Raw genomic sequence first — 57308 nt, forward strand, 5'->3', positions numbered from 1 at the left:
GCGGGTCCGATCAGGTGCAGTTCCATGAGATCCCGCAAGGTCGAATCGTCGACCAACTCCGCCGCGCCGACCATCCCACGACCGGCATTGTTGACCAGCATGTCGACGCGACCGAAACGCTCGAGCGCGTGTTCGACTACCCCCGGAGCTGCTTCGGTATCCCGGACGTCGAACGTCACAGTCGAGAACCGATCCGGCTGCTCCGACGCAATATCTGCAACGGCTTCAGGGCGACGAACTGCCGCGACCACCGCGTCCCCTGATCGAAGTGCGGACAGTGCTAGTTCGCGGCCGAAGCCTCGAGAAACTCCAGTGATGATCCAGGTCTTTGTTGTCATGGTCGGGAACGCTAAGGGTTAGAGCGCGCTCCAACGCAAGCCTCTGCTCCGACTACAGAATTACACCCCCGCCCAGACCGGTCGCTCACCGCGAAGGAAACCATCGACGCCGGCTTTGAAGTCGTCACTGCTGTAGATCATGCGCATCAGATCATCGTTGCCGGTGATCGATCGGGTTCTGATGCGGCGCAGGGACTCTCGAATCGTCCACACGGTCATCGGGGCAGCCGCAAGCAGTTCCCGCGATACCTGGGCAGTCAGGCTCGCGAACTCGGTCTCTGTTGCACAGTCGCTGAGGAAGCCGTTCCGCAGAGCCTCGTCGCTCGACATGACCCGCGCCCGAGCCACCAACGACATCAGACGCGAACTGCCGATCCTGTCCGCCAGCAACGCCACGGAATGGGTCGACAACGAGTTTCCGAGCGTGCGCGCGATCGGAAGGCAGAAGCGGGACCCGTGCGTCGCTATCCGCACATCGCACGCCGCCGACAGCAACAGCCCTGCGCCCGCGCACACACCGTCGATCACCGCAATCGTCGGAACCCGAACTTTCTCGAGCTCGGTCAGCACGCCGACGAACCGACTTTCGTAACCGAGCCCGTCGTGAAAGCTCGAGAAGGTCTGAAAGTGGCGTATGTCGGAACCCGCCGAGAACGCCTCTCCCCCCGCCCCGCGGAGAGTGAGTAACCGGATCTCGCGGTCGGAATCGGCGCACCGGCAGGCTCCGGCAATGGCGTCGTACATCTGAGGAGTCAGTGCGTTGCGCTTTTCCGGCCGGTTGAACACGACGTCAAGCGTCTCGCCACGACGGATGATCGAGATGTCTTCGTGCGTTTCAGTCATGACTATGACGCTATTGCCGGGAAGGAACAAATGAAACACATTGCACTCGAGTATCTTTGCGAACAATCGATGCAAAGTTGCAGATAGTGCGAACCCTGCACCCGATCTGCCACTACTCGATCACGAGAAGCAGATCACTGCCCTCGACTTGCTGGACTTCGCTGATCGCCAGTCGGGCAACCATACCCGCGCACGGGGCGGTGATCGCCGCCTCCATCTTCATCGCTTCGATCGTCGCGACAGTGTCTCCGGCCTCGACGCTCTGCCCCTGCACGACAGTGAGCGTGACCACACCGGCGAACGGTGCCGGTACCTGCCCAGGAATGCTGCGGTCAGCCTTCTCGGCCGCCGGAACAGTATCCGCGATGCTTCTGTCTCGCACTGACACCGGCCGCAATTGACCGTTCAGGATGCACATCACCGTTCGGAATCCGCGCGCATCCGGTTCCGAGATCGCTTCGAGTCCGATGATCAGCTCGACGCCCTGCTCGAGCTGAACTCGATGCTCGTCGCCACGGCGCAGACCGTAGAAGAACTGGTTCGCCGACAACCTCGACGTATCTCCGTACTGTTCCTGATGATCGAGAAACTCTTTGGTCGGGCCGGGGAACAGCAACCGATTGAGCGTGGAGCGCACCTTCGAGCCATCACCGCTCAACGCTTTAGTGTCATCTTCCGACAGTGGCACTTCAGGTTTCGCCTGTCCACGCCCCTCCAACGCCTTAGTGCGGAACGGCTCCGGCCAGCCGGCCGGCGGTGTACCCAGATCACCGCGCAAGAAGCTGATCACCGATTCCGGTAGATCGAACTTGGCTGGATCCGAGGCGAATTCGTCGGAACTTACACCTGCGCCCACCAGATGAAGTGCAAGATCACCGACTACCTTGGACGACGGCGTCACCTTCACCAACCGTCCGAGCATCCGATCCGCCGCTGCATAGTTCACTTCGACGTCCTCGAAGCGGTCGCCGAGACCCAAGGCGGCCGCCTGTGTACGGAGATTCGAGAGCTGACCACCCGGAATCTCATGGGTGTAGACGCGGCCAGTGGGTGCGGGCACGCCCGACTCGAACGGTGCGTAGACCTTCCGCAGCGCCTCCCAGTACGGTTCGAGATCGCACACCGACCGAAGGTCGAGACCTGTATCGAACTCCGAATGTGCAGCCGCCGCAACGATCGCCGAGAGTGCAGGCTGGCTGGTGGTCCCCGCCATCGGGGCAGCCGCACCGTCCACTGCATCGGCTCCGGCCTGCCACGCTGCCAGGTACGTAGCCAACTGACCGCCGGGAGTGTCGTGGGTGTGCACGTGGACGGGGAGATCGAAATTGCGACGCAATGCAGAGACAAGTGTCGCGGCGGCAGGAGCACGAAGCAGTCCGGCCATGTCCTTGATCGCCAGGACGTGTGCCCCGGCATCGACGATCTGCTCCGCCAACCGCAGGTAGTAGTCCAGTGTGTACAGCGTCTCCGCCGGATCAGACAGATCGCCGGTGTAACTCAGTGCCACCTCCGCAACCGTCGTACCGGTGTCACGTACTGCATCGATCGCCGGCCGCATCTGATCGACGTTGTTGAGAGCGTCGAAGATTCGGAATATGTCAATCCCAGTTCGTGCTGCTTCGCGGACGAACGCGGTGGTCACCTGCACCGGATAGGGCGTGTACCCCACAGTGTTGCGTCCACGCAGAAGCATCTGCAGGCAGATGTTCGGTACGGCCTCTCGCAGTGCCGCCAACCTCTCCCACGGATCTTCCTTCAGGAAACGCAGAGCAACGTCGTAAGTCGCTCCGCCCCACGCCTCGAGCGACAACAGTTCCGGAGTCATACGGGAGACGTGACCGGCCACCGCCAGCAGACCGCTGGTACGAACCCTGGTGGCGAGCAACGACTGATGTGCATCTCGGAAGGTCGTATCAGTGACGGCCACAGCCTTCTGCTCACGCAGGGCCGCCGCAAATCCGGCCGGTCCCAAGTTCATCAGCCGCTGCTTGGAACCATCCTTCGGTGGAGCAGTCACGTCGATCTTCGGCAGCTTGTCGTGCGGGTAGACAGCCGACTTCCGCTCCCCATGTGGGCGATTGACCGTCACATCGGCAAGATACGTGAGGATTCTGGTGCCACGATCGGCAGACGCCCTCGACGTGAGCAGTCCCGGACGCTCCTCTATGAACGACGTCGTCACCTCCCCCGCCCGGAAGTCGGCGTCGTCGAGCACTGCCTGCAGAAAGGGAATGTTGGTGGAAACCCCTCGGATTCGGAATTCGGTGACCGCGCGCCTTGCCCGCGAAATCGCGGTGGGCAGGTCGCGTCCACGGCAGGTCAGCTTCACCAGCATGGAATCGAAATGGGCACCGACCTCTGCCCCGAGGGTAGCCCCGCCATCCAGGCGAACACCCGCACCGCCCGGGGTTCGGTAGGCCGTGATGCGCCCGGTATCCGGACGGAATCCGTTGGACGGATCCTCGGTGGTGATGCGCAGTTGCAGTGCGGCTCCGCGCAGAACAATCGATTCCTGGCGAAGACCCAAGTCGGACAACGATTCACCAGAGGCAATCCGTAGTTGAGCCTGAACCAGGTCGACGTCGGTCACCTCCTCGGTGACGGTGTGCTCCACCTGGATTCGCGGGTTCATCTCGATGAACACGTGATTGCCTCGGGTATCGAGCAAAAACTCGACAGTGCCGGCACACGAATAGTTGATAGCCTTCGCAAACGCCACCGCGTCGGCACAGATCTTCTCCCGCAGTCCGGCTGGAAGGTTCGGAGCGGGCGCGAGTTCCACAACCTTCTGATGGCGTCGTTGCACACTGCAGTCTCGTTCGAAGAGGTGAATGACGTTTCCTTCACCGTCTGCGAGGATCTGCACTTCGATATGGCGTGGGTCGACCACCGCCTGCTCCAGGAATACCGTCGCATCACCGAAGGCTGACTCAGCCTCTCGCGCAGCGGCTTCGATCGATTCTCTCAGTTGGCCCCGCTCCGCAACACGTCGCATCCCCCGTCCGCCTCCTCCAGCGACTGCCTTGACGAAAAGCGGAAACTCCATGGACTCCGACGCGCTTATCAGTGCTTCGATGTCAGTGGACGGTTCGGACGACTCCAGAACGGGAAGCCCTGCTCCCCGCGCAGCCGCGATAGCGCGCGCCTTGTTTCCCGTCAGCTCCAGCACTTCGGCCGACGGGCCGACGAAGGTGATTCCGGCGTCCGCGCATGCTCCCGCCAATTCAGGGTTCTCCGAGAGGAATCCGTACCCGGGATAGATCGCGTCGGCGCCGGCCTTCTGGGCCGCAGCGACGATCTCGGGCACCGAAAGATATGCACGGACGGGGTGCCCGACCTCCCCAATCTGGTAACTCTCGTCGGCCTTGGTGCGGTGGATCGAGTTTCGATCCTCGTACGGAAACACGGCCACGGTTCCGGCACCCAGTTCGTAGGCCGCGCGGAACGCACGAATGGCGATTTCGCCCCGGTTGGCGACAAGCACTTTGGAGAACATGGAGAAAACCTTCGCTGTCGAGAGTGTCAGTGCGCGAATGAGCATGGCCCGCACGCGAAAGTGCGGGCCATGCGTGGAGAAGCGTCGACGAGGCCAGGAGACGGTGATGCCAGAACCGAACCTCGCCGACGCAGTATTGGAAGAGTCGTCAGGCCACGATAGTTGAAAGCGTTATGCCACAACGGTCCGCTGTGGCACACCGGAGTACTGACTCAGCGGCCTGATCAGTGCATTCGACTGCCCCTGCTCGATGATGTGCGCCGTCCATCCGGTGATTCGACTCATCACGAAGATCGGCGTGAACATCTCGACATCGAAGCCCATGAGGAAATACGCAGGGCCCGTGGGGAAATCGAGATTCGGTTTGATTCCGGTGGCACTGACCATCGTCTTCTCGAGGATCTCGTACATCTGCACCCACTTCTCGCCGTCCGTCGCTGCCGCTACGTCGAGGAGCGCCTGCTTCATGGTCGGAACACGCGAATCACCGTTCTTGTAGACACGGTGTCCGAAGCCCATGACCTTCTCCTTGGCGGCCAACTTCTCCGACATCCAGGCTTCCGCGCGGTCTGGGTCGTCGATCTCGAGCATGTCGTGCATGACGGCTTCGTTTGCGCCGCCGTGCAGCGGGCCCTTCAGCGTGCCGATCGCAGCCGTCACTGCGCTGTAGATGTCCGAAAGTGTGGACGTCACAACACGAGCGGCAAACGTCGAGGCGTTGAAGGAGTGCTCCGCATACAGGATCAGCGAGACCTCGAAGGCCTTCACGATCGCCGACTCCGGAACAGCACCGAAGCACATGTTCAAGAAGTTTTCGGCGAAACCCAGGTCCGACTGCGGCGCGATGGGATCCTGACCACGCCGGCGGCGGAAATCGGCTGCGACGATGGTCGGCAGCACGGCCGTCATCCGCAGTGCCTTGGCTAGATTGGCCTTCTCGGAGTTGTCGTCCTCCGCCGGATCCTCGGCGCCGAGGTAGCTGATCGCCGTCCGGACCACGTCCATCGGGTGGCAGTTGTCGGGCATCTTGGTCAGGAGCGAGAGCAGTGAGCGATCGGCACGGCGAGCCGCACGCTCACGCAGACAGAGCAATTCGAGCTGCTCGGGTGTCGGCAGTTCGCCGTACCACAGCAGGTGCGCAACTTCTTCGAAGCTACAATTCGCGGCGAGGTCCTGGACTGCGTAACCGCGATACGTCAACGAATTCGTCTCGGGCACTACCTTGGAGATAGCCGTCGTGTCGACGACAACTCCGGCCAAGCCCTTGTAGATCGTCGGAATCTGTTCGGTCATGTCCTACTCCCCTCCAAGCTGAAATTGAAAATGCCACTGTCGAATTCGTTGTAACGCTCGTACTCGAGAATCTCGTACAACCTGCTGCGGTGCTGCATCTCACCGAGCAGCCCTTCTTGCGTGCCCTCCGCAAAAATCTCGCGCAGGCCCTTTTCGATAGCGAACATCGCCAACCGAAGAGTGGTCACGGGGTAGATGACGGCGTTGAAACCGATCTCTTCCAACGTCTTCGCCGAAATGAGATTCGACTTCCCGAACTCGGTCATGTTGGCGAGCAACGGAATGTCGACTGCTGCGCGGAACTTCTCGAAGTCTGCTTCGGTGGCAAGAGCTTCGGTGAAGATCAGATCGGCACCGGCATCCGCGTAGGCCTTTGCTCGCTCGATCGCTGCGTCGATACCGTCGATTCCGGCAGCATCGGTGCGCGCGCAGATGACGAAGTTCGGGTCGCGACGTGCCGAGACTGCAGCCCGAACTCGGCGAACCATGTCTTCGGTGGGCACGATCGCTTTGCCGTCGAGGTGCCCACAGCGCTTGGGGTTGATCTGATCCTCGAGGTGCAGACCGGCTATACCGTCGTCCTCGAAGATCGTGACCGTGCGGGCAGCGCTCATGGGTTCACCAAAACCGGTGTCGGCGTCGATGAGCGTCGGGAGGTCGGTGACTCGCGCGATCTGCTTGCTGTGGGCGGCGACCTCGGTCAACGTGGTCAGCCCGATGTCGGGAAGCGCCAATCCGGCGGAATACGCACCACCCGAAACGTAGACACCTTCGAACCCGATTTCCTGAATGAGCTTGGCTGTCAACGGATTGATCGCACCGGGGAGTCGTTGAATCTTTCCGGACGTCAGCCCGGCCCGGAAGGCAATCCGCTTGTCGGCGGCAGACGTCGATGCGGCAATGAGGCCAGTCATCAGAAGAGTCCCTTGGCGACCTTGGGGGCCCGAGCGAGAACGTCTTCGGAAACGGTGAAGGTCAGCTGATCGAGTTCGCCTGCCTTCAATTCGGCGGTGCGTTGTGCCGCGTCGAGGAAGCGATCCTGTTCGCTCGACTCGATGACGCCCTCGGCGAGGGTGCGGAACTTCGCGACGTACTGATCGCGAGCGAACGGACGTGCGCCGAGCGGGTGCGCATCGGCCACCGCAAGCTCGTCGACGATGACCTCGCCGCTCTTCAAGGTGATCTCGGCGCGAGCACCGAAAGCCTTCTCGTCCGGATCCGTCGAGTGGTAACGGCGTGTCCATTCGGGATCTTCGCGCGTGGAGATCTTGTTCCACAACTCGATCGTGTCGGGGCGCTGTGCACGCTCGGGCGCGTAGGAATGCTCGTGGTGCCACGTACCGTCCTGCAGCGCAACGGCAAAGATGTACATCACCGAGTGATCGAGAGTTTCGCGTGATGCGGTGGGGTCGAACTTCTGCGGATCGCCGGAACCGGTGCCGATGACGACGTGGGTGTGGTGACTGGTATGCAAGACGATCGAGGCGATCTGGTCGAGATCACCGACGCGAGAACGCATCCGGCGAGCGAGGTCGATCGGCGCCTGGCTCTGGTACTCCGCGGAGTGTTCCTTCGTGTACGAGTCGAGGATGGCGCGCTTCGCCTCACCAGAACCCGGAAGCGGAACGTGGTACTCCTTGTCCGGGCCACCGAGCAGCCAGGCGATCACGCCGTCTTCGCCTTCCCAGATCGGTGAAGGTGCACCTTCACCGCGCATCGCACGGTCGACTGCCTCGACGGCAACCTTGCCGGCCAGCGCCGGCGCGTAGGCCTTCCAGCTGGATATCTCGCCCTTGCGGGACTGCCGTGTAGCCGTCGTGAGGTGCAGCGCCTGGCCGATTGCCTGGTAGACCGTCTCGGTGCCCAGGCCGAGCAAGGTTCCGATACCTGCCGCGGCCGAAGGGCCGAGGTGTGCGACGTGATCGATCTTGTGCTCGTGCAGGCAGATAGCCCGAACCAGGTCGATCTGGATCTCGTAGCCAGTCGCCAGACCGCGAATCAGGTCTTTGCCGTCACGCCCGGCGTGCTGAGCGACGGCAAGGATCGGCGGGATGTTGTCACCGGGGTGCGAGTACTCGGCGGCCAGGAACGTGTCGTGGAAATCGAGTTCACGAACCGCTACTCCGTTTGCCCATGCGGCCCATTCAGGCGAGAAGGTACCCGAGATACCGAACACGGTGGAACCGGGCGTGTACGGATGAGACTGCGCCTGTGCACGCGCATTCACTACGGGGCGGCGCACCAGGGAAGCTGCGGCAACTGCCGCGTTGTCGATGATCCGGTTGACGATCATGTCGGACGTGGCGTCGGTGACCTCGACGGAATCCGTCGCAACTTCCGCGATCTTCCACGCGAGGTGGTCTTCCTTGGGGAACTCTTCGGCAGAGCGGTGGGTGCGTACGAGATGCGTCTTCATCGATCCTCTTCTCACGTGCTTCGGTATCTATTTGCACGCTACGCAGATCGTTCACCTCGGGATAGGCCCTCGCAATTGCCTATTTGTGCAATAACAATCCTGCAATGTTGCGAATGTTGCGAATGGCTTCTCGGTAGGGTGAACGCGATCGGCACCGAGGAGATTCGATGAAGAAGATGTACGCGGGAGCGCGGCTGCGACGACTGCGGGAAGAACGAAACCTGTCACAGTCCGCACTGGCGAAGGCGCTCGAACTCTCCCCCAGTTATGTCAATCAGCTCGAGAACGATCAACGACCGCTGACGGTCCCCGTCCTTCTCAAGCTCAACGCCGAGTTCGATCTCGACGTGCAATTCTTCGCTTCCGATTCCGACGCACGACTCGTTGCGGACGTTCATCACGCCTTGGCCGAAACCTCGGAATCCGGGGACGTATCGCTGGCAGAGGTGGACGAATTGGTGGCCCGAATGCCGGCGGTCGGACGCACCCTCGTGATGTTGCACCGCCGCCTTCACGCCGCAACAGAGCAATTGGACCAGTTCTCGACGCAATTGTCCGGCGAGGCAGCATCTGACGTGTCGCTGGTACCCATGCCTTACGAAGAAGTTCGGGACTTCTTCTACGACCGAAAGAACCACATCGCCGTTCTCGACGACGCTGCCGAGCGGATGTTCGTGGACAACGGGTTGTCCGTGGGAGCAGTGGATCTGCAGCTGGCACGACTGCTTCGCGATCAGCACGGCGTCACCGTGACGATCCGCACGGACGAACCAGACAAGCTCGGGCCCAAGCGCTTCTACGATCCGGAGAAGTCGATCCTGACCCTGGCGCGGCGTCTGTCGGCAGGCCAACGCGCATTCCAGATCGCGATGCAGTTGGCCTTCTTCACACAGGCCGACGCGATCGATTCCCTTGTCGCCGAGGACGAATCGTTGAGTGCCGAGTCCGCGGCACTGGCTCGAATCGGACTCGCGCACTACTTCGCCGGCGCACTGCTACTCCCGTACACCCAATTCCTGGAATCGGCCGAGGCTCTGCGGTACGACATCGATCTGCTCAGCCTCAAATTCGAGGTCGGCTTCGAAACAGTTTGTCACCGGCTGTCCACTCTCCAGCGTCATGGCCAACGCGGCATCCCCTTCTTCTTCGTCCGAACCGATCGCGCCGGAAACATCTCGAAGCGTCAGTCTGCTACCGCTTTTCACTTCTCCAGAGTCGGCGGCAGTTGCCCACTGTGGGTCATCCACGAGGCATTCGCGAGCCCTGGACGCATCCTCACCCAGGTCGCGAAGATGCCTGACGGCCGGACGTACCTGTGGGTGGCGCGCACCACCCACAGCGGCGGACTCGGATACCTCGCGCCCGAGCGGAACTTCGCCGTCGGACTCGGTTGCGACATCGGCTACGCCGATCGCATGGTCTACTCCCACGGAATCCAGACCGACGACCCCGCGACCATCGTGCCGATCGGCGCGGGGTGCAAAGTCTGTGACAGACCAGCGTGCTCTCAACGCGCCTTCCCCCAACTCGGCCGCTCGATCTCCGTCAGTGAGAACAGCAGCAGCCATCTGCCGTATCCGCAACAATAGGACGCAAACAATAGGGCGCACCGACTCCACCTGCGGTTCCTCTGCGCTACGACGCTCTTCTGCTTCCATGGACGTCATGCACCCCGATACCGTGCCCCCTCGTCGACTGGTTCTTCGCCGCCTTTCGGCCGTGGTCGGCGTGGCCGGAATCGTGACTGGTGTGGTTGCCTTGATCGCAACTCAGCTGGACGTCGATCACAACATCGTGATCGTTCTGGCTTCAGTGGCACCCTTGTTGATGATTGCTCCGCTGATCGGTGCCGTCGTCTCGGGTATCGGGCGTCAGTGGATCGTATGCGCCGCATCCCTTGTCGTCCTTGCACTGTTCGGATGGTCCGTGAGCCCGCTGTACATCAGCGGAACTGGCGAGTCGACGTCTGCGAACGGCCCGTCGATTCGGATGATGCAGGCCAACTTGATGATCGGTACAGCGGATCCGGAGTCGCTTGTAGCGATGGTCCGCGAAAGCAACGTCGACGTGGTGACGGTCCAGGAATTGACGTACCAGGAAGTCGACGCGCTCGAAGCCGCCGGGCTCGAAGAGGTTTTGAGCCACCAGTTCCTGGTCCCCTACGCCGACGGCGGTGGCGGGGCCGGAATCTACAGTCGCTTTCCTCTCTCCAATCCACGTAGCCTCGACGGGTTCTCACCCGAAACGCTCTCGGCAGAGCTGAATGTCGGCTTGGCGCGACCAGTCACATTGTTCGCCGTGCATCCGGCACCGGCGTACATCTCGCTGGCTTCGGTGTGGGCGGCCGAGCAGCAAAGGCTTGGGTCTTACATGGACGAAGCCGCCGGGATGGACAATGTGATAGTCAGCGGCGATTTCAATGCGTCGTACTCGAACAAGCAGTTTCGGAATCTCCTCAGAAACGGATATACCAGCGCCGCCGATCAATTGGGTTCCGGTCTGATCCCGACCTACCCGACCGACAAGTCGTATCCGGCGATGGTCGGTATCGACCACATCATCACCAAAGGCGCTGTGGCGACGTCCCTCGAACGGATCGAGATCAAGGGATCCGATCATCACGGACTGATCGCCGACATCACGTTGTCTTGAGTAAATACTGGATTGAGCACGCACCGGGGGCATGGTTATGCCCCGGTGCTCACGTCTTCAGTTGTCGCGGTTCACGCCGCTGTGGATGGGCTGTTCCCGCCGATCGGGTGCTGATACGGATCGATCGACATCGGCGGATTAAACGTCACTCCGTGTGGTGCAACGTCCGATGATGATGTCCACACTACAAGATCAGATTATCGAGATCTGTTGGGCCACCATCGTTCCAATGAACAATATGGTGAGCATCGCACCACCCCGACGGAGTCCCATACCCTGGAAACGCACACCTACCATCCCGGACGGCCAACGCCCGCCTTTGCGGCACCGTCGCAGTTCTCGCTTCCTTACCGCAGTCGAGCGGAACACCATTCTCATCCAACAAGATCCGCGTGACCGTGCAGTCGCACGCCAGCATCCGGGCCGTGTCGATACTGATCGGACCCACCCAATCCATCCACGCAAACCCGAATTCCTGAGTCGACGGCAGGAGATCTTTCAATGCTTTGAAGTCGGTCATGTCCTTCGCCGACGCAGTCACGGTGATGTGCGGTTTCACCCCACCCTCGATCGGACCCAACCCCGCCCGCTCATACCGCCGCAGTAGTTCACAGAACCCGTCCGCGCGCCGTAATGCCGGCGTACGGGTGTCCTTGACACCGTCCTTCTCCGGCGTCGGAACCGACAGGCTCGACAACAACGTGATCAGACGGGCCCCGTTCACCGCATCCAAATCACCCTTCACCGTGACCCGCCCATACAAGCCTTTCGAGGCGTAAAACTCGTTGCGCTCAGAGTCTTCCCCGACCGGGACCCCGTCCTCACGTGTGCCGTACTGCTTCTCGATCCGCCGAATCGCAGCCCGCACCGCATCACAATCCGCGATGTTCTTCGACGCCAGATCAAGCAGAATCCTGCGAGCCTTGTCCACATCGGCACGATGAAACGCATCGCCCACCACAGGTTCGAGCATCAACAACCGCGCCAACCCGACCAACAGACTGCACTCCCCGATCTCCAGATTCGTCGAACCATGCAACCACTGCGCGATCGCCCGAAAACCCCTCCCGCCAAGAACATCCCGGGAAAACATCTCCACGATCAGCAACACCATCCGCGACTGCAACTCGCGACGGACACGCACCAGATCCAGAACCTCACCCTCGAGGTCCTCACCATCCAGCTGCCACGCATCCCGACTGTCCATACCGAAAGCGTAATCGAACACACTTTCGATAGCCAGAAACATAACGGACAACTTCAGGAGCGCCCAGAACTCGAGACTCGTTGAAATACATCATCATTGAACTGTCTCACGCCGCTAGGTCGGCGTGACTATCGCAAAGTTCGGATCAGGCTCGTCAAGGTGCCCCGCAAGTTCTGCGAGTTTCGCCGGGTCGCCGGCAACCGAGATACTGCCGTTCGCAATCTCGGCGCCCAGGTCCGCACCACCGAGCAGCACACCGAGTAAGCCGAGACGACTCACACTGAACGTCGCGTCCACAGACCCAGCATCTGCAGACCCACCTTCCACGTCGAAGTGGATCAGCACGCCGTTGCTCAGTTCCGTTCGGTGCACGATGTTTTCGTCGGTGATGTTCCAGTCGATGACGATGTGGGAATTCGCTGCACTCACTCCGTCCACGCGGAGCGACACAGCGTCGAACACCTGCTTCACCGACAACGCTGCGGTGATATCAGGAGCTGCAGCAACTGTGGGCGTACCCACCGAACCGTTGCGCAGTTCGTATGCACCGGTGAGGTAGAAGTTTCGCCAGGTGCCGTTCTCTGCGCCGTACCCGAGCTGCTCGAAGGTATCGGCCTGCAGGGTCTTGGCCTCGATGTTGTCCGGTTCGGCAAAGATGACGTAGTTCACCACCTGCGCGACCCACCGAAAGTCTCCGCTCTCGTATGATTCCCGAGCTTTTCGGAGCACCTCTGCCGATCCGCCCATGAACTCCACGTGACGTTTGGCCGATTCGACGGGTGGATGCTCCCACAGATGCGCAGGGTTACCGTCGAACCAGCCCATGTAGCGCTGGTAGATGGCCTTGACGTTGTGACTGACGGAACCGTAGTACCCGTGCGTGTGCCACGCCTGTGCCAATGCAGGTGGCAGTTCGATCGATTCGGCGATCTCGAGACCGGTCCACCCCTGATTGATTCGACGAAGTGTCTGATCGTGAAGGTACCCGTAGAGATCGCGCTGCAATGACATGAACTCGGTGAGCCGTTCGGTCCCCCACGTCGGCCAGTGGTGGGAGGCAAACAGAACGTCGGATCGTGAGGCGTAACGATTGATCGATTCGGTCAGGTACGCAGACCAGACGTGAGGATCTCGTACCAGGGCACCCCGTAGCGTGAGCAGGTTGTGGAGAGTATGAGTTGCGTTCTCCGCCATACACAGCGCGCGCAAGTCCGGGAAGTAGAAGTTCATCTCGGACGGGGCCTCGGTTCCGGGCGTCATCTGGAACTCGATCCGAACGCCGTCGATCGTCTCCGTGTGACCTGTCGTCGAGATCGACACCGTCGGCGAAATGAGCGTCGGCGTCCCGGTTGAGGTGGTCTGCCCCAACCCGGCTCCGACGGCACCGCGAGGACCTCGGGGCAATGCAGCCCCGTACATATAGGCCGCACGTCGAGCCATTGCCGTTCCCGCATAGACGTTTTCCTCGACGGCATGCTCCACGAGTCCAGTGGGGGCGACGATTACGCATCGCCCGGCAGCGACATCGTCGTCGGTGGTCACCCCTTTGACCCCACCGAAATGGTCGATATGCGAATGCGTGTAGATCACCGCGACGACCGGTCGATCACCACGATGCTCCCGATACAACGCGAGACCAGCGGCCGCGGTTTCCCGAGAAATCAGTGGATCGACGACGATGATCCCGCTCTCCCCCTCGATCAACGTCATGTTCGACAGATCGAGGCCGCGAATCTGATAGATCGAATCCGTCACCGCAAAGAGTCCCTGCTTGGCGACCAACCTCGACTGACGCCACAAGCTCGGATTGACGGTCGGCGGGCACTCCTCATCCAGGAATGAGTAAGAGTCGTTGTCCCACAGCACTTTTCCGTCCGGACCGGATACCACGCCGGGATCGAGCGCGCCGATGAACCCTCGCTCGGCATCGGTGAAATCGGTCTTGTCGGAGAACGGCAGGGTCTCGGCGACTCGGGCGTTCGCCGCTTCGACTGCGGCCGATGCTGCGCGTGGATCGATCATAGATCAGCCTTTCATCTTCAATTGTCCAGTGTGGTAAACCCGTTCAGGACTCCAATAATCAGCGGGGACTAGCTCAACAGCTGCGATTTTGCCGCCGCGAACTCCGCGTCGGTCAACACGCCGGACTGATGAAGCTGCCCCAGCTCCTGCAGCTTGGAGACCAGATCGTCAGCACCCGAAGGGGGAACGGACTGCACGGGAGCGACCTGCGCCGGCGGCGCTTGTTGCTGCTGGTACTCCTGCTGATATTCCTGCTGCTGCTCGGAGGCCTTCCGTTGACTCCGTCGATCCATGGCGTTGGACGTCGCTTTTGCGGTTCCAGCCACTACCGCAGTGCGTGCCACCGTGCCGAGCAATCCGGGCCGCCCTCTGCGTCCACCTCGAAAAACCATGCCGAACTCCTTGGGTAATTGTCGCTACTGAAATGCTGCTTCTACCGCTGCGACGACTACCTCGCGCGGTATCTGAACGTGAAGGACTACATCGCCGCCGCCACCGCGAACCGTCGTCGCGAGCTCACGCGCCCACGTCTGCTCGTAGACGATGACTGCGGCGGACGTTCCTGGTTCGAGTGACTCACGGACCACGTCCAGGTCCTCGTCACTGATCAATGCCTTGGCTTCGATGGAGAGAATCGCCAGTCCGATGTCGGTGAGATCTTCGTCGACGTCGATCTGCGACACCTGTCCGTTGGCGTCCTTGGCGATGTACACGAGGTCGAACAGGGTGACAAAACCTCGTTCCACCACGTTCTGCAGCGCGGCGACAGCTTCAGGATCCACAGTTGAACCTGGGAATGCCAGCACCACGAGCTCGACCGGTCCGATGTTCATTGTGTCGTTCATCCATCAAGCCTGGTAGCTCTGGCGCGCAGTGACCTCACCCGCAGGGGATGAATTACCCGAGGCGATCGAGTTATTTGTTGCGACGAATGACTTCGCGGATCGGGCGTACATGTACGCCTTCTGCCGCGAGGGCGCGCCGGGCTTTGCCCCGGGTGACGAGTACGCCGATGATGCCGAGAACCCAGACCGGATATTGCACCATCCAGGCGACGCGGAATCCGTCGAACGTGTACCCACCCATGTGTCCGAGGATCACGCCCATCACTTGAATCACGATGAGGGATGCGAGGAATCCGCCGATGTTGACCATGCCCTGGGCGGTTCCCATCGCCGAACTCGGATTGGATGTGCGCGCGTAGTCGAAGCCGATCACCGAACCCGGCCCACCCACCGAGATCACAACCACCAGGATCGTCAACAACCAGAGCGGAGACGGTTCGCTGCGCGAAAGCACGATCGTCCACATGAGCGCGCTGGCCACCATGATGGTGAGAACCAACCACGATCGCCGCATGGGATAGCGACCGGTGAGAATGCCGAGGATCGGGCCGGCCACGATTGCCGAGATGACCGACAGCGTCAGCAGCGAGCCGACGGTCGCGGAATCGAGACCCTGAGCCGATTTCAGATACGGCACACCCCACAGCAGTGCGAACGTCGTGATCGAGAACTGCGTCCCCATGTGACTGAAGAACCCGAGTCGGGTGCCGGGTCGCATCCACACCGTCTTGATCTGTCGCCCGATCTCCTTGGCACCGGCAGGCACGGCCACCACGTCGGCACCGGGAGGCGCGTCGCGGATGACACTCAGCGCCAGAGCAAACGCCAACAGTCCGACGGCGGCAGCGCTGCCGTAGGCGAAAGTCCAGCCCGGACCGGACAACAGCAACATGAACGGGAGCGCGGACATCACCTGGCCCAGCTGACCGAGGATGCCCGTGAACTGCGAGACCAACGGCACCTGCCGGGGCGGGAACCACTGTGGTACCAACCGCAGCACCGAGATGAAGGTGAGAGCGTCGCCGGCGCCGACGGCAATACGTGCACCGATCGCGACGGGCAGCGATTCGGTGAAGGCGAGGGCCAACTGCGCGGACATCATGATGAACGCACCGACTGCGATCATGATCCGCGAACCGTAGCGGTCGAGGAGGACTCCCGCCGGAATCTGCATACCGGCGTACACGACGATCTGCAGTACGACGAAGCTCGACAGAACGCTGGGTGATATCGAGAACCGATCAGCAGCAGACAGACCCGAGACACCGAACGAAGTGCGGTGAAGCACGGCGATCACGTAGGCAAAAACACCGACACCCCAGACCAACCACACTTTTTTCATCGGGTCTGTATGTTACTCCTGTCTTTCGCAAGGCTCAGGACATGATTATTCGCGGCCCTGAGACACCCAATTCAGATCAGCCGACCGGAAGCCTTCGGTGATCGCGGCGAGGGAGTCGAGGCGAGCGATCTGGTCTTCGCTCAGAACGATGTCCAACGCTCCGGCGTTCTCGGTGACTCGTGCAGCGAACCGAGTGCCGGGAATCGACACGGAAGGCAACCCGTACTGACGGCCCTTGGCATCGAGCCATGCCAGGGAAACCTGTGCAGGCGTCGCGCCGAGCTCGTCGCCGACGGCGCGGACCACGTCGAGAACCTTCTGATTGGCAGGGAGCGCGGAGTCCGAGAAGCGGGGGAAGCGTCGGCGCAGGTCGTTGTCACCGAGCGTCGCCGCATCGAACGATCCCGCCAGGAAGCCTCGACCGACCGGCGAGAAGGGCACGAATCCGACTCCGAGTTCAGCGGCGGTGGGTACTACCTTGTTCTCGACGTCCCGACTCCAGATACTCCATTCCGACTGGATCGCCGCGATCGGATGCACCCCGTACGCACGACGCAGTTCGTCACCGGTCGCCTCGGACAGGCCGATGTTGCGGACCTTGCCCGCCTTCACCTGCTCTGCGATCGCGCCGACGGTGTCTTCGATCGGGACGTTCGGGTCGACCCGGTGCAAGTAGTAGAGATCAACATGATCGACGCCGAGTCGTCCCAGAGACTCGTCGAGTGCCTGCGGTACGTACGCCGGGTCTCCGTTGATCCCGCGCTGACCGTTGGCGATGTTGCCGACAAGACCGAACTTCGTCGCCAGCTGCACTTCGCCTCGGCGGTCCTTGAGAAGCTCCCCCACAGCACGCTCACTCGCGCCCTCGCCGTACACGTTGGCGGTGTCGATGAATGTGATCCCGATGTCCACCGCATGGTGCAGCGTGGCAAGCGCCTCGGCCGGGTCCACCGGGCCGTAGACCGGGGCGACGGACATCGCGCCGTATCCCTGAGCACTGACGGTGAGTCCTTCAGCCAGGGTGACGGTGGGGACGGTCATGAAATCTCCTCGATTCGAGTAAGCGACAACCTCGACAGTCTTCACCGAATCGAAGCCTGACGCACCGATTAACGTCACGCTGATCGGGTTACCCTCGAGTGATGGCATTCGATTGGCTCGAACTCGTGCTCACCGCCCACCGCGAATTCGGTTCACGACTCGCCGCAGTCGAGGACTGGAACGCACCCACGCCTGACTCCGACTGGCACGTCGAACACCTCGTCCGCCACGTCATCGAGGAGCAGCAGTGGGTACCGCCGCTCCTGGCCGGACTGACGGTCGGCGAGGCGACACCGGACATCGTTCCCGTCGGGGACGACCTGTGGACCGAATGGCAGAAGTATTCCGATGCCGCCATCGAGGCGTGGAAATCGACGGACCTCAGCGCCCACGTTCACCTCTCGTACGGCACGGTGAAGGTGGAACCGTATCTGCGCCAGCAGACTTCGGACGTCACGATCCACACCTGGGACCTCGCGCGAGCGGTCGGAGCAGACGAGCGGCTCGATCCGGACCTCGTCGAGGCCGTCTGGTCCGACCTCGACGGGCAGCGCGACATGCTCGCCGAGAGCGGACTCTTCTCCGCTCCCGTCGACCTCCCTGACGATGCGTCGTTGCAGGACAAGCTGATTGCCCTGACCGGTCGCGATCCTCGCTAGACGTTCAGCGACACACCCGTCGTGCGAGCGACGCCGTCCCAACCACCGGCAGGTGCACCGAGGCCGAGCAGAGCCGCAACCGTCGGCGCGACGTCGATCGTGCGAGCCTGCGTGTCGATCTTCCGTCCACCGTCGAGAGCGGGATGCCCGCCGCTGAGAAAGAACGGAATGGGCAACGTCACGAAGTGGCCGTGGTTGCCGGGAATCGGATTGGACAGCGGAGTCGGATCACTGAACCGCCAGCCCTGAGCGCAAAACGCAACGACGTCACCGGCATTGGTGCCGAGATCGAATTCGGCCGGGAGGTGACTGGATTCGACGCCGTCGACACCCTCCACGATCTGTTGAATCCGGCTGACGGCTTCGGCCCGTTCGCCGTCCGGCCCGACGAAGTAGATCAGATCTGCGCCGCCGTTCTGGGCGATCCGAATCTTGCCTGCCAGCAACGGATCCGCGTTCAGCGGTCGATCCAAGCCGATGAGCCGCGCGGGTTCCGACCAGTCCATCGAGTGGTCGGCCAACACGATCAGAATGCTCCGATTCCAACGACCGGTGTCATGAAGGAAGTCGACGAAGCGGCGAACCTGGTTGTCGGTGTTCTGAAGTGCGGCTGTACGTGCGATACGAATGGACGGACCGGACAGATCCAGGTGCCCGACCCGATCGACGTCACCGAGGTTGGTGAACGACAGTCGCGGAGAGTTCCCCCCGACGATCCGGATCAGCGCATCGATCGTGAAGTTGTCCGGCGCGTGCTCGGTGCCGGGAACGAGTGGCTGCGGATCCCACACCAACGAAGCGCGGTTACCGAACAGCCCGTGCAGGTAGTGCTTCGACAGCACACTTGCAGTGGTCAATCCGAGTTCGGTGCGCACCCGATCCAGAACCGTCGACGTCTGCAGGTCGGAAGGCCGATCGAGGTCACGCTTCTTGTCGATGGACGGATCGTAGACGGAGTTGGCGGGTACGCCCGAACGCGCCGGCAGCACTCCCGTCATCATCGCGGTGTGGTTCGGCAGCGTCTCCGCGATCGGGATGGCGCTGGCGTCCGGGTAGTGAATACCGCCGACCGCAAGCCCGGTCAGCGTCGGGGTGAGCTCCGATCGCAATTCGTCCGGACGCATGCCGTCGACGACGATGACATGCACGTCCAGGTCTGGGATTCCGGCGCTGGTGGGAACACTCGCACGAGCCGGCGTTCCGAGCAAAGCCGTTCCGGCGACAACACTTCCACCGATCAGAACGCTACGACGCGAAACTTCGATACTCACTGGTCGACTCCTGGTCGGTACGAGGCCTGATCGAGGGCGGCCGAGGTGGGTGAGACTCTACTGCCCGCGCCTGCCGGTAGACGGTAGCTCACGGCGTAGTGCGCATTGCTCTGCGGATTGGTGAGATCGTCGACGTAGTACCAGTCCATCTGAGTACCTTCGCGGGCGATTTCGAATACGCCGTAGCCGTGCGAATCCAGTTCGACGTACCGCACATGTCGGTTCACGGCCTTGAATGCCTCTTCTGCCGCAACGGTTACCGTGCGCGGCGGCACTTTCAGCATGTCGTCGATGTTGGGCGAGGTCACCGACGGGACGACGAACTCGGCGCCGACGGTCGGCCCACCCGGATAGTCGGCGGCGTTGGTCGGTAGGTCGCAAGCCCACGACGTGTGGATGTCACCGGTGATGAAAACGGTGTTGTCCACACCGTTCGAGGTGATCGCGTCGAAAAGCCTGGTGCGGTCGGCGGTGTACCCGTCCCACTGATCCGTGTTGTACGGGACACCGGCCTGCGGCACTCCCACCAGTTCGGTCAACGCCGCGGTGGTCGCCGGCTCCAGCGGCGGGAACACGCACGGCGTGATCATGACCGGATTGCCGACGATTTTCCACTGCGTCGGGGAGGTGACGATTCCGTTGGTCAACCAATCCATCTGTGCGCGTCCGGTAATGGAGCGCGACGGATCGTCGACCTGCTTCATGGTCGGTTGCTCGTCGCGGTAGGTACGCAGATCGAGCATCGAGATCTCGGCCAGATTCCCGAAACGGAACCGTCGATACAGCTGAACGCTCGAACCACTACCCGACGGCCGGACGGGCATCCACTCGAAATATGCCTTGGCCGAGTTCGCCTTTCGATCTGCCCAGTCGCCTTCGACGCCGGGCGTGTGGTTTTCGGCGCCGTCCCGGTACGCATTGTCGGCCGATTCGTGGTCGTCCCATGTGGCGATGAACGGCAACTTCAGGTGAAGGGCTGCCAGATCCGGATCGGTCTTGTACTGCGCGTGCCGAATTCGATAGTCGGCCAGCGAGATGATCTCGTGGGCCGGCTCGTGAAGGCGAACGGATCCGTTTCTCGCGCCGTACTCCCCCTGCCCGTACTCGTAGATGTAGTCACCGAGATGGATGATCGCATCGAGGTCTTCGCGGAACGCGAGGTGACGATAGGCACCGAAATACCCCGCCTCCCAGTTGGAGCAGGACACGACGCCGAAGCGAAGCCGATCGAGATCCGCAGAGTTCGACGGAGCCGTACTGGTGCGGCCCACCGGAGAAACGGCCGAACCCGCAACGAATCGGTACCAGTACGTCGTCGACGGATCGAGTCCGGTGACGTCGACCTTCGCGGTGTGATCGGAATCTGCCGAAGCAGCAACACTTCCGGACGCCACGACGCTCGCGAACCCCTCATCGGTCGCGACCTGCCAGTTGAGCGTCACCGCCGGCCCGACGCCGGAACCGGGCGTCGCCTCTGCCGTCGGGGTGATGCGGGTCCAGATGATCACCGCATCCGGCAACGGGTCACCGGATGCCACCCCGTGCGCGAAGCCCGGGCTGCCACCCGGAACCTCGGCACCGGCGTGGCTCGCCGAAGCGACACCGAGGCCTACTGCGCCGGCGAGTGCCGCCGATCCCTGCAGCAGGCCACGTCTGGATATTCGATCGAAGGCATTCGTGTGCACGCTAGGAGTGAACCCGCACCTGAACAGCCGTTCAAGAGAGCTTCGGGATGTTCACCCAGGCTTCGCCTGCGCTTCTCTGCAAGTTTGATCGAGTCGATCCGGATTACAACCGGTAGTCGAGGGCCGAGCCCCGAACCACACCGACCTTGACTCCGATGTAGCCGCCGAGTGCACCCCCGGTCGCAATCAAGATCCAGAACACCGACGGAATCAGAGTCTCGGACCCGTCGACCTGGGTGAACGCGGCATAGCCGACGATCAACGCACCGAACAGCACGGGCAGAATCAGCAGTGCGGCAAAGAACGTCAACCACACCGATACGAATCGACCCTTCCACCGGGCGATCTCGTGCAGGACCGTCAGAACAACCAGGAAGACACCACCACCGGTCAAGACCGCCGACAGAACTGCAAACCCGAAAGCTGACATCAGCTCCGACTCCACTTGAATCCCCCCGTATTCGAAGCACCTGCGCACCCAGCCCCAACTGCGATGCAATGAGTCTATTCAAGACGGCCGGCGTTTCGTGGCAACTCGAGTCGCTCGTCTGCCGGAAACACACCCCGCCGACGCCTATGCTTGGAAAATGACCGAACCCGACATCAAGCCCAGAAGTCGTGACGTCACCGACGGACTCGAAAAGACCGCAGCGCGCGGCATGTTGCGTGCAGTAGGAATGGGTGACGACGACTGGGTCAAGTCGCAGATCGGCGTCGCCTCGTCCTGGAACGAGATCACCCCGTGCAACCTGTCCCTCGATCGCCTGGCCAAGGCTGTCAAGGAGGGCGTCCGAGAGGCCGGCGGGTTCCCCCTCGAATTCGGCACTATCTCCGTTTCCGACGGCATTTCGATGGGTCACGAGGGCATGCACTTCTCCCTCGTCTCCCGTGAAGTGATCGCGGACAGCGTCGAGACCGTCATGCAGGCCGAGCGCCTCGACGGATCGGTTCTTCTCGCCGGTTGCGACAAATCCTTGCCCGGCATGATGATGGCGGCGGCCCGCCTCGACCTCGCCAGTGTGTTCCTCTACGCCGGGTCGACTCTCCCCGGCGTCGCCAAGCTGTCCGACGGCAGCGAGCGGGAAGTCACCGTCATCGACGCGTTCGAGGCCGTGGGCGCCTGCTCGCGTGGGCTGATGAGCCGCGCCGACGTAGACACCATCGAACGGGCGATCTGCCCGGGCGAAGGCGCGTGCGGCGGTATGTACACCGCGAACACGATGGCCAGCGCCGCCGAGGCCATGGGAATGTCGCTGCCCGGCAGCGCTTCACCGCCCGCACCGGATCGTCGCCGCGACGGATTCGCGCGCGAGAGCGGCAAAGCCGTGGTCGAACTGCTGCGCCGCGGAATCACCGCGAGGGACATCCTCACCAAGGAAGCGTTCGAGAACGCCATCGCAGTAGTCATGGCATTCGGTGGTTCCACCAATGCGGTGCTCCATCTCCTCGCGATCGCGCACGAGGCGTACGTCCCGTTGACGCTCGACGATTTCGCCCGCGTCGGCGCGAAGGTCCCGCACCTCGCCGACGTCAAGCCTTTCGGAAAGCACGTCATGACGGACGTCGACCGTATCGGCGGCGTCCCCGTCATCATGAAGGCATTGCTCGACGCGGGACTCATGCACGGAGATTGTCTGACCGTCACCGGCAAGACTGTTGCGGAGAATCTGGCGCACATCACCCCGCCCGATCCGGACGGCAAGGTCTTGCGGGCGATGAACAAGCCCATCCACCCGACCGGAGGCATCACGATCTTGAAGGGGTCGCTCGCTCCCGGCGGCGCGGTGGTCAAGTCGGCAGGATTCGAGTCGGATGTATTCGTCGGCACTGCACGAGTTTTCGAACGCGAGCGCGCCGCGATGGATGCTCTCGAGGACGGAACCATCACCGGCGGTGACGTTGTCGTCATCCGCTACGAGGGCCCGAAGGGTGGTCCCGGCATGCGCGAGATGCTGGCCATCACCGGCGCGATCAAGGGTGCGGGTCTCGGCAAGGACGTCCTGCTGCTGACGGACGGACGATTCTCGGGCGGCACCACCGGCCTGTGTGTCGGACACGTTGCGCCCGAGGCCGTCGACGGCGGTCCCATCGCGTTCGTTCGCGACGGCGACCAGATCCGGCTCGACGTGGGTACCGGACAACTCGAATTGTTGGTCGACGATTCCGAACTGGAAGCTCGCAAGGAGGGCTGGGAGCCGTTGCCGCCTCGCTACACACGTGGCGTGTTGGCCAAGTACTCCAAGCTCGTGGGATCAGCATCGGGTGGAGCGGTGTGCGGCTGATCCCAGCTCGCTGCTAGATGGGCCGGTACCCGGCGCCGACGCCTCCGTGGGCATTGATCGTGTCCACGATGGAGGTCATGTTGGTGCCGAGTTCCGGCCCCAGGCACGGCACCCAGAGATAAGCGTTGACCATCGCGACCAGCGTCGTCCCGACCGTGACCGGGGCTCCCGAATCACCGTGGTCGACGCAGATCTGAGTCCAGGTGGATGCGTCGGCGCTCAGGTCTCCCCAGACGACGCCGCAGGTGGTGCCCGTCGTACGGCCTTCCTTGCAGGCTGTGGCCGGGAAACTGGCCGGTGCGCCGATCGAGGTGATGGTCGCCGCGCCCACTGTGCGCACTGGTGTGACCTTGCCCGGATCGAACTGGATGACCCCGTAGTCCAGGTCGGGGTTCGACTCGACGAAGGTGCCGACCACGCCGGCGTCCTCGTTGCTTTCCGGGATCACGAACGACCCAGGACCGCCGCAGTGACCTGCGGTGATACCCACGAGTCTGCCGCCGTTGTCGTGACCGATGGTGGTCAACGTACACACCAACTGGTTGTCGATGATGATGCCCGAGCCACCACCCATGGGCGTGGGTGCAGCAACCGCATTGCTGCTGACGATGAAGCCGAGTCCGAGTGCCAAGACCAACGCTGCCAGAGCCGAAACAATTCGCTGCAACATCACAATCTCTCCGCCGGTAATCTCCCCGCTGCAAAAAACGCATACCCCGGAAAGTGCGGACTTACGCAGCGGTTCTAGTCGGTGGCTCCGAGCGCCTCGAGCATCTTGCGCGCCTCTTCGAGCTGGCGGCTCAACTCGTCGACTCGAGCCGCAGCCATGTCTCGCGCAGCGACGATGATGGACTCGACGGCTTCGATGGCGGTGGGCTCACCCAACTCGCGGACAGCTCGCTCGACTGCATCGGGTGCGACCGGAACTGCTTTGCCCGGACGCTTCGCGCCCTGTGTGACCGTCACGCTCCAGTCGTTGTCCGCGCCCGCATGGATCGTGACGCTGATGCCGGCCGGCAGTTTCTTCGCACGCTTGACGGCCGGACGAGGTGTCGCGGCAGGGGCAGCAGTGGTAGTCGGTACCGGAGCGGGGGCAGGCTGCGCCCGCGGCTTCGGTCGAACAGGCTCTACGAGTGGCTCCATCAGGGGTTCGGACTCCACAACTGGTTTGGGCCGTGGCGCCGGTTTGGCCGGTGCCGCGGAGACGCGGTTGATGCGCAATTCCTCTGCCTCGAAAGGCAATTCGTCGTTGACGCCCTTGGGGCGAATCAGCACTGTGTTGCCGTCCACCGACACGACTTTCGCCGAGGTACCGGCCTCGATCCCCAGGCTGGGAGTCGCCTCGCGCAGATAGACGGTGGCGCGCTTACCTTCGGCGACAGCCGTGGCGAGCGCTGCCAGATTTTCCGCAGTGAGGTGATCCGGCGTTGATGCGGCGGCGCCGGAACGTCTACGGGGTGGCATGCGCAGGTCCTTTCAGAAGTACGTGGTGCATTTCAGTATCGACAGTGCATTTCGGTATCGACAGTGCATTTCTCGGGGCAACTCTTGCACAAGCCACCGACGTGTTGACTCTCACCGCCCGCCTGACCCCGAGGATCCGTAGACGGTTCGGCCAATTCAGTACTGTTCTCGGGGCACCGCGTGGAAGATGGTGGACAGAAATTCGTTGCGGCAAGAAGGAGCACGGTGAGCAGTTCGGAGTCAGAGTGGATCGACGAGGTCACCGAACCCGCCCCTGCTGAATCTCACGCTGCCGAACATCACACTGCTGATCCGGTCGACGTCGATGCTCATCTGCTCAGCCGGATTCAAGCCGACATCGAAGAGTCTCTCCTCGGCGGGCCCCGATGTTTCACTCAGTCACAGATCGCAGAATTCGCCGGTGTGACACGCGAGCGTGCCGATCGTTTGTGGGTCGCGATGGGCTTTGCCGTCGACGAGGATCCCGACGCCGTCATGTTCACCCAGCAAGACGCCGACGCCCTCAAGACGATTATCGACATGGTCAATCGAGGAGTCATCTCGCAGAGCAGTGAGGTCGCTGCCGCCCGCTCACTCGGGCAGTCGATGTCGAGGTTGGCCGAGTGGCAGGTCTCGCTGATCAGCACACACATCATCGACCAGCTCGCCGACTCGGCAGATCACGAGCCCGAAGCGATCCGGAAGATCGTTCTGCGCCTCGGCGCCGAGATCATTCCCGCTGTCGAATCTCTGCAGACGTACGTCTGGAAGCGCCACGTCGCGTCCTCGACGGGCCGCAACGTCGGAAACCCGGGCGAGGAAGTAGCGAGTCGTGTTCTGGTAGTGGGTTTCGCCGACATCGTCGGGTACACCTCGCTGACCCGCGGCCTCGACTCCGCCGAACTCAACGATCTGCTCGAGCGGTTCGAGTCCGCGTCCACCGAAATCATCGGTCGCAACTACGGCTGGGTGGTCAAGACCGTCGGTGACGAGGTCATGTTCGCCGCCGAGAGCCCCCACTACGCCGCCGAGATCGCCTTGCAGATCCAGCAGGCGGTCCTCGCCGATCACGACGATCCACAGCTTCGGGTGGGTCTGGCCATGGGGCCGACGTTGGTTCGCTTCGGAGATCTCTACGGTTCGGTGGTCAACAAGGCCGCGCGCCTCACCAGCTCCGCTCGCCCCGGCACTGTGCTGATCGACTCCGAGCTGGCCACCCAGCTCGGCTCGGACGCCAATTTCAAACTGCGACACCTCCGTCCGCGACGAGTACGCGGAATCGACAGGCTCGAACAGTACGTCCTTCGACGCAATCTGGAGCCGTGAGCGTCAGCTCGACACTCCGCGTGCAGCCAGAAAGTCGTCCACGATCTGCTCACACGCAGCCTCCCCGAGAGGCGTCAGCGTGGCCAGCTTGGTGAGCACCAAAGGTCCGACCAACTGAGCAAGTGCGACGTCGTAGTCGTACTCCCCCAACGCGTCGATCGCGTCCGGCGAGCGCAGGATCCGATCGAACGCGTGACGGTACTGCTCGAAAACCGTCTGGCGCAGCGATCGCAATTCGGGCTTGTCCGTGGACAGGGCATCGACGCTCGAGTAACCCTTCAGCTCCGGTCCCAAGCCGAGCCAGCACATCGCCGTCACCTGGATCGGTGCGCTTTCGATGGCCTTGGCCTGACTGGTCAACAACTCGAGCAATTGCGCGCGGAGATCGCCTTCACCGGACATCTCCGGCACCGGCGGTAGTAGACGTGCAAATGCCGCGGCGAGTAACTCCGTGCCGCTGTCGAAATGGCGATACAGCGTCGCACGCGCGACGTTGGCCAACTTGGTGACGGCATCGATCGTCACGGCGTCGACGCCGCCTTCTGCCAGCAGCGTGGTCGCTGCGTCGAGCAACCTCGACCTGGAGCGCTGTTTGCGCGGGTCCTCGTCGTTTCCCTGCTGATCGATTCCCTGCTTGTCGATTCCCACCGTCACAACTTCAGTTATACCCACTTGGGGGTTGTGGAACTGCTGTTCTTGTAACGATACTGATGGTCTTGTTTCTATCGGGAGGTTTCGTGAGTAGCGATACGACGCTCGAACAGTCGACGTGGACCATCCGACAGATCTGGATGCTGACGGTCGCATGCTGCGCTGTCGCGCTGGTCGTCGCAGCAATGGCCGCACTCAACACGGCCCTTCCCGACCTGGCCCGCGATACCGGAGCAACACAGAGCCAGCTCACGTGGATCGTGGACGGGTACACGCTCACACTGGCTTGCCTCCTGTTGCCGGCGGGCGCACTCGGCGATCGCTACGGTCGACGCGAACTGCTCATGTTCGGACTACTTGTTTTTGCTGCCGGCTCGTCGATTCCGGTCTTCGCGGACGAGCCGTCGTGGATCATCGCCTCCCGCGTGATCTCCGGCGTCGGCGCCGCGTTTGTCATGCCGGCGACGTTGTCTCTGCTCACTGCAGGTTTCCCGCCGGCGCAGCGTGCCCGCGCCGTCGGAGTCTGGTCCGGCGTCGCAGGGTCCGGTGCAATCGCCGGACTCGTCGTCTCCGGGTTGCTCCTCGAAAAGTGGTCCTGGCATTCGATTTTCGTCAGCCTGGCCGTCATCTCCGTCCTGATCCTCGTGGTGTCGTTCACGATCGTGACATCGAAAGACGCGGAGGCAGCTCCCCTCGATCTACCTGGCACCGCACTGATCGCCGGCTCGATCGGACTGTTCGTCCTGGGCATGATCGAGGCACCCGCCCGCGGTTGGCTCGATCCGGTGGTTCTCGCGTTGCTGATCGGCGGAATTGCCATGACGGCAGTCTTCAGCTGGGTCGAATTACGCACTCGCCATCCACTTCTGGACGTGAGGCTGTTCGCCAATCGCGCATTCGGCAGCGGCGCAGCGTCACTGACTCTGCAATTCCTGGCGACTTTCGGCTTGTTCTTCCTGATCGTGCAGTATCTCCAACTGGTGCTCGACTACTCCCCACTGCAATCGGCGCTCGCCCTCATGCCGATCGCCGTCCCGGTGATGGCGCTGTCCGTGGTTGCGCCCCTACTGATTCCGCGTATCGGCCTTCGCGCTCTCACCGCCACCGGGGTTGCCTTCCTCGGAACCGGAATTGCGCTCTTGACGCGCTTGGACGCCAGTTCGACCTATGCCGAAGTCTGTGTCCCCTTGGTAGTAGCCGCTATCGGATTGGGCTTGTCGACAACTCCCGCCACTGCTGCCATCGTCTCCAACGCACCAGACTCAAAACAGGGTGTTGCCTCAGCGGTCAACGACGCAACCCGTGAGATCGGCTCTGCCATCGGTGTTGCACTGGCGGGAAGTATCCTCGCCGCCGGCTACGGCAATCACGTCCAGCCCGCGGTCGACTTGCTGCCCGAACCCGCCAAGGAACCGGTATCCGGTTCTCTGGCCGCTGCTCTCCATGTCGCCGAAGCAGCCGGGCCGCAGGGAGCCCAGTTGGCCGAATTCGCCCGTGAATCCTTCATTAAAGGCATGGATCAAGGAGCACTCACGCTCGCCGCGATCATGTGGGTATCCGCGATCGTTCTGGGATTCTGGGCTCCGGGTCGTCAGCGAGACTGACCGTCGCGTCGATACGCCGGAGCCTTGGTCGCCTGCTTGGACTGCAACGTCTGCAGCAGGGGCATCGACCGGAGCGGTACCACCACCGAGAGAACCATGACGCTGGTCGACCGGGTGGCTATCCCCGACCGATTCAGTTCGAGCAGCGTCGCTTGCAAATCCTCGTGCGACGCAGCGGCAATCCTGCACAGCACGTCGCCGGAACCGGTAGTGGCAAAGGCTTCGAGCACACCGGGTATTGCCTCGAGTTCCGCTGTGACGGTGTCGAGCGCCCCCTGGGCGATCTGCAAAGTCACGAATGCTTGCACTCCGAAACCCGCTGCAGCCAAATTGACGTGCGGTGCGTATCCGGCGATGACGCCCGCGTCTTCCATCCTTTTCAATCTCGCCTGCACCGTCGCCCGGGCAACCTTGACCTGACGCGAAAGCTCCAACGCACCGGCTCTCGGGTGCTTGTTCATCGCGTCCAACAGAGCCAGATCCACTGCGTCGAGATTCACGTCTGCTCCACTCGCCATTCAACTATGCAAACTGCCTACAAAACCATGCCGTTGTCTTCGGATTCCGGCGCTGTGTCTACTTTCAACTACCTCCGTTGACTACCCAACCTTGGAAGGACTTATCTGTTTGTACTGGCAGTGCCGAACATAACTCGAGCACCGCGCTGTGTACATCGCACTCAGAGGGGACTCATCATGACCGTCGAACAGACTCTCACCGACGACGAACAGTTGGCCGGCCTGGATCTGGAGCAATTGCGCCAGTTGGTCGGCTTGGTCGAGTACGACAGCGATCACGATCCCTTCCCCGTGAGCGGGTGGGACGGACTCGAATGGATCGTCGGAAACGCTACGCAGACTTCGCATTTCTTCCAGTCTGGGTTCGGCATGGAATTGGTGGCCTATTCAGGTCCGTCGACCGGAAACCGCGACCACCACGCGTTTGTACTCAAGAGCGGGGCGGTCCGGTTTGTCGTCAAGGGTGCTGTGGATCCGGCAAGTCCGCTGATCGAACATCACAGCCGTCACGGTGACGGCATTCGCGACATCGCGCTCAGCGTCCCCGACGTGGACAAGTGCATCGGGCACGCCATCACCCAAGGTGCGACGGTGTTGAGTGAACCGCACGACATCACCGACGAGCACGGCACCGTCCGCCTGGCCACCATCGCGACGTACGGCGAGACTCGGCACACCCTCGTCGACCGTTCCCGCTACACCGGCCCTTACCTCCCCGGCTATGTCGAACGGACGTCGTCGTACCGCAAGCGTGACGGCGCACCGAAACGAATCTTCCAGGCCCTCGACCACGTCGTCGGAAACGTCGAACTGGGGAAGATGGACCAGTGGGTCGACTTCTACAACCGAGTCATGGGATTCACCAACATGGCCGAGTTCGTGGGCGGCGACATCGCGACCGACTACTCGGCACTGATGAGCAAGGTCGTCTCGAGCGGAAATCACCGAGTCAAGTTCCCACTCAACGAACCTGCTGTCGCGAAGAAGCGGTCGCAGATCGACGAATACCTCGAGTTCTACCAAGGCCCAGGCGCTCAGCATCTTGCACTTGCGACCAACGACATTCTCGCAGCGGTGGACGCTCTGGTCGACGAAGGAATCGAGTTTCTCTCCACTCCTGCTTCGTATTACGAGGATCCCGAACTCCGAGCGCGCATCGGCGAGGTTCGAGTCCCGATCGAGGAATTGCAGAAGCGAGGCATCTTGGTCGACCGCGACGAAGACGGCTATCTTCTACAGATCTTCACCAAGCCGATCGGTGATCGGCCCACCGTGTTCTTCGAGATCATCGAGCGCCACGGATCGCTGGGATTCGGGCTGGGAAACTTCAAGGCCCTGTTCGAAGCGATCGAGCGTGAGCAGGCTGCGCGGGGCAACTTCTGAGGTGGGTCAGCTGTTTTCGGTCCAAGCCCAGACCACCGCGGGTCGCCCGGTGGCGCTGACCCGGACTCGTTCGTCGGTTCGTTCCAGTCCGGGCAGCGACTTGAGTGTGCGGTTCAAGTTGCCCGGGTCCGGACGCACACCGGAAAGCTCCTCCGCCACGGCCAAGGCGTACGACGCCGGAAACGACGGTCCCAGCAGCGCTCGTGTGAATGCCTGATCTCGCCACAAGAGGGTGTCCGCAAGGATGGGGCGAGTATCGGCGACTATCCGATTGTGGTCGAACGCAAGGTCCCCCGGGTTGTCCCAGCTCACCCATTCGGCTGAACCCGGCACCTCGTCAGACGAGATCACTGCCCACATGGTCACCGAGAGCGTCGGACCACGAGGGTCGCGATTGGGCTCGTCGAACACGGTCAGTTGTCCACCGGCCAGGATCTTCTCTTCGGGAATTCCGAGCTTGGTGGTCACGGCTCGCCTGGCGGCGTCCTGCAACCGCTCACCGGCGCCCAGCAGTACACCGGGCAGCGCCAACTGCCCGGTGTACGGCTCCGCTTGCCGCGGAGTGACGGCAAATCGCAACATCCCGGGTTCCGGATTGCCGAACCGGAGCGCGATGACATCGATCGAGACAAGTGACTGGTCCACACCGTCCATCATGCAGGCACAGGGCTCCACTCACGACGATCGGCCCGGTCAGGGCCGTCGGCAGTCAGAACCACCGGAACTCCCATTTCCTGACCCAGGTAACCGGCGAAGCCCTCCCTGTCAGTCGGAATACCCTTCGGCACAACCGCTACGGCTTGCAAGGCATCTGTCAGTGCCTGTTGGTGATCGAGATCCTTCCACTGTCCGACCGGGAGGGATCGCCACCCCTCGTATTCCTGCACCCCGTGGATCGGGATGCCTGCCGTCAGGCCACGATCCATCGCATCGAGGTGCGTCAGCGCCAATCCGTCGACGCCACCGCTGACCTCGATTGCGTAGCGCAACAACAACTCGTCGAGGTGCCCGATCCGAAACTCACCTTGATACTCGCCGGTGCCGTTGTGCTCCTCGGGCAAGACCTTCGCCAGCGCTGGATCCTCGGTCGGGAAGGGCCCAGCTCCGTGCCGTGTCATGTAGGTGCGGGTGACACCGAGTACGTAACTGTCCCGGCCCAACTGGTCGATCATTGCTCGCGCATTCGACGGCTCGACCGTCGACCATGTGGTGTGTGGGTGAAAGCCCCGCCACTCGTCGAGAAGGACACCTTGTGCCCCCTCGAACACCAATCGGCCATCAGCACCGATCGCACCCAAAGCCTCCGGACCGGTGATGTCCACGACCGCAGCGAATTCCGTATACATGTCGACCATGTCGTCGATCGGCGGAAAACCGTGGCGACTCTCCGCGATCATCGGATCGTGGAATGTGGCCAACGCCGACAACTTACGACGCAAGGAGTCCGGCCGAAGGCAGTCCCCCACCGTAGGCGCATTCGCAACTTCGAGCGCATACGCCGCAGTCTCACCGATCCCCTTTCCACACGAGCCGTGTCGGTTACCGCCGCGAGCATCCTCGCGGGCCCTGTTGGCGGCCACGTGAATCGGTGTCGTCAACAATGCGCGCGCGTCGATCCGTATCAGATCGAACGGGTTTCGAACTCCGAGCGCTTCCAGAGCACGCGCCTCCCGGGCGAGCGCGATGGGCTCGACCAACACGAATCTCGAGAGAAACGTCGGGACGCCGGACAGCGTGCCCGAACCGAACTGCGAAAACGTGTGGTGCCGCTCGCCGACCGTTACGTTGTGCGCTGCCTGTGCCCCACCGTTGAAGCGGACCACTGCGGCCACATCCAGGTCGGCTTGATCGGAGCACAGCCAATCGACGGTTGCTCCCTTCCCTGCATCTCCGAACCCGAGGTCTACGACGACGATGTCGCGGTCTTCGAACGGCTCCATCATGTTCTCCTCTCAAGCGAAATCGACATCGTCAGTGCTCGTTCCGAGGTCGCGGGGCAATCCGGCCACCGTTGCCGGATTGCGACTCGGAATCCGAGCCAGAGCCTTTCCGACGGTCTCGGCTTCAGCCCTGGAACCGATGTCACGGAGATCCGCCAGCCCGTCACGCAGGTCGATACGGTCCTCGCCGATTCCGACCGTCAGTGCTATCAGTTCGCATACTGCAGCGGGGTTGTCGAGTTTCACGAACCGCTCACCGAGCAACTCCCTCCAGTGATCGGCGATTTCCGGATCATTGAAGTACGACGACTGATCGGGCAACACGTAGTAGACATTCCACCGTTCTTCGAGTTCACGGTAGATCGACGGCACCGATACGTCCTGACGCACCTTGTCACCGATCACCGAACGGATGTGACGAGCCGAGAGTCTCGGCTTGTTCAACTCGTCGCCGATGATGAAGAGGTAGCCTTTCCGTCCCCGCTTCTCCCAGGCGTCGGTACTCGTGTGACGCGCCATGAAATATGCCGCCAATTCATAGCTTTCCGATTTCTGACCGCCTCCGTTGCCTTCGAGAAAAATGGTGCGTAACTGTTCGTCCATCGCGTTTCCCGACTCGAACTGTCCGACTTGAAGCGGCACCCGGTCGGAATCTGCGTCGCCGATACCGCCGAACAGAATCTGCGGATCATCCGCATATCCCTTCCGTTGGAGCAGTCCGTGTAGCTTCCCGAGCTTGTCCTGCATGATGCGGGGGACAGCACCCATCGAACCGGTGACATCGAAAAGCACTGCTATCGGCAGAGAATCGGGGTGTCCGTCCGAATCTCGGCATTCACGCTTGTCGACGCCGAAGGGGTCGAGGGTCGGGTCCGCCTTCCAACTGCTTCGCGGACGCGACCGAAGCAAATCGGTGTAGCCGAAGTCGTCGACACCGCGCGCGGCACGGAAAGTCTTGCCCGCCAAATAGGTGTTGTCATCCCAGTATCCGTAGCCCATGATGATCACTGTCCTTTCGTGGAGGGGACGGCGAACGGACGAAATATCCGCCGGCCGTAGAGAAGATCGAGGAGTTCGTCGAACTCGTCAAGTAGGTCGACCGCGTCGGGACGCAGTCTCGGGTTGTCCTGCAGGCAGCCCCGAGCAAAAGCCTTCATTCTCTCGTGAGCCTGCTCGCCCAGCATTCGCAGCATCAAGCGATGAGCCATGTAGACGTCCCACGCGGGAGACGCTGTTTCGCCGACTTCCCTTGGGTAGGAATCGCGATCGGAACCGATCGTCGCCACCGGGCGGCTGCCGGTGCGGGTGGCAAAGGACCACCCGACCAGCACCACCCCGTGCCGATCAGGCTCGATCAGCACGTTCTCCGCAGTGATCGCGGTGTGCACCCAACCAGTCGCATGCGCCGCTGCCAGAGCCCGAAGCAGCCGTCGGTGCATCCACGCCCAGTCACGCGGATCGAGGCCCCCTGGATACGCCTCACGAACGTCGGCGAGGCTCACGAAACCTTCGGTCAGATCGTCCAGCACGTCGATCTGGCGTCGCGCGCCGGCGTCCACATGAGTGATTCGGTCGATCAACCGCGGGAAGTACGGCGCTGCCCAACCGGCTTCGCACGAATTCTCGATGTCCGTCAACACATTCCGTTCGGCCTCGATCATCGAGTTCGCCCGAGGGTTTCGCGGAATCTTGAGTACGACACCGGCATCGGACCGGTACAGGTTGGCAACCGAGCCGCGGGCTACCAGTCCACCCAACGAATACTCTCCCCGTTCGCCCACATATACGGGACGAGAATCTGCGGACTCGACCTCTGCCGACCAACTCCGGTAGAGCTCGTTCAACCGAGATGTTGCCGCCGAGTACCGCACCCGATCTTCGGGCTTCGCCCGGTCCGGATGGATGGCAGAGGCGAGCCGATGAAAACGACGCTTTGCAGCGCGGCGGGAGTCGAGATCACTGGGGACTCCCCCGAACACATCAGCCGAAACCTTTGCCGTCTCGACTGTTTCGAGTGCAGTGCGCGTCGTTTTCATGGTTTTAGTCTAACTGACTAAAACGAATGCGGCAACAATGCGTATTTCATCCCGGTAGATGCGCATTGCATCCTCACCATCGAGACCGGTCTCGCTTGAAGATAGGTATACCTAACTTCGATTGCTTCCAAGGAGCATCACATGCAGGACACGCAAACGGCCATCCGCCCCCGATTCACCACCCATCGCGCTGTCGTCACAAGGAAAAGAGAGATAGGGCCTCATTTCGTTCGAGTGACGTTCGGCGAACTCCGCGATTACGACTGCGTCGGCATCGCTCCGAAGGTGAAGATCTTTCTGCCCGATGACGCCGACCATTCCGCAGCCGCCCGAGAACTGACGATTCCGACCGTCGGGGTACACGGTTTCGAGTACCCCGACGACGCACCCAAGCCGATAGTGCGGACGTACACGATCCGCGCACACCGCCGGGAACTGTGTGAGGTCGACATCGATTTCGTCGTCCACAGCGACGGGCCGGCAGGCAGGTGGGTCACGAACGCCGTTCCCGGCGACGTTGTCGGACTGACCAATGCTGTAGGGAACCAACCACTCCCGGAGCTGGCGCGTTCCCTGCTGCTGCTCGGTGACGTGTCCGCGCTCCCCGCGATCATGACGATCTTGGAATCTCTCACGACCGATCAGGAAGCGATCACGCTCCTGATCACCGACAGCCCGGAGAATGAGATTCCGTTGGAAGCGGCCGCCGACGGTCGCGCTCGGTGGATCCACGGGTCCGACGAAGAGACGATGATCGAAGAGCTCCGTCAGGCGTTGTCGGCACATCAGCCTGACTACGTCTGGGCCGCGGGAGAAGCCGGCTCGCTCCGCGGAGTCCGTCACCTCCTCCGCGTGGACATCGGCTACTCCCCGATGAACTCGCATATCGTTGGATACTGGAAACGCAAAGCCGACGCCGACGAGGTGGCCGACGACGTCTTCGCCCGTATGCACGCGGCGGTCGCCGAAGGCCGGAACCTGACGCCTCAGGAACTGGACGAACTGACAGTCGACGATGTGGAGTTCCTATCGACGAAGCCGTGAACTGCAAGGGAGGAGGGAAACGTGGGCGTCACGCCGACGAACACCACGGAGCGTTCCCGTCGCCGAGTGCGCGCCGAGCATCTTCGCCTCGACAACGACGTGGAAGTACACAGCCACGACGTGGTGGAATTGGCTCTCGTACGAGATGGCCGAGCAGTCCAGCGCAGCGCAGACGATGTGACGGATATTCGTTCGGGTCACGTGTTGATCCTCACGCCCGGCACACGCCACAGCCTCGAATCGAATTGCCTGCTGACCACCAATGTTTTCTTGGATCCGACGCTGTTCGTAGACGAGTTGTCCTGGATCACGAAAGTTCCGGGCTGGGGTGCCGCGTTTTCTCCGCAGTCGCGCGTGCCTCGCCCCGTTCTCATCCTCGATGCCGACGACCGCACCGCGCAACTGGCCGAACTCTTCGACGAACTCGCAGCAGGCACGGGCCGATCCCGAGATCTCGGGATCGGAATTTTCGAGCAGTATGCCCTGCTGTTCGCAGCGTTCTCCGTGCTCGAGCCTCTCGTCTCCGACACGGTGAATAGCCGTGAAGAACGCAGCTACCGTGCAACGGTCGAACTGGCCGTGGAGGTGATGAGCAATAACCTCGATCATCCCTGGACTCTGGGTTCGCTGGCCGCGAAGGTCGCCCTCTCGCCTTCACAATTGAGCCGCGTGTTCGTTGCCGACACCGGCTCCAGTCCGATGTCCTATCTGCAGACATTGCGCGTCGAACGTCTCGCATCTCTCTTGCGCACAACAGAACTCAGCATTTCCGGGGCTGCCCGCGCCGTCGGATGGCACGATCCCGGCCACGCAGCGCGTAGGTTCCGATCCCGGTGGCAGTGCAGCCCGAACCAGTATCGCGAACGGTTTCGCTGATCACTCCACCTTTCGGTCACTCGCTCGTCGTCCTGCCGAGGCCCAGGGCGGCTACGGCTTTGCGTAGCTCGATCACCGCCGGACCAGTGTCCCCCTCACGGGTACACAGATCGATCGAACACTGCTCGATGTCGGAGATTCGCACGAAACTGACATCCGAGCGGGTGTAGTACTCGGCAATGGTTGCTGCCGTTATGACCACCGCTCGACCGTTGGCGACGACCTCGAGCGCTTCGTCCATCGTGCGGACCGAGGGACCGTACCGGACGGGTACACCACTCGGGCGCGGGTCCACCGACCACCATTTCACCCATTCGAGTGGTGCACCGTCACTCGAAACCTGCACCATCCCATCTATTTCAGAAAGCTCGATGCTCGTACGACCCGCCAGTCGGTGTCCTCGAGGCAACGCCGCCACCCGCGGTTCGACGCCTATCCGTTCGAGCACCACACCGTCGAGCACCGGCAGTGGCGGCCGCACGAAGGCGGCATCGACGGTCGCGCTCGCCACCGCGGAAACCTGTTGGGACCAATCCAATTGGACCAGCTCCACCTCCGCATGCAACGAATCGATCACCGCACGCCCCAAACTTCCGGCAGCCCCGTTGATGAATCCGATCCGCAACCGCCTGGCCCGCCGACGCTCGAGTGCATCGAGCCCGTTCATCGCGCGAACGGCGAACTCGAGCGCGGGCCGCGCATCCGCGACGAACACCTCACCCGCGGCGGTGAGCACCACCGGGTGCGAACTGCGATCGACCAACTCGACTCCCACCTGCTCCTCGAGTCGACGAATCTGCTGACTGAGAGCAGGCGCCGTGACGAACAACCGGTCTGCCGCTCGTCCGAAGTGCCCTTCCGCCACGACGACGAGCAACGAGGACACCAACCGCAGGTTCAGATCCTCACCTCTTCGCGCCTTTTTCATTACCGTCCATTCGGTTGTTTACGGCCGCTGTAGACCCATGAAGTGATGACCATCACGGTATCTGAACAGCGGCGTTAAGCAAACTGGCAATTTTCGAACGAAGTTCTACATGTACAGCGAATGCCTCGCCGGGTCACAGTTGTCGCAGATCCGGACAGCCCGCCGAATCTGCGAAACCAGGAGATGTGATGAGCAAGTACGAGCACGAATTCGTCCACATGATGGATGGCGTCGAAAAGCAATTGGAAACCATCGACAATCCACGGCACCAGAAGATCCTCCGCAACTACCGACGCCACGCGTTGCTCGAGGTCTCCGGTCGTTACAAGGAAATCCTCTCGCCCGACATGACCGTCGAAGAACCCGTTTACCGGTTGTTCGAAGACGGGCAGTCGATTGTTCTGGACGGCATGGACGCCGTCACCACCTTCTACCATTCGCTCGCCGAGACGGACACCCTTGTCATGTGGACCGGCAAGTCCGACTTCGCCGTATCCGACAGTGGGTTCTCCGGCGAGACCCTCTTCAGTCAGTTCGTCCCCGGTTCGAGCCTCGGAGACGGGGTGTTCGGCGCTGTGCACGAATCGGGTGGATCCACGCCCACCGTCCTCGAACAGTCGTCGGACATCGACCCCGACGGTTGGTACCTCGTACGTCGGACCTTGGCATTCGTCTGGCCATATGACGAGCAGGGTCGACTCATCGGTGAGCACGTCTACGAAGATTCTGCCTCGAAAGTGGTGACCAAGGTGGACCCGAGCGAAGTCATCACGGCAGCGCGCGCGGCCGAACTGCTTGCACCACTGCTCGAAACGCATCTGCCGTGAGCGCGCCGGTAGCGATCGTCACCGGCGCCGCAGCCGGGTTGGGTGCCGCCATTGCCGAGCGCCTTGCCGAGGACTTCGGCACCCTGCTTCTCCTCGACATCGAAGAGGCGGCGCTCGCCGACACCGCAGCACGCCTGGAAAGCCTTGGCGTAGAGGTTCACACGGCACGATGCGACGTTCGACGTGAAGGCGACGTGAAGAACGCGTTCGACGTGGCTGCGTCGATCGGCAGTCCGGCAGCACTCGTCAACGGTGCCGGCATCGGCGTCTTCACTCCGTTTCTCGAAATCACCGAAGACCAGTGGGACAACACCTTTGCGGTGAACACCAAGGGCAGCTTCCTGATGTGCCGAGAATTCGTGAGTAGAATCGAGGGTCCCGCAGCGATCGTCAACATCGCGTCGATCGGCGCCCGCTTGGGCGGTGACATGCTCGCGCACTACGGACCGTCGAAGGCCGCGGTGATCGAGATGAGTCACAGCGTCGCCCGAATCGGCGCGACCCGAGGACTCCGTTCGAACACCGTCATGCCCGGACTGATCCTCACCGACATGTGGTTGCGGACCATCAAGGAACTGCGTCGACGCGATCCCTCGCTCGCAGATGTCTCCGATTCCGACGTCTTCGATTCTTTTGTCGCCCAGATGGTTCCGATGGGTCGAGCTCAGACACCCGGAGACATCGCCGAGATGGTCGCGTTCTTGCTCAGCGACAAGGCTCGCAACGTCACCGGGCAGACGATTGCCGTCGACGGCGGCGCCGTGATGACCTGATCGGGTAGATGGCGGTCAGCCCCAGCGTGACTGGCCGCCGTCGAGTGGGATCGTGGCACCCGTGAGGTAACCGGCGTCTTCGCTGACGAGGAAGACGACGGCACGCCCGATGTCGGTCTCGGGATCTCCGACTCGTCCCAGCGGAATACCCGCGACAAATGCCGCCGCCTCTTCCGGATTCTTGTCCATCCACCACTGCAACGCGGGAGTCTTGGCGTGCGGAGCGACGTTGAGAACTCGAATGTTGTCCTTGCCCCATTCGCAGGCCGCGGCGCGGGTCAACGAGCGCATTCCTTCCTTGATGGAACCGTAAGCGCCGTAGTTGCTGGCATCCCAGCGCACGGCCGCCGAGGTGACCATGTTGATGATGACGCCACCACCACGACTGTTCATGTGCGGGTACGACGCCTGCATCATGCGCAGGGTGGCGAGTGGGCCCGTCGCGAAGGAACGCTCGAAGTCTTCGTCGAGCACACTCAGGAGAGGACCCGGCTTGCAGTCGTTGGCGTTGTTGACCAGGATGTCGATTCCGCCGAACAGTTCGACGGTACGGTCCACGGCCGCCGCGATGTCGTCCTTCTTGCTGACGTCGCAGACCACGGCCTCACCGCGCGCACCGATGTCAGCGAGTAGTCCGCAGGTGGTGTGCAACTTGGATTCGGTGCGACCGGCAACGGCGATCACGGCGCCCTCTTTGGCCAAGGCCAGTGCAATCCCCTGCCCGATTCCCTGACCCGCACCCGTGATGAGTGCAACTTTGCCTTCGAGCTTGCCCATGTGACTACTCCAATGTCTGTCGACGCAGAGGTCCCTTTTGCGGGAAGGACCGGTCGATTCTGGTGACTGCCGCCGTTTGTCGTCTACACTCGACCTACAAAACAACCAAGCACTTGCTTGACCCTAGGGTGTGCGACCACGTCGCGTCAATCACATTGGGCGGCAATTCAGCTCGGCACCGCACCAGGAAGGCTCCACCGTGACACTGCCCAACCCCGTCGATTTCAGCGGACGCTCGGTGATCGTCACCGGTGGCACCAAAGGCATCGGCTACGTGATCGCCGAAACCTTTCTCGCCGCGGGTGCAAACGTGCTGGTCTGTGGCCGTAACGAGCCCGATTCTCTACCCACCGCCGACAGTCGTAGCGCAGCCTTTCGCGCCACTGACGTCCGCGATCCCGCCGACGCCGCAGCCCTCGTCCAAGACGCAGTCGAGCGCTTCGGCCGTCTGGACGTCCTGGTCAACAACGCCGGCGGCTCCCCCGATGCCGATGCTGCGACGGTGTCGCCCCGCTTCGTCGAGAAGATCGTGGCACTGAACTTGTTGGCTCCCTTCAACGTTGCCCAGGCTGCCAACGCAGTCATGCAGACGCAGGACGACGGCGGCGCCATCATCAACATCGGCAGCGTCTCGGCAATCGACCCGCAGCCCGGAACCGCGGCGTACAGCGCGGCCAAGGCGGGCCTCCTCGTTCTGACCAAGGCGTTGGCCCTCGAATGGGCGCCCAGGGTCCGGATCAACCACATCACCACCGGCCTGATCCGTACGGAGGCTGCCGCCGAGGTCTACGGTGCCGACGGCGGCGCTGCGGTCACCAAGACCATTCCGATGGAGCGTATGGCCGTACCGGCCGATATAGCCAACTCCTGCCTGTTCCTGGCGAGCCCACTCTCCTCGTACGTGAACGGCGCCGACATCGCCGTTCACGGCGGCGGCGAATACCCGGCTCGCTACATGGCGACCCATCAGGACTGAATCACTCGCAAAGCAGCCCCTGAGCGAATGTGCTCAGGGGCTGCTTTTTCGTGCGAACAACTGCGGGGCGCGACGAGGGGGTCAAGCACCCCGCAGTTGAGTATGGAGAGCCTAGTGAGTGGAGAAGCTCACTCGTGCACCGGAAATCGCCACCTGATCACCCTTGACGACCTGGAACGCAAGGTCGTCGGGAGTTCCCCACGCAACGATGGACGGCGCTTCACCCGGATGGATTGCCGCAGCGAATCGGCCCTCGAGGCTGACGAGATCAGCCGGATGCACTCCGGCGACCCGAGCAAGCTCGAGTGTGCTGGCGGCCAGCGTGCACAACCCGTGCATGATCGGACGCGGCTGGTTGATCCGCGCCGCAGCCTCGGGATCGATGTGGATGTGGTGTTTGTCGCCCAGCAGCCGGTACATCGCCGTCTGGTTCTCCGCGGTGGTCAGCACACCGGTGAGCGAGGGCTCGCCAGTCGGCTCCGCCGGACGTGAGGGTCCACGTTCTCCGCCGAATCCACCGGCACCGGGAGCGAACAGTGACCAGGTTGCGACGAAGTATTCGCACTCGACCTTCACCTCGAACACCGCTGCTGCACCCTTGTCCCACACCTCGCCGACCGAAGCCTTCAAGGTCACGTCACCGCTACGCGGCAGCGGGGCAAGCACTTTCAGTTCCTGCGAGCCGTGCAGTGCCGTCGAGGTGTCGAAGGCGCCCGCCGAGCCCAGAGCGTCGGGAGCCCACTGCGCCAGCGTCAGCGCAAAAGTCGGCAGTACCCGAAGCTGATCCTCGAAGACGAGGTCCAGTTCGGTTGCCTTGGCGCCCACGGCAAGTGCGTACAAGATCGCATCGCGCTCGGTGTACGACACGGTACGGGTACCGAGATCGGCTCCGCGCCAATCGCCGGCGGTCTTCGCAGCTTCCGAAGTTGTCACTGTCATTTCCTCTCTCAAACAGCGCCGAGAACGAGACCGCTGGTGGGTACTGCCGTTCCGGCTGTGACCAGCACGTTTTCGACGCCCGCCGGTTGATTGGTCGATGTGCCTCGGACCAGACGCACACCTTCGGCAATTCCGTTGACGCCGTGCAGGTATGCCTCGCCCACCTGACCGCCGTGAGTGTTGGACGGCAGGCGTCCGCCGATCTCCAGGTTGCCTTCACGGATGAAGTCCTTGGCCTCACCGGGCTTGCAGAAGCCCAGTTCTTCGAGCTGCGGAAGCACCAACGGGGTGAAGTGGTCGTACAGGATCGCTGCGTTGATGTGATCGGGGCTCAGGCCGCTCTGGCCGTACAGCTGACGAGCAACCAGGCCCATCTCGGGGATACCGGAGATGTCGGGGCGGTAGTAGCTGGTCATCATGTGCTGATCCTTGCTACTGCCCTGAGCGGCGCCCTTGATGACGACGGGCTTGTTGGCCAGATCCTTTGCGCGCTCGGCAGAGACGATGACCAGCGCCTGGCCGCCGTCGGTTTCCTGGCAGCAGTCGAGCAGGTGCAGCGGCTCGGCGATCCAGCGTGAGTTCTGATGATCTTCGAGCGTGATCGGGCGCTCGTAGAACCACGCAGCCGGGTTGTTGGCGGCGTGCTTGCGCGCCACCACTGCAACTCGTCCGAAGTCCTCACTCGTCGCACCGTACTGGTGCATGTATCGACGGGCGAACATGGCGACCCACTGAGCGGGAGTCGACAATCCCTGAGGAGTCATCCACGCATATGCCGCTCGGTCCGCCGTGCTGTCCATGGGTCGATCGTGCTGCCCCAGGCCGTATCGCACACCGGAACGCTCGTTGAAGGCTCGGTAGCAGACCACGACGTCGGCAACACCCGTCGCAACTGCCATAGCAGCCTGTTGCACCGTGGCACACGCAGCGCCGCCACCGTAGTGAATACGCGAGAAGAACTTCAGCTCACCGAGGCCGCAGTTGCGAGCCACGATCGCTTCGCCGTTCGTCTCCGACGTGTAGGTGGACAGACCGTCGACCTCGGAGGGATCGATACCGGCGTCAGCGAGCGCCGCGATGATGGCCTCACACGCCAACTGCAGTTCGGTGCGGCCGGAGTTCTTCGAGAACTCGGTGGATCCGATGCCGACGATGGCAGCGGCACCCGAGAGCGGGCTGATCGCCATCAGGGCCTCCCCTCTTCCTTGAAAGCGACTGCGACGGTGCCGGATGCGTGATTCCCCAGGCTGTTCGCGCCCTGTACCTTGACCACGACCACTCCGTCTTCCTTGGAGACGACTTCACCGGTCATCGTCATGGTGTCGCCCGGGTAGTTGGGCGCCCCGAGACGAATGGCGATGCGGCGCAAGGTCGATGCAGATCCGGCCCAGTCGGTGACGTACCGGCCGACGAGACCGTTGCTCGTGAGGATGTTCATGAAGACATCCTTGGAGCCGCGCTCCTGAGCCAGGCTCGGGTCGTGGTGCACGTCCTGGAAATCGCGGGTGGCGATCGCGGTGGCGACGATCAACGTACGGGTCAGCGGGATCGCCAACTCGGGCAATGCCTCTCCGACCATGATGTCCGCGTAACTGCGACCGGCAAGAACGGTCATGCGAGCACCTCCACACCGGATGCGAGCTGCGCACCCAGACGCGCGAGGTCGGAGCTGGAACCGCCGAGGGTGGCAGCAATCTGCTTGCCCCACAGCAGGTGACGGTGAACCGGATAGTCGGTGTCGACGCCCATGCCGCCGTGGACATGCGTGGTGCGATGCACGACGCGCTGTCCGCCGTCGGTTGCCCACCACTTGGCGACCAGTACCGAGGTGCCGAGATCCAGTCCCTCGGAGATGCGCCAGGCCGCCTGCCACAAAGTCACGCGCATCGCTTCGAGATCGATGTAGCAGTCAGCGAGTTGATGATTGACGGCCTGGAAGGTCGCGAGCGGACGGCCGAACTGCTTTCGGCCGTTCAGGTACGTGACGGCCTGCACGACTGCGCCCGATCCGACACCCCATTGGATTGCTGCCAACGCCAGCTGAACTCGGTCGATCAGCCACGGAACCGTCGTACCGTCGGCCGCGCCGATGAGCTGCGCCGGCGCACCGGCGAAGGTGACGTTGGCACAGATCTCCCAGTTGGTGGACTGCGTCTGTTCGAGCGTCACTCCTTCGGCATTCAGATCCACCAGCAGCAGTGCCGTACCGGTGGAAGCGGTTGCCGAAACGAGAGCAAGGTTCGCGACGTGAGTCATCGGCACTACGGCCTTCTCACCCGTCACGGTCCAGTTGCCGTCGGCGTCCTGCTCAGCCGTGGTCAGTGGGTCGCCGCCCGTGTACGGACCGAACTCTTCGAGACCGATGGTCAGGAATCGACTGCCGTCGGCAACACTCGGAAGGATCTCGGCGCGAAGGGAATCGGAGCCGAATTCATTGACAGCCGATGCTGCAAGGGTCGTCTCCCAGATCGGCACGGCCGCAACGTGACGTCCCTGCTGTTCGAGCAGTGCGTACAGCTCCGACAATCCGAGGCCGCCGCCGCCGAACTCCTCCGGCAGTGCGATGCCGAGCAGCCCGGTGCTCGCGAGTTCACGCCACAGTTCACGGTCGACGCGCTCGGCCGAGAGTTCGATCTCCTTGGTGCGCTCGATCGTTGCCTTGCTGGTGAAGACCTCGTCGGCCAGTGCGCGAATTGCTTCCTGCTCTTCGCTGAAATTGAAGTCCATCAGTGCTCCTCGCGTACGGCCGGCCGGAACGCGGGAAGCGTCAGATCCGGGTCGGCGTCGATCCAGTCAAGTTCCACGGGCATGTCGACCACGACATCTTCGGGCGCGATACCCACCATGTTGGCGATCAATCGTGTTCCTTCTTCGAGTTCGATTACCGCAACGACGAGCGGGTAGTCGAACGCGTCGATCTTGGGATGATGATTGACCACGAAGCTGTACACCGTGCCGCGCCCCGACGCGTCGATCGTGTCCCACTCGAGTGACTGGCACTCCCCGCACATCGGGCCGGTGGGATGACGCAGCGTCTTGCAGGACGTGCAGCGCTGGATCACCAGACGGTGCTCCTTGGCGGCTTCGAACCAGAAAGCGTTGTCCGCGTTGAGAGCCGGACGCGGACGCAGAGCGCGCGGCGCCTCCGGTGCAGCAGCTTCCTGAGGCTTGAACCGCAGCGTCCGCCACCGCTGGGTGCCGACCACCTCGCCGTCACCGTTGCGGTAGGTCTTGAGCGTCGTGACAAAGTGTCCGACACCGAGTCCGGTCTTCTTCTCCGGCGAAATCGACTCGATGACCTCGGTGTAGTTCACGCGATCTCCTGGCCGCAGTTCGGCGAAGAACTCCTGATCGGAATCGGTTGCCACAACGGAGCTGTAACCGGCTGCGTCGAGAGTGGCGATCAGATCGGTCCACACCTGCGACGGGTCGTTGCCCGCCATCTTGTCGGTGAACGTCCGCATGATCCAGACCTGGAGCATCTGAGCGGGAGCGACGACGCCGTCACGTCCGGTGGCGCGGGCAGCTTCGTCGTCGAGGTAGACGGGGTTGGTATCGCCCATGGTCTCGGCCCAATGCCTGATCATGGGGATGTTGACCTCGTCGGGCCCCCAGGTGGTGGGGACCAGAGTCTGGCCGACAAAGGCGTCTAGTTGCGCCGAAATGTCGCTCACTTGACCCTCTTTTCGCGAACGAGTCCCAAGCCGATGGTGCCGACCATGTCACGCAGAACTTCGTTGACGCCGCCACCGAAGGTGTTCACGACACCCTGACGCGAGATCTGTTCGATCTGACCGGCAAGCAGCGCACCTGGGGACTCCGGGCGAATGCGTCCGGCGGAGCCGAGAATTCCGAGGAGGGTGCGATAGACGTCGACGTGAGTTTCGGTGCCGTACGTCTTGGTGGCACCGGCGTCGGCTCCGGAGAGCGTGTCCTGCGCGACGGCTGCCGTCATCTTCCAGTTCAGCAGTCGCATGGCCTCGAGCTTGGCGTGTGTACGAGCGAAGTCCTGCTGCACCCATGGGATGTCGATGGCGCCGTTTTCCTTGGCCCAGTCCAGGACCAGGTTCCACAGACCGTAAGTACGCCCACCGATCGCTGCCAAGCCGATTCGCTCGTGATTGAGCTGAGCCGTGATGAGCTGCCAGCCGCCGTTGACCTCGCCGACGACGTCCTTCGACGGAACACGAATGCCGGAGTAGTACGTGGACGTCACCATCAAGCCGCCGACGGTGTTGATCGGTGACCACTCGAAGCCTGCGTCCTCGGTGGGGACGATCAGGATCGAGATGCCCTTGTGCTTGGGGGCATCCGCGTCGGTGCGGCACGCCAGCCACACGTAGTCGGCGGTGTTGGCGCCGCTGGTGAAGATCTTGTTGCCGTCGACGATCCACTCGTCACCGTCGAGGACCGCACGGGTCTTGAGCGAAGCCAAGTCCGTTCCGGCCTCGGGCTCGGTGTATCCGATGGCGAAAACGATGTCGCCGGCCAGAATGCCGGGCAGGAATCGTTCCTTCTGCTCTTCGGTGCCGTACTTCATCAACGTCGGTCCGACGGTATTGACCGTCACGAAGGGGAACGGCAGACCCGCGCGCTGAACCTCGTCGAAGAACACGAACTGCTCTTCGATGGAGCGTCCCTGGCCACCGAATTCCTTGGGCCAGCCGATGCCGAGCCAGCCGTCCTTACCCAGCAACTTCACGATCTCGCGGAAGTACTCGCCGCCCACACCTTGCTCGCCGGCCGCGCGACGCTTCTCTTCCGGCAGCAGCGCCGCGAAATACGCGCGCAACTCCTTGCGGAGCTCCTGCTGCTCGGGCGATTCCCTCAGATCCATCGCTGTTTCTCCTATGGCATTCATGGCTGGCAACTCTTGGCCTGGACGCTAACCAGATGCCCAGGTGGGCGCTGTGAATGTCTCGTTGAGCGGGAAGCCGGAACATGAGCGGCGTCACATAAGGTGAGATATGCGCATGGACTCCTCGGATCGCGTCGCTCTCACCGACTTGGCCGCCAGGTACGCACAGGCCGTCGACCGCCGAAACACCACCGCACTTGCGGCTCTCTTCACTGACGACGTGGCATTCGTCTTGCCGCCGGCATTGAACGGAACGGATGCACCGACGGAGATACGTGGGAACTCCGTTGTCAGCAGTTCAGTGGTCGATGCCGTCTCACATCTGCACTCGACCCGGCACATCGTCGAGCAGCAGATCCTCGACCTCGACAGCCCCACCACCGCGCACGGTGAGGCCTACTGCTCCGCCCACCACATCTATCCGCGGGGCGAGGGCCACCGGGACAACCGGATCGAGATCCGTTATCAGGACAGCTTCGAAAAGGTCGACGGCACCTGGCTGTTCTCGCGTCGCGAATTGGTGGTCGATTTCGCGGAGGACGTTCCGGTCATCCTCCTCGGACAATAGGTAGACGAAAAAATCGCGGTGATTCTGTATCTCCTCACAGGAGGATTACCGGGCTAGCGTTCACGAACTGTCACGCCATCTCGGCGTGGCGTTCGGCTATGTCTTGGAGATTCACATGTCACGCTCGCGCACCAGAAGATTCCTCGCTGCCTTCGCAGTGGCCGCCGTCGCAGTCGGAACCGTCGCAGCGTGCTCGAGCGACAACTCCTCCGACGAGAACGCACCCCTTCGCATCGTCGCTTCTTCTGTTCCGCATGCCGAGATCCTGAAGTTCGTCGAAGAAAAGGGCCTGCTCGGCGACACCAAGATCGAGGTCAGCGAGATCACCGGCGATCTCGACGCCAACGAGGTGCTCGAAGCCGGAGACACCGACGCCAACTTCTTCCAGCACGTGCCGTACCAGGAATCGTGGTCGAAGGAGAAGGGTGTCGACGACCTGGTCGCCGTGGCGAAGGTCCACGTCGAGCCCCTCGGTGCATATTCCAAGAAGGTCACCAATGTGGCCGACCTACGCCAGGGCGCAACGGTCGCTTTGTCCAACAACGTGACGAACTTCGCCCGTGGGTTGTACCTGTTGCAGCAGGCCGGATTGATCAAGCTCGATCAGCAGTTGGGTGCCCCCGGCACCGACATCACCCAGATCAGCGAGAAGAACATCATCGACAACCCCAAGGGGCTCACGTTCACCCAGGTCGATCCTCCGCAGCTTCCGCGCACGCTCGATGACGGAAACGTCGATCTCGCAATCATCAACGGCAACTACGCAATCGAAGGCGGCCTCAACCCGGCCAAGGACGCACTGGTGCTAGAGAAGGCCGAAGGCAACCCGTACGCCAACGTCCTGACGGTTCGTACCTCCCTCGAAAACGATGCGCGAGTGCAGAAGTTGGCTGAGGCATTGACGTCCACCGACGTCGCGACATTCATCGAGCAGACCTACCAGGGCTCGGTCATTCCGGCCAGCGCCACCTGATCGAGACCCGTCATGGTCTTCTCGATCGAATCGGTCTCCAAGGAATACCGCAGCGGCACGAAAGTTCTGCATGCACTCGATTCCGTGTCCCTGAAAATCGAAGACGGCGAAATCTTCGGCATCATCGGCAAGAGCGGCGCCGGCAAGTCCACTCTGCTGCGATGCCTCAACCTGCTCGAACGCCCCACCAGCGGCCGGATTCTGCTGGGCGACACCGATCTGACTGCGCTGAGCCCGGCGCAGTTGCGCGATGCACGCAAGCGGATCGGTGTCGTGTTCCAGCATTTCAATCTGCTGCATTCCCGCTCCGTCGCCGCCAACATCGCGTTTCCTCTCGAAGTGGCGGGGTATTCGCGGGCAGATCGACGTGCCCGCGTCGACGAACTGATCGAGCTGGTCGGTCTGGAAGACCGACGCGACGCGTTCCCTTCGCAACTGTCCGGTGGCCAGAAACAACGCGTCGGCATCGCGAGAGCCTTGGCGGCTTCACCCGATGTCCTCCTGTGCGACGAGGCCACGAGCGCCCTCGACTCGGACACGACCGACTCGATCCTCGACCTGCTCGCCGACCTCAATCGACGACTCGGTGTCACCATTGTTCTGATCACTCACGAGCTCAACGTGGTTCGACGGATCTGCCATCGCGCTGCTCTGATCGATCAGGGCCGCATCGTCGACGAGGGAACTCTCACCGAACTGGTCGCGGACCCGGACTCGCCTCTCGGTGAAGCACTGCTGCCGACCGGAACGGTGCGAACATCCCGGACCGGAATTCCGGCGCTCCTCACCTTTGTCGATTCACTGTCGACCTCGCCCGTGATTTCCCAACTCTCAAGGGATCTCGACGTCGACGTCACCGTAATCTCCGGCGGGATCGAGGACATCGGAGCCCATCAGGTCGGCCGTCTTCGCGTGGAGTTCGCCTCGCACACGGGACTCGTCAGCGACGAAGAGACAAGAAAGGCTGTCGAAGAACATCTTTCGCAGCGCGGAGTGAAGGTGACGTTCTCATGAACAAGACGTCCTGGCAGGATTCCCTCGGCGAAGCGTGGGAAGCCCTACTCGACACGCTCTACATGGTCGGCGTCTCGTTCGTGCTCACTGTGATCATCGGTATCGCCCTCGGCGTTCTCTTGCACGCGAGCGCGCCCGACGGAATCCGTCCCAACCGCGTCCTCAATTCGGTACTGGGCACCGTGGTGAACATCGGCCGTTCGCTGCCGTTCGTCATCTTGTTGGTTCTGCTCATCCCGGCGACGAGGGCGATCGTCGGGACAGCGCTCGGTGCCACGGCAGCTATCGTGCCGCTGACCATCGGCTCGGTGCCATTCTTCGCGCGCGTCGTCGAGAACGCTCTGCGTGAAGTCGATTCCGGACGCGTCGAGGCCGCACGGTCCATGGGCGCTACCGACAAGGACATCGTCGTCAAAGTACTACTGCCCGAATCGGTTCCGGGCTTGGTAGCCGGAGCAACCCTGACGGCGGTGATGCTGATCGGTTTCTCGGCCATGGCAGGCGCCATCGGCGCCGGTGGTCTCGGCGACTTCGCGATCAAGTACGGCTACCAACGATTCAACACCCCGGTGCTGTTCGTCGCAGTCGTGATCTTGATCGTGCTGGTCCAGGCAATCCAGTCGACCGGCGATCTCGTAGTTCGTTCAATGGCGCACAAGCGGTAACCGTTCAGCTCGAGACCATCGCGATCGCAGTTCGCAGGCCGCGCCGCTTACCGGTCTGCGGATCGACACCGAAGACTTCCTTGATTCCGCCGCGGATGCGGAACTTCAACTCCGAATGCGTCTCCGGAGCATCGTCCTGAGACGCGGAGAGAAACCTGTTGGGCAGAGACAACTTCCAGATTGTCCGCAGCGTCAATCCGTACTGCTTCCACAACGGGCCGGTGGTGTACGGGAGGTCGTACTTGTCGCACAGGTCGCGCAGCGGCACAGCGATTTCCGAGTACCGGTTGCTCGGCAAGTCGGGGAAGCAGTGGTGCTCGATCTGGTAGCAGAGGTTGCCGCTCATGAATGCCATGACCGGACCGGCGTGAAAGTTGGCTGACCCCAGCATCTGTCGCAGATACCACTGAGCGCGCGATTCGTTCTCGAATTCCTCGAGCGTGAACTTCTCGGCACCGTCTGGGAAGTGCCCGCAGAAGATGACGGCGTAACTCCAATAGTTGCGGATGAGATTTGCAACGACGTTGGCCGTCAACGTGGTCTTCCACGCCGGACCGGTCAGAGCGGGGAACAGGATGTAATCCTTCGTCACCTGCCGCGCGATCTTCTTTCCGACGTCCTTGGCCATCTCCGATTTCTCGGACCACTTCACCTCACCCTTGCGGAGTTTGTCCGTTTCCAGGTGATGCAGTGCCACGCCCCACTCGAACAGTGTCGCGAGAACGAAATTCGTGATCGGTTGAAAAAGATAGTCGGCGTGCCACTTCTGATCACGGGTGACGCGCATGATTCCGTAACCCACGTCGTTGTCGAGGCCGACGATGTTGGTGAACTTGTGATGAGTGAAGTTGTGCGAGTGCTTCCATCCCGAGGACGGGCAGGTGTTGTCCCACTCCCAGTTGCTCGAGTGAATCTCGGGATCGTTCATCCAGTCCCACTGGCCGTGGATGATGTTGTGGCCGAGTTCCATGTTCTCGATGATCTTGCCGGCACCCAGGAGCGCAGTCCCCAGAATCCAGGCAGGCTTCTTCTTGCTGGCGAACAAGACGATGCGGCCGGCCACCATCAATGAGCGTTGAAACGCGATCGTTCGCTGGATGTATCGAGCATCGTGCGCGCCGCGCTTCTCCTCGATGTCGAGCCGAATGGCATCCAGCTCGCGCCCGAGCGCCTCGACGTCTTCCTCGGTCAGATGGGCATATTCCTTGATGTCGGTGATCGCCACAGTGTTTCTCCGTATCGGTTTTCTCCGTGCCGCAGGACTGGTCCGTCGGGCGGTACCCCTGGGAGCCGGTGAGGAAACGTCAGCCCCGATATTCATGTGCGTCTTCACGCAATCTATGCCAGAGTCGATATACGTGAGCCCCGAAAACAAGATCACCATCCGCACCGCTACCGAGAGTGACTGGCCGGCTCTCCAACTACTCGACTCGGTGGGGTTCGGTTTTCACCCGTCTCCCGCGGTCAGCGAACTGACGAAGGCGCTCTACAAGCCCGAGGACATCATCCTCGCCGTCGACGGTGACCTACCCGTCGGCGTGGCCATCGAAATCGACATGGAATTCACCGTGCCCGGCGGCCGCCAACTCCCCACGCGCGGAATCACCTGGGTATCCGTCGCCCCGACTCACCGTCGTCGTGGCGTCCTACGCTCGATGTTCACTGCACTTCACGCCCACATCGAGTCGACCGGAGCACCACTTGCCGCCCTGACGGCCAGCGAAGCCGGCATCTACAACCGCTTCGGATACGGCCCCGCCACCTTCAGCGAGGGCATCACCCTCGATCGCCGCTTCGCGCGATTTCGCCCCGAGGTGCCCGACAACGGTGGCGTGTCCATCGTCGACATCAAAGCTGCCTCGACGCTTCTACCCGAGATCTACGACCGCTGGCGGCTGCAGACACCCGGCGCTCAAGTGCGTCCGCAACCGCTCTGGGACCATATGTTCGCCGACCCGTCCGAGGATCGTGACGGCGCCTCCGGACTGTTCTTTCTGACACACGCGGACGGATACATCGCTTACCGGCACACGAGCGAGGGCCGCGACAGCATCGCCCGGATCGACGAGTTCGTGACGATCACCGAAGATGCGCACGCGGCGCTGTGGCGAACGATCTGCGGCCTCGACCTCGTTACCCGGATCGAGACACGCCAGCATCCTGCCGATCCACTCCGGCTGATGCTCACGGACTACCGCCTTGCCCGGACGACGACGCGCTCCGATCGACTGTGGCTGCGCATCATGAACGTGCCCGCGGCTCTCGAGGCTCGTGAATATGCTGCTGACCTGGACACAGTCATCAAGGTCGACGATCCGTTCCTGAAGGCCGGCGGAACTTTCGCGCTTCAGGTCAAGGGCGGCAAGGCCACCTGTACGGTCACTGACGCGGAGCCTGCGATCACGATGCCCTCTGATGTTCTGAGCAGCTTGTACCTGGGCGAGCACCAGGCCAAGTCCTTCGCGGCGGCGCACCGACTCCACGCGTCCGATCCGCAGGAGATCCGGAATTTCGACTTCGCTTTCAACGCGCAGAAGCCCGCAATTCTCGGGTACGGATTCTGATGATCTTGCCGACACGTGGGTGGACGATTTGTGCCGTCGGCCGTATTCAGGGTTAGCCTCGAACAATGGCGTTTGTCGGAAAGATGGTCAATAGGCTTCCTGAGCGGGTCCTCGTGCGCGTCCTTCCGCACGCAGAAATGCTCAAGTTCCTGGTGGTCGGCGGCATCGCCTTCATCGTCACCACGGTTCTGTTCTTCGGTATCAAGTGGACGGTCCTGCCTCAGCACCCGGTGACGGCCAACATCCTCGCAGTCCTCATCGCGACGGTTCTGTCCTACGTGCTCAACCGCGAATGGTCGTTTGCTCAGCGTGGTGGTAGACAGCGCCATCACGAGGCCGCGCTGTTCTTCATCGTCGCGGGTATCGGTTTGGCCATCAACCAGGTTCCGCTGTGGATCTCCAGCTACGTGTTCCACCTGCGCCAGCCCAACGTCTCCCTCTTCATGGAGAACTTCGCGGACTTCATCAGCGGATCGATCATCGGAACCCTGCTGGCCACGGCCTTCCGCTGGTGGGCCATGCGTCGGTACGTCTTCCCCGAAGAAGCCACCGACAGCCAGGTCGTTCTCGACATCGAAGCGACTCCCGGCACCAAGACACCGACAACCGACGCCACCGCCCTCGACTGACTTTCCGGATCGACGCACCCGATCGCTCGCGCTTCGATCAGAGTTCGTCGATACCGATCAGCCCGTCCTGAAGGGCGCGTGCAAGCAGCGCCATCTTCGTCGGGGCTGTCCGGCCCACTCCGTCGTACTTCCCTCGAATACGGGCGAGGTGCGTATTCACCGTTCCCTCCGCGATGTACAACTCACGGGAGACTTCAGCTTTCGAGTCGCAGCGAATCCAGGTCAACAGCACCTGTACTTCACGCCTACTGAGGCTGGGTGAGTCGGCAGTCTTCATCCGTGGTGTCCCTTACTTCCAGGCTTTCAGCGCGGTCGAACTCCCATGGAAACGGAGCGTGGTCGCGGGGTCACTCCGTTTGTTGGCTGACCGCGACGCGTCCACCATGCAATTCGTCGATGCAGGCGTGACGACGCTCGTCGAGGCCCCTCGAGACATTCTCGAACGCGGACTTCGGAGCGAACAGGTCGTCAACCACGCCGGTGCATCGCAGGCCACGTTCTTTCGCAAGTTCCGAACCAAATCCGAATTCATCGAGGCCGTGATCACCAGCCTCACCGAATCGACCTTGGACAGCGCCGACAAAGTGAAGCAGACCGTGCGCGCACAGTTGGTAGCAAACGACGACGCGCTTCGTCCGACGGTCACCACTCTCGTCAAAGAGGCATTCGACGCAATCGTCAACGACGCGTCGACTGCAAGAAGTCTTCTCTCACACATTTTTGCGGGCTCACACCGGCGAACCTCCACCGCTCTGGGAAACGAATATCGTCGACGCGACGAGCTCGTGTCCGCGGCCTACGAGGCCCTCTTCGAGAAAACCGACGCAACACTCCGAAGGCCGTTCACCACCAAGTCCTTCGCTGTCACGGTCAATGCGGTGATCGACGGCTTCCGCATTCGTAGCCGCATCGATTCCCGCTCCGTCTCACCCGACATCATGTCCGACGCACTGCTCGCGATACTGGGCGCCGTCGTCGACACGTCCGGCCTTCACCAACACCTCGATGACGTTGTCGGTCCCATCGACCAGCCCGCTGAGCCGCGTCCGCTGCCGCGTGATCCGCGAGCGGCGTTTCTCGCCGCTGCGCGTAGCGAATTCGGCAAGCGCGGATACTTCATGACGCAGATCAACGACATCGCCGACACGGCGGCAGTTCCCCGCGCCGCCGCCAACAAACTGTTTCCCACCAAGCCCCACATCTTGGTGGCAGCCCTTCAGAGCCGCGTGGACTCACTGCGAGAGACCGTTGCCGACGACATCCTGATCGGTCTCGGTGACGTCGCGATCATCGAGAACTTCCTACTCCGCTGCGCACAACTAGCCTCTGAGGAAACAGAGTTCATGGATGCACTGCTGGTTGCCGTTGCCCACGACACCTACGGCGAGCCCGAGAGCCTGCTCTCGCTCAAAGAGAAACTCAACATCCCCTCGATCATCGCGCCGATTGTGCAGCGCGGCCAGGACAACGGAGCGATGTCGACCATCAGTGCTCCGATGGACATCGCCGCAGGCATCACCAACACCCTCCTACTGAGGTGCTTCACCCGCCGATCGGACAGCCCGGCCGACAACGCTGCCTTCGTCGGCGCGATGGTCCTGAACGGGCTGGCCCATCCCTGATCAGACGAAGGACTACGCGCCGAGCCCCAGCCGCTTCGAGCATTCAGCCATTTCGTCGATGATCAATTCCAACGACGTGCCACGACGGCTCGCGGACAACACGATTCGATCGGCTCCCAACCCGCGTGCCCACTCGAGTTTCGCTTCGTCGAGCCTGGGCAGGCTCGCACCGAGTACCAGAGAGACGTCGGCAGAATCTCGATCTGCCTTCACCGCAGCAGCTTTCATCGCTGCAATGGCCTTGTCGAGATCTTCACCGGCGAGTCCCAGCGGCTGGAAACCATCACCCAACCGGCCGGCACGCCGAGCAGCAGCAAGACTGTGTCCACCGATGTAGAGCGGAACTCCGGACTCGCGATGAGGTTTCGGCCAGCTGTACGCACCCTTGAACGAGAAGTAATCGCCGTCGAAATCGACTGCTTCCTTGCCCACCCAGAGTGCACGCATCACCGCGATGGCCTCATCGGCTACCTTGCCGCGGCGCTCGAAGTCACCGCCGCACGCTTCGATCTCTTCCTTCATCCACCCCAGACCGAGGCAGATGCGCAATCGCCCGCCCGAAAGGCGATCGAGCGTCGCCAATCGCTTGGCGAGCACTACCGGATTGTGATTTGGCAGCACCAGAACTCCGGTGGACAAGCCCAACGTGGTTGTCGCACCCGCCACGAACGAGAGCAGTTCAAGCGGATCCGGGATGTCGCAGTCATCGGGAAGATGCGATTTGCCGGTCGGAGAATAGGGGTATTCACTCTCGGTGTCGGCGATGACCACCGAGTGCTCCACTGCCGAGATCTCGTCGAAACCCAGCGATTCAGCCGCACGGGCGAATTGCAGAATCCAATCAGGGTCTCCGCTTCGACCCAGTTCGACCGGAACGACCACGCCGAGCTTCATACCGTTTCCTCCAGTGTCGCCATCAATTTCGGACCGTCCACGACGCGACCGAGGAACCGGTCCGCATCGGGATCTGTTGCAAGCCACACCGCCGCTGCAGCGGGTACGGATGCCGGTGTGGCCGCAAATCCGGCTTCCACTATTGCTTCCGCGCCACCGCGGGCTTTACCTGATTCCGTGATGACAAATCCCGGACTCAGGTTGAACGCTTTGATTCCGGCGTTTCGATACTCGGAGTTGATCGCTCCGGCGATACGTCCGAACGACGCCTTCGACGCGGCGTACGACAAACCCCAACCACCCTCGCCGGGCGGCGCAGGCGGATCGAAGGTCGCCGAACCCGATGCCAGGTTGACCACTACGCCGTTGCCCCTCTTGATCATCGACGGGAGTATCACCTGAACCAGAGCGAGTTGGTGCAGATAATTTCCGATCACCATCGCCTGAGCGTCGTCGATCTCGACGTCGAGCACCCGGTCCATGTTCCCGACCGTCTGCGCGTAGGCGTTGTTCACCAGCACGTCGACATGTCCCCACTCTGCCAGCACCCGTTCACCGGCGCCGCGGACGGATGCCAGATCGAGCAGGTTCATCGGAACGGCCAATGCGCGCACACCGAAGGACTCGATCTCGGCAACCGTCGTCTCCAGGCTGCCGGGCACCGGAATCACTTGCTCGCCTTGCCTGGTTCGCGGGGCTGCCCGCCCCTCTCCTTCACGAACGGTGCGAGCAGTGATTGCTACGTCGAATCCGGCGCGCGCGAATGCAAGCGCGCACTCTCGGCCGATCCCCCGGGAAGCGCCGGTGACCAGCGCAACTCCACTCACAGGAACCGCGAACGGCCGTGTGTCTCGAACTCCTTCTCCAGATTCACCACGTCAGTTTCGGTCATCAACGTGTATTCGGGAGTGCCGCGGCCCACCCAGTGGAACACTGGTTCGTCGGTACGCCAGCGATCGGCCTGAAGCTCACGTTTGAGAACCTTGTTGGAGCCCGTGACGGGCAGGTCGGTCGAAACGCGAACAAATCGTGGCGCCGCCTTGGTACCCAAATCCGCCTGCGCGGCAAGGTAGTCAGCGAACTCGACCGGATCGAAATCGGCGAGATCGGCAACCTCGATCGCAGCCATCACCTGATCACCCGAACGCGGATCCGGCACCGCGAAGACACCCGTGGCAATCACCTTCGGATGACGACGCAGGATGTGCTCGATCATCAGCGCCGAGGTGTTCTCACCGTCGACCCGGATCCAGTCACCCTTGCGTCCGGCGAAGTAGATGAAGCCGGCCTCGTCGACGTAGCCGAGATCGCCTGTCCAATACCAACCGTGGCGAATCTTCTCCGCGATGGCGTCTTCGTTCTTGTAGTACCCCTCGAACTTCTTCGATCCGGCCTTGTCGACCATCTCGCCGATCGATTCGTCGGGGTTGAGCACGTGACCGTGCTCGTCGAGGATCGCGCGGGGACGCTCTTCGCGGGTGTCGGGATCGACGATGACGATGTTCTCGTTCGCGGGTCGGCCCAGCGCTCCGGCCGGTTGGTTCGGATCGAGCACCACCGAACCGGCACCTTCACTCGAGCCGTATCCCTCGAAAAGTTGTGCACCGAATCGGCGGATGAATTCTGCCTTGTCCCCCGGCGAAGCCTCGGTCCCGAATCCGTGTGTGAGGGTGTTCTCGATGTCGTCCGGTTGTTCTGCCGTCGCCATGAGATACCCCAAGGCCTTACCGACGTAGGTGAAATATGTTGCGCCGTAGAACCGAACGTCCGGCATGAAGCCCGAAGCGGTGAACTTGCGGACGAGGCAGACGGTGGCTCCTTGTGAAAGGGCAGGCGCCCACAGGGCCATCAGCGCGTTGCCGTGGAAGAGCGGCATGCAGCAGTAGCAGACATCGTCGCGGTCGATGTCGTACTTGGCGCAGTTCGCGTAGGCCAACCGTGTCAGGCGCCCCTGGCTGCACCGAACTGCCTTGGACATTCCGGTGGTACCCGAGGTGAAGAGAAGCAGGAACAGAGTCGACGCGTCGACGCCGAGGTCGATCTGAGGCGATTCGACGTGATGCGTTG

The 57308-nt window shown here is 62.1% G+C and carries 54 protein-coding genes and 1 pseudogene (2 of these 55 cut by a window edge); 19 read left to right on the forward strand and 36 right to left on the reverse strand.

Annotated elements, in window-relative coordinates:
• The 6 genes from I7X09_RS10625 to prpD all read right to left on the reverse strand — a co-directional run.
• On the reverse strand, positions 1-338 hold the 5' end (the start) of the coding sequence (locus I7X09_RS10625) for an SDR family NAD(P)-dependent oxidoreductase (protein ID WP_200316710.1). 523 nt of this gene lie to the left of the window's left edge; 338 of the gene's 861 nt are visible here — the first part of the coding sequence; its start codon is at positions 336-338; its stop codon lies off the left edge, out of view.
• Between the two features lie 60 nt (positions 339-398).
• A complete protein-coding gene (locus I7X09_RS10630) occupies positions 399-1181 on the reverse strand; it encodes an enoyl-CoA hydratase (RefSeq protein WP_200316712.1) in 783 nt (260 codons plus the stop codon).
• A 112-nt stretch (positions 1182-1293) separates the two neighbouring features.
• Positions 1294-4677, reverse strand: a complete 3384-nt coding sequence (locus I7X09_RS10635) for a pyruvate carboxylase (RefSeq protein WP_200316714.1) — start codon at positions 4675-4677, stop codon at positions 1294-1296.
• A gap of 171 nt (positions 4678-4848) precedes the next feature.
• Positions 4849-5970, reverse strand: a complete 1122-nt coding sequence (locus I7X09_RS10640; RefSeq protein WP_047269777.1) for a bifunctional 2-methylcitrate synthase/citrate synthase — start codon at positions 5968-5970, stop codon at positions 4849-4851.
• Positions 5967-6884, reverse strand: coding sequence for a methylisocitrate lyase (prpB, locus tag I7X09_RS10645; protein WP_092764391.1), 918 nt, complete (start codon positions 6882-6884; stop codon positions 5967-5969). Before prpB ends, I7X09_RS10640 begins: the two co-directional genes overlap by 4 nt.
• Entirely contained in the window at positions 6884-8386 is a 1503-nt protein-coding gene (gene prpD, locus I7X09_RS10650; protein ID WP_092764393.1) for a 2-methylcitrate dehydratase PrpD, read from the reverse strand. Before prpD ends, prpB begins: the two co-directional genes overlap by 1 nt.
• A gap of 167 nt (positions 8387-8553) precedes the next feature.
• On the opposite strand from prpD, the gene I7X09_RS10655 reads away from it, so the two are divergent.
• Both I7X09_RS10655 and I7X09_RS10660 read left to right on the forward strand, forming a co-directional pair.
• Complete coding sequence (locus I7X09_RS10655) at positions 8554-9975, forward strand: short-chain fatty acyl-CoA regulator family protein (RefSeq protein ID WP_200316716.1); 1422 nt, start codon at positions 8554-8556, stop codon at positions 9973-9975.
• Between the two features lie 67 nt (positions 9976-10042).
• Complete coding sequence (locus I7X09_RS10660) at positions 10043-11038, forward strand: endonuclease/exonuclease/phosphatase family protein (protein WP_200316718.1); 996 nt, start codon at positions 10043-10045, stop codon at positions 11036-11038.
• A gap of 71 nt (positions 11039-11109) precedes the next feature.
• Here I7X09_RS10660 and I7X09_RS10665 read toward each other — a convergent pair.
• The 6 genes and pseudogenes from I7X09_RS10665 to I7X09_RS10690 form a co-directional block, all read right to left on the reverse strand.
• Positions 11110-12245 (reverse strand): annotated as a pseudogene (locus tag I7X09_RS10665) (DUF222 domain-containing protein).
• 114 nt (positions 12246-12359) lie between these two features.
• Complete coding sequence (locus tag I7X09_RS10670; protein ID WP_200316720.1) at positions 12360-14267, reverse strand: alkyl/aryl-sulfatase; 1908 nt, start codon at positions 14265-14267, stop codon at positions 12360-12362.
• A 68-nt stretch (positions 14268-14335) separates the two neighbouring features.
• The gene (locus tag I7X09_RS10675) at positions 14336-14659 is read right to left on the reverse strand and encodes an SHOCT domain-containing protein (protein WP_095968513.1); all 324 of its coding nucleotides are present in this window, start codon (positions 14657-14659) and stop codon (positions 14336-14338) included.
• A gap of 24 nt (positions 14660-14683) precedes the next feature.
• Entirely contained in the window at positions 14684-15112 is a 429-nt protein-coding gene (locus I7X09_RS10680; RefSeq protein WP_200316722.1) for a DUF6325 family protein, read from the reverse strand.
• A 70-nt stretch (positions 15113-15182) separates the two neighbouring features.
• On the reverse strand, positions 15183-16454 hold the full coding sequence (locus tag I7X09_RS10685; RefSeq protein WP_124567801.1) for an MFS transporter: 1272 nt from the start codon (positions 16452-16454) through the stop codon (positions 15183-15185).
• Between the two features lie 45 nt (positions 16455-16499).
• Positions 16500-17495, reverse strand: a complete 996-nt coding sequence (locus I7X09_RS10690) for an aldo/keto reductase (RefSeq protein WP_095968850.1) — start codon at positions 17493-17495, stop codon at positions 16500-16502.
• A gap of 101 nt (positions 17496-17596) precedes the next feature.
• Between I7X09_RS10690 and I7X09_RS10695 the strand changes: the two genes are divergently transcribed.
• Positions 17597-18154: a TIGR03086 family metal-binding protein gene (locus I7X09_RS10695; RefSeq protein WP_200316724.1), complete on the forward strand. Its 558-nt coding sequence runs from the start codon at positions 17597-17599 to the stop codon at positions 18152-18154.
• Here I7X09_RS10695 and I7X09_RS10700 read toward each other — a convergent pair.
• The 3 genes from I7X09_RS10700 to I7X09_RS10710 form a co-directional block, all read right to left on the reverse strand.
• A complete protein-coding gene (locus tag I7X09_RS10700; protein ID WP_095968510.1) occupies positions 18151-19425 on the reverse strand; it encodes an alkaline phosphatase family protein in 1275 nt (424 codons plus the stop codon). The two genes, I7X09_RS10695 and I7X09_RS10700, sit on opposite strands and share 4 nt — an antisense overlap.
• Positions 19422-21110, reverse strand: coding sequence for an alkaline phosphatase D family protein (locus tag I7X09_RS10705; RefSeq protein ID WP_200316726.1), 1689 nt, complete (start codon positions 21108-21110; stop codon positions 19422-19424). Before I7X09_RS10705 ends, I7X09_RS10700 begins: the two co-directional genes overlap by 4 nt.
• Before the next feature lie 103 nt (positions 21111-21213).
• Positions 21214-21540, reverse strand: coding sequence for a hypothetical protein (locus I7X09_RS10710; RefSeq protein ID WP_206028794.1), 327 nt, complete (start codon positions 21538-21540; stop codon positions 21214-21216).
• A 157-nt stretch (positions 21541-21697) separates the two neighbouring features.
• Between I7X09_RS10710 and ilvD the strand changes: the two genes are divergently transcribed.
• On the forward strand, positions 21698-23392 hold the full coding sequence (ilvD, locus tag I7X09_RS10715; RefSeq protein WP_095968507.1) for a dihydroxy-acid dehydratase: 1695 nt from the start codon (positions 21698-21700) through the stop codon (positions 23390-23392).
• Between the two features lie 13 nt (positions 23393-23405).
• On the opposite strand, the gene I7X09_RS10720 is transcribed toward ilvD, so the two are convergent.
• Together I7X09_RS10720 and I7X09_RS10725 are read right to left on the reverse strand one after the other, a co-directional pair.
• Positions 23406-24062, reverse strand: a complete 657-nt coding sequence (locus I7X09_RS10720; RefSeq protein ID WP_007732621.1) for a S1 family peptidase — start codon at positions 24060-24062, stop codon at positions 23406-23408.
• A gap of 74 nt (positions 24063-24136) precedes the next feature.
• Positions 24137-24856: a DUF6319 family protein gene (locus I7X09_RS10725; RefSeq protein WP_095968506.1), complete on the reverse strand. Its 720-nt coding sequence runs from the start codon at positions 24854-24856 to the stop codon at positions 24137-24139.
• Positions 24857-25081: 225 nt separating this feature from the next.
• Between I7X09_RS10725 and I7X09_RS10730 the strand changes: the two genes are divergently transcribed.
• A complete protein-coding gene (locus tag I7X09_RS10730) occupies positions 25082-26182 on the forward strand; it encodes an adenylate/guanylate cyclase domain-containing protein (protein ID WP_378375216.1) in 1101 nt (366 codons plus the stop codon).
• Positions 26183-26185: 3 nt separating this feature from the next.
• Here I7X09_RS10730 and I7X09_RS10735 read toward each other — a convergent pair whose 3' ends face one another.
• Entirely contained in the window at positions 26186-26836 is a 651-nt protein-coding gene (locus I7X09_RS10735; protein WP_095968504.1) for a TetR/AcrR family transcriptional regulator, read from the reverse strand.
• 56 nt (positions 26837-26892) lie between these two features.
• Between I7X09_RS10735 and I7X09_RS10740 the strand changes: the two genes are divergently transcribed.
• Positions 26893-28437: an MFS transporter gene (locus I7X09_RS10740; RefSeq protein ID WP_200316728.1), complete on the forward strand. Its 1545-nt coding sequence runs from the start codon at positions 26893-26895 to the stop codon at positions 28435-28437.
• Here I7X09_RS10740 and I7X09_RS10745 read toward each other — a convergent pair.
• A complete protein-coding gene (locus I7X09_RS10745; protein ID WP_200316729.1) occupies positions 28425-28955 on the reverse strand; it encodes an Lrp/AsnC family transcriptional regulator in 531 nt (176 codons plus the stop codon). The two genes, I7X09_RS10740 and I7X09_RS10745, sit on opposite strands and share 13 nt — an antisense overlap.
• Before the next feature lie 177 nt (positions 28956-29132).
• On the opposite strand from I7X09_RS10745, the gene hppD reads away from it, so the two are divergent.
• On the forward strand, positions 29133-30338 hold the full coding sequence (gene hppD / locus I7X09_RS10750) for a 4-hydroxyphenylpyruvate dioxygenase (protein WP_200316731.1): 1206 nt from the start codon (positions 29133-29135) through the stop codon (positions 30336-30338).
• 6 nt (positions 30339-30344) lie between these two features.
• On the opposite strand, the gene I7X09_RS10755 is transcribed toward hppD, so the two are convergent.
• Genes I7X09_RS10755 through I7X09_RS10770 form a run of 4 tightly spaced genes read right to left on the reverse strand, consistent with a single transcriptional unit; the run spans position 30345 to position 34314 of the window.
• Entirely contained in the window at positions 30345-30995 is a 651-nt protein-coding gene (locus I7X09_RS10755; protein WP_200316733.1) for an NUDIX hydrolase, read from the reverse strand.
• Entirely contained in the window at positions 30992-32281 is a 1290-nt protein-coding gene (locus tag I7X09_RS10760; protein ID WP_442800588.1) for an adenylosuccinate synthetase, read from the reverse strand. The genes I7X09_RS10755 and I7X09_RS10760 overlap by 4 nt, the downstream gene beginning before the upstream one ends.
• A gap of 9 nt (positions 32282-32290) precedes the next feature.
• Positions 32291-33277, reverse strand: a complete 987-nt coding sequence (locus I7X09_RS10765; protein WP_200316737.1) for a hypothetical protein — start codon at positions 33275-33277, stop codon at positions 32291-32293.
• 5 nt (positions 33278-33282) lie between these two features.
• Positions 33283-34314 carry a hypothetical protein gene (locus I7X09_RS10770; RefSeq protein ID WP_200316739.1) on the reverse strand — a complete coding sequence of 344 codons (1032 nt, stop codon included), beginning with the start codon at positions 34312-34314 and terminating at the stop codon, positions 33283-33285.
• Between the two features lie 141 nt (positions 34315-34455).
• Here I7X09_RS10770 and I7X09_RS10775 point away from each other — a divergent pair, with 141 nt between their 5' ends.
• Both I7X09_RS10775 and I7X09_RS10780 read left to right on the forward strand, forming a co-directional pair.
• The gene (locus I7X09_RS10775; RefSeq protein WP_200316741.1) at positions 34456-35358 is read left to right on the forward strand and encodes a siderophore-interacting protein; all 903 of its coding nucleotides are present in this window, start codon (positions 34456-34458) and stop codon (positions 35356-35358) included.
• A gap of 21 nt (positions 35359-35379) precedes the next feature.
• Positions 35380-36234, forward strand: a complete 855-nt coding sequence (locus I7X09_RS10780) for an AraC family transcriptional regulator (RefSeq protein ID WP_200316743.1) — start codon at positions 35380-35382, stop codon at positions 36232-36234.
• A 16-nt stretch (positions 36235-36250) separates the two neighbouring features.
• Here the strand turns inward: I7X09_RS10780 and I7X09_RS10785 are convergent, their stop codons facing one another.
• Complete coding sequence (locus I7X09_RS10785) at positions 36251-37162, reverse strand: LysR family transcriptional regulator (RefSeq protein ID WP_200316745.1); 912 nt, start codon at positions 37160-37162, stop codon at positions 36251-36253.
• A gap of 188 nt (positions 37163-37350) precedes the next feature.
• Here I7X09_RS10785 and I7X09_RS10790 point away from each other — a divergent pair, with 188 nt between their 5' ends.
• Entirely contained in the window at positions 37351-37989 is a 639-nt protein-coding gene (locus I7X09_RS10790) for a hypothetical protein (protein WP_200316747.1), read from the forward strand.
• Positions 37986-38762 carry an SDR family NAD(P)-dependent oxidoreductase gene (locus I7X09_RS10795; RefSeq protein ID WP_200316749.1) on the forward strand — a complete coding sequence of 259 codons (777 nt, stop codon included), beginning with the start codon at positions 37986-37988 and terminating at the stop codon, positions 38760-38762. The genes I7X09_RS10790 and I7X09_RS10795 overlap by 4 nt, the downstream gene beginning before the upstream one ends.
• Before the next feature lie 15 nt (positions 38763-38777).
• Here I7X09_RS10795 and I7X09_RS10800 read toward each other — a convergent pair whose 3' ends face one another.
• Complete coding sequence (locus I7X09_RS10800; RefSeq protein ID WP_200316751.1) at positions 38778-39539, reverse strand: SDR family NAD(P)-dependent oxidoreductase; 762 nt, start codon at positions 39537-39539, stop codon at positions 38778-38780.
• Between the two features lie 199 nt (positions 39540-39738).
• Between I7X09_RS10800 and I7X09_RS10805 the strand changes: the two genes are divergently transcribed.
• On the forward strand, positions 39739-40515 hold the full coding sequence (locus I7X09_RS10805; protein ID WP_200316753.1) for an SDR family oxidoreductase: 777 nt from the start codon (positions 39739-39741) through the stop codon (positions 40513-40515).
• 111 nt (positions 40516-40626) lie between these two features.
• Here the strand turns inward: I7X09_RS10805 and I7X09_RS10810 are convergent, their stop codons facing one another.
• From I7X09_RS10810 to I7X09_RS10835, 6 genes are read right to left on the reverse strand one after another with little or no spacing between them, the layout of a single operon-like run.
• Positions 40627-41448 (reverse strand): MaoC/PaaZ C-terminal domain-containing protein, encoded by an 822-nt coding sequence (locus I7X09_RS10810; protein WP_124569646.1) that lies wholly within the window; start codon positions 41446-41448, stop codon positions 40627-40629.
• 14 nt (positions 41449-41462) lie between these two features.
• The gene (locus tag I7X09_RS10815) at positions 41463-42641 is read right to left on the reverse strand and encodes a lipid-transfer protein (protein WP_200316755.1); all 1179 of its coding nucleotides are present in this window, start codon (positions 42639-42641) and stop codon (positions 41463-41465) included.
• Positions 42641-43069, reverse strand: coding sequence for a MaoC family dehydratase (locus I7X09_RS10820; protein ID WP_095968491.1), 429 nt, complete (start codon positions 43067-43069; stop codon positions 42641-42643). Before I7X09_RS10820 ends, I7X09_RS10815 begins: the two co-directional genes overlap by 1 nt.
• Entirely contained in the window at positions 43066-44181 is a 1116-nt protein-coding gene (locus I7X09_RS10825) for an acyl-CoA dehydrogenase family protein (RefSeq protein ID WP_200316757.1), read from the reverse strand. The genes I7X09_RS10820 and I7X09_RS10825 overlap by 4 nt, the downstream gene beginning before the upstream one ends.
• Positions 44181-45128 carry a bifunctional MaoC family dehydratase N-terminal/OB-fold nucleic acid binding domain-containing protein gene (locus I7X09_RS10830; protein ID WP_095968489.1) on the reverse strand — a complete coding sequence of 316 codons (948 nt, stop codon included), beginning with the start codon at positions 45126-45128 and terminating at the stop codon, positions 44181-44183. The genes I7X09_RS10825 and I7X09_RS10830 overlap by 1 nt, the downstream gene beginning before the upstream one ends.
• Positions 45125-46291, reverse strand: a complete 1167-nt coding sequence (locus I7X09_RS10835) for an acyl-CoA dehydrogenase family protein (RefSeq protein ID WP_003940442.1) — start codon at positions 46289-46291, stop codon at positions 45125-45127. Before I7X09_RS10835 ends, I7X09_RS10830 begins: the two co-directional genes overlap by 4 nt.
• A gap of 130 nt (positions 46292-46421) precedes the next feature.
• Between I7X09_RS10835 and I7X09_RS10840 the strand changes: the two genes are divergently transcribed.
• The 4 genes from I7X09_RS10840 (at position 46422) to I7X09_RS10855 (ending at position 49532) form a co-directional block, all read left to right on the forward strand.
• The gene (locus tag I7X09_RS10840) at positions 46422-46880 is read left to right on the forward strand and encodes a nuclear transport factor 2 family protein (protein WP_095968488.1); all 459 of its coding nucleotides are present in this window, start codon (positions 46422-46424) and stop codon (positions 46878-46880) included.
• 115 nt (positions 46881-46995) lie between these two features.
• Positions 46996-47853, forward strand: coding sequence for a MetQ/NlpA family ABC transporter substrate-binding protein (locus I7X09_RS10845; protein WP_042952942.1), 858 nt, complete (start codon positions 46996-46998; stop codon positions 47851-47853).
• Positions 47854-47865: 12 nt separating this feature from the next.
• On the forward strand, positions 47866-48867 hold the full coding sequence (locus I7X09_RS10850) for a methionine ABC transporter ATP-binding protein (RefSeq protein ID WP_124569641.1): 1002 nt from the start codon (positions 47866-47868) through the stop codon (positions 48865-48867).
• The gene (locus tag I7X09_RS10855) at positions 48864-49532 is read left to right on the forward strand and encodes a methionine ABC transporter permease (protein WP_166809122.1); all 669 of its coding nucleotides are present in this window, start codon (positions 48864-48866) and stop codon (positions 49530-49532) included. The genes I7X09_RS10850 and I7X09_RS10855 overlap by 4 nt, the downstream gene beginning before the upstream one ends.
• Before the next feature lie 4 nt (positions 49533-49536).
• Here the strand turns inward: I7X09_RS10855 and I7X09_RS10860 are convergent, their stop codons facing one another.
• Positions 49537-50757: a fatty acid desaturase family protein gene (locus I7X09_RS10860; RefSeq protein ID WP_095968485.1), complete on the reverse strand. Its 1221-nt coding sequence runs from the start codon at positions 50755-50757 to the stop codon at positions 49537-49539.
• A gap of 133 nt (positions 50758-50890) precedes the next feature.
• On the opposite strand from I7X09_RS10860, the gene I7X09_RS10865 reads away from it, so the two are divergent.
• Both I7X09_RS10865 and I7X09_RS10870 read left to right on the forward strand, forming a co-directional pair.
• Positions 50891-52096, forward strand: a complete 1206-nt coding sequence (locus I7X09_RS10865; RefSeq protein WP_397488160.1) for an enhanced intracellular survival protein Eis — start codon at positions 50891-50893, stop codon at positions 52094-52096.
• A gap of 65 nt (positions 52097-52161) precedes the next feature.
• Positions 52162-52725 carry a GtrA family protein gene (locus tag I7X09_RS10870; RefSeq protein WP_095968483.1) on the forward strand — a complete coding sequence of 188 codons (564 nt, stop codon included), beginning with the start codon at positions 52162-52164 and terminating at the stop codon, positions 52723-52725.
• A gap of 37 nt (positions 52726-52762) precedes the next feature.
• Here the strand turns inward: I7X09_RS10870 and I7X09_RS10875 are convergent, their stop codons facing one another.
• Positions 52763-53002, reverse strand: a complete 240-nt coding sequence (locus tag I7X09_RS10875; RefSeq protein ID WP_095968482.1) for a helix-turn-helix transcriptional regulator — start codon at positions 53000-53002, stop codon at positions 52763-52765.
• 58 nt (positions 53003-53060) lie between these two features.
• Here I7X09_RS10875 and I7X09_RS10880 point away from each other — a divergent pair, with 58 nt between their 5' ends.
• Positions 53061-54347: a TetR/AcrR family transcriptional regulator gene (locus I7X09_RS10880; RefSeq protein ID WP_234036878.1), complete on the forward strand. Its 1287-nt coding sequence runs from the start codon at positions 53061-53063 to the stop codon at positions 54345-54347.
• Positions 54348-54359: 12 nt separating this feature from the next.
• On the opposite strand, the gene I7X09_RS10885 is transcribed toward I7X09_RS10880, so the two are convergent.
• The 3 genes in view from I7X09_RS10885 to I7X09_RS10895 are tightly spaced (each overlapping or abutting the next) and all read right to left on the reverse strand, a layout consistent with a single transcriptional unit that may run on beyond the window.
• A complete protein-coding gene (locus I7X09_RS10885; RefSeq protein ID WP_200316759.1) occupies positions 54360-55241 on the reverse strand; it encodes an LLM class F420-dependent oxidoreductase in 882 nt (293 codons plus the stop codon).
• Positions 55238-56068 (reverse strand): SDR family NAD(P)-dependent oxidoreductase, encoded by an 831-nt coding sequence (locus I7X09_RS10890; protein ID WP_200316762.1) that lies wholly within the window; start codon positions 56066-56068, stop codon positions 55238-55240. Before I7X09_RS10890 ends, I7X09_RS10885 begins: the two co-directional genes overlap by 4 nt.
• Positions 56065-57308 carry the 3' portion of an AMP-binding protein gene (locus tag I7X09_RS10895; protein ID WP_397488172.1) on the reverse strand. It continues 388 nt past the right edge of the window, so the window shows 1244 of its 1632 coding nt (coding positions 389-1632); its start codon lies beyond the right edge, outside the window; the stop codon is at positions 56065-56067. Before I7X09_RS10895 ends, I7X09_RS10890 begins: the two co-directional genes overlap by 4 nt.

The organism is Rhodococcus sp. P-2 (genome assembly GCF_016598535.1).
Lineage (GTDB): Bacteria > Actinomycetota > Actinomycetes > Mycobacteriales > Mycobacteriaceae > Rhodococcus_F > Rhodococcus_F baikonurensis.

Bases quoted from the DNA above. Each gene is read 5' to 3' on its own strand.
- I7X09_RS10630 (WP_200316712.1), bottom strand. From the start codon at position 1,181: ATGACTGAAACGCACGAAGACATCTCGATCATCCGTCGTGGCGAGACG.
- I7X09_RS10635 (WP_200316714.1), bottom strand. From the start codon at position 4,677: ATGTTCTCCAAAGTGCTTGTCGCCAACCGGGGCGAAATCGCCATTCGT.
- I7X09_RS10640 (WP_047269777.1), bottom strand. From the start codon at position 5,970: ATGACCGAACAGATTCCGACGATCTACAAGGGCTTGGCCGGAGTTGTC.
- prpB (WP_092764391.1), bottom strand. From the start codon at position 6,884: ATGACTGGCCTCATTGCCGCATCGACGTCTGCCGCCGACAAGCGGATT.
- prpD (WP_092764393.1), bottom strand. From the start codon at position 8,386: ATGAAGACGCATCTCGTACGCACCCACCGCTCTGCCGAAGAGTTCCCC.
- I7X09_RS10655 (WP_200316716.1), top strand. From the start codon at position 8,554: ATGAAGAAGATGTACGCGGGAGCGCGGCTGCGACGACTGCGGGAAGAA.
- I7X09_RS10660 (WP_200316718.1), top strand. From the start codon at position 10,043: ATGGACGTCATGCACCCCGATACCGTGCCCCCTCGTCGACTGGTTCTT.
- I7X09_RS10670 (WP_200316720.1), bottom strand. From the start codon at position 14,267: ATGATCGATCCACGCGCAGCATCGGCCGCAGTCGAAGCGGCGAACGCC.
- I7X09_RS10675 (WP_095968513.1), bottom strand. From the start codon at position 14,659: ATGGTTTTTCGAGGTGGACGCAGAGGGCGGCCCGGATTGCTCGGCACG.
- I7X09_RS10680 (WP_200316722.1), bottom strand. From the start codon at position 15,112: ATGAACGACACAATGAACATCGGACCGGTCGAGCTCGTGGTGCTGGCA.
- I7X09_RS10685 (WP_124567801.1), bottom strand. From the start codon at position 16,454: ATGAAAAAAGTGTGGTTGGTCTGGGGTGTCGGTGTTTTTGCCTACGTG.
- I7X09_RS10690 (WP_095968850.1), bottom strand. From the start codon at position 17,495: ATGACCGTCCCCACCGTCACCCTGGCTGAAGGACTCACCGTCAGTGCT.
- I7X09_RS10695 (WP_200316724.1), top strand. From the start codon at position 17,597: ATGGCATTCGATTGGCTCGAACTCGTGCTCACCGCCCACCGCGAATTC.
- I7X09_RS10710 (WP_206028794.1), bottom strand. From the start codon at position 21,540: ATGTCAGCTTTCGGGTTTGCAGTTCTGTCGGCGGTCTTGACCGGTGGT.
- ilvD (WP_095968507.1), top strand. From the start codon at position 21,698: ATGACCGAACCCGACATCAAGCCCAGAAGTCGTGACGTCACCGACGGA.
- I7X09_RS10720 (WP_007732621.1), bottom strand. From the start codon at position 24,062: ATGTTGCAGCGAATTGTTTCGGCTCTGGCAGCGTTGGTCTTGGCACTC.
- I7X09_RS10725 (WP_095968506.1), bottom strand. From the start codon at position 24,856: ATGCCACCCCGTAGACGTTCCGGCGCCGCCGCATCAACGCCGGATCAC.
- I7X09_RS10740 (WP_200316728.1), top strand. From the start codon at position 26,893: ATGGTCTTGTTTCTATCGGGAGGTTTCGTGAGTAGCGATACGACGCTC.
- I7X09_RS10745 (WP_200316729.1), bottom strand. From the start codon at position 28,955: ATGGCGAGTGGAGCAGACGTGAATCTCGACGCAGTGGATCTGGCTCTG.
- hppD (WP_200316731.1), top strand. From the start codon at position 29,133: ATGACCGTCGAACAGACTCTCACCGACGACGAACAGTTGGCCGGCCTG.
- I7X09_RS10755 (WP_200316733.1), bottom strand. From the start codon at position 30,995: ATGATGGACGGTGTGGACCAGTCACTTGTCTCGATCGATGTCATCGCG.
- I7X09_RS10760 (WP_442800588.1), bottom strand. From the start codon at position 32,281: ATGATGGAGCCGTTCGAAGACCGCGACATCGTCGTCGTAGACCTCGGG.
- I7X09_RS10765 (WP_200316737.1), bottom strand. From the start codon at position 33,277: ATGGGCTACGGATACTGGGATGACAACACCTATTTGGCGGGCAAGACT.
- I7X09_RS10770 (WP_200316739.1), bottom strand. From the start codon at position 34,314: ATGAAAACGACGCGCACTGCACTCGAAACAGTCGAGACGGCAAAGGTT.
- I7X09_RS10775 (WP_200316741.1), top strand. From the start codon at position 34,456: ATGCAGGACACGCAAACGGCCATCCGCCCCCGATTCACCACCCATCGC.
- I7X09_RS10785 (WP_200316745.1), bottom strand. From the start codon at position 37,162: ATGAAAAAGGCGCGAAGAGGTGAGGATCTGAACCTGCGGTTGGTGTCC.
- I7X09_RS10790 (WP_200316747.1), top strand. From the start codon at position 37,351: ATGAGCAAGTACGAGCACGAATTCGTCCACATGATGGATGGCGTCGAA.
- I7X09_RS10800 (WP_200316751.1), bottom strand. From the start codon at position 39,539: ATGGGCAAGCTCGAAGGCAAAGTTGCACTCATCACGGGTGCGGGTCAG.
- I7X09_RS10815 (WP_200316755.1), bottom strand. From the start codon at position 42,641: ATGGCGATCAGCCCGCTCTCGGGTGCCGCTGCCATCGTCGGCATCGGA.
- I7X09_RS10820 (WP_095968491.1), bottom strand. From the start codon at position 43,069: ATGACCGTTCTTGCCGGTCGCAGTTACGCGGACATCATGGTCGGAGAG.
- I7X09_RS10825 (WP_200316757.1), bottom strand. From the start codon at position 44,181: ATGGACTTCAATTTCAGCGAAGAGCAGGAAGCAATTCGCGCACTGGCC.
- I7X09_RS10835 (WP_003940442.1), bottom strand. From the start codon at position 46,291: ATGGATCTGAGGGAATCGCCCGAGCAGCAGGAGCTCCGCAAGGAGTTG.
- I7X09_RS10840 (WP_095968488.1), top strand. From the start codon at position 46,422: ATGCGCATGGACTCCTCGGATCGCGTCGCTCTCACCGACTTGGCCGCC.
- I7X09_RS10845 (WP_042952942.1), top strand. From the start codon at position 46,996: ATGTCACGCTCGCGCACCAGAAGATTCCTCGCTGCCTTCGCAGTGGCC.
- I7X09_RS10850 (WP_124569641.1), top strand. From the start codon at position 47,866: ATGGTCTTCTCGATCGAATCGGTCTCCAAGGAATACCGCAGCGGCACG.
- I7X09_RS10855 (WP_166809122.1), top strand. From the start codon at position 48,864: ATGAACAAGACGTCCTGGCAGGATTCCCTCGGCGAAGCGTGGGAAGCC.
- I7X09_RS10870 (WP_095968483.1), top strand. From the start codon at position 52,162: ATGGCGTTTGTCGGAAAGATGGTCAATAGGCTTCCTGAGCGGGTCCTC.
- I7X09_RS10875 (WP_095968482.1), bottom strand. From the start codon at position 53,002: ATGAAGACTGCCGACTCACCCAGCCTCAGTAGGCGTGAAGTACAGGTG.
- I7X09_RS10885 (WP_200316759.1), bottom strand. From the start codon at position 55,241: ATGAAGCTCGGCGTGGTCGTTCCGGTCGAACTGGGTCGAAGCGGAGAC.